This window comes from Polyangium sorediatum (assembly GCF_029946465.1).
In the GTDB taxonomy this organism is placed as follows: Bacteria; Myxococcota_A; Polyangia; order Polyangiales; family Polyangiaceae; genus Polyangium; species Polyangium fumosum.
On record NZ_JARZHI010000007.1, the window covers coordinates 1 to 57671 of the forward strand.

The window sequence follows — 57671 nt, forward strand, 5'->3', positions numbered from 1 at the left end:
AGGAACCCTGAACAGCCAGAGCGTCGCTTCGCTCCGATCACGATGGCGCGAAACGGGTGGTCACGATGGCGCGAAACAGGTGGTCACGATGGCGCGTAACGAGCGGTCACGATGGGCGGGATGCGCACTTCGGCACGCGGCGCAGCTCTCGGGGCGCTCGGCGTGGCGCGTGCTCGACGGCGCAGCCCCCGGGCAGCCCTCGCGACAGTTCGTGTCATGGCACGAAATCGAACCTGGCACGAACTCCCGCCGCTCGGCGTTCGGCGCAGTCCTCGCGCCGCTCGGCGCGCGCTCGGCGTGGCGCGTGCTCGACGGCGCAGCCCTCGCGGCGCTCTCGACGCTCGGCGCAGCCCTCGGGGCGCTCGGCGCGGTCGTGCTCGACGGCGCAGTCCTCGCGGCGTACTCAGCGCTCGGCGTGGTCGCTCGACGGCGACAGACCCGCGGATCGCACGGTGCAAAGGTTCGTCCGATCTTACCGCACCCCTTCCCGGCGTTCGTCCGATCCTGTAGGATGCTCCCTCGTGTCTCGCCCCTTCGCCCTGGCCGTTCTCCTCCTACTTTCGCTTTCGGCGCCCATTAAGGCGGCTGAACCGGAGAAGCCCGCGCAGTCGAAACCCGACGAACCTAAACCCACGCGCGCCAGCCGGTATCGTAAGTTAAGCCCCGAGGACGAGGAACGGTTCAAGGCGCGCGTTGCGGCGGGAGATCGGGCCCTCGAAGCGCGGCGGTTAAATGAGGCTGCCGACAGATATACGGAAGCCCTAACGATTAAGCACGATCCTCGCCTATCCGGACGCCTTGGGCTCGTGCTTTCAATGTTTCTGCCAGACCCGCAAACCGATCTCACAATGGCATTTGCCTTGCAAGTTGCGGTATCCGAGGCAGCCGGAATATCGTCGGCGGAGCGTAGGCAATTCTTTGAGGCTTACGAGCGCGTGCGCAAGCGTGTCTGTCGGATCGATGTCATGGTCAACGATGTTGACGCCATGGTATCGATCGGAGTCGACAGGCGCGTCCGAAGCGAAGGCGCGTTTTGGACGTTCATATCGCCTGGAAAGACAGACATCTCCGCGACATTGACGGGTCGTAAAGACCTCAAACAGACCGCCGAGTGTGTCGACGGAAAGTCGATTTTACTGCAATTCGAGTTTCCCGAGCCTGACGCGAGTCAGCCTCAAATCATAACCATCGAGAAGGAACCGACGGAACGACGTGTAATTGTGCGCGAAGTTGTCCGGGCGCCGAATGCCGCGCGAGAGCCCTTGCCCCTGGAGGCAGAGGCGCCGCCTCGCTTCAATGTTGGCATCGGCCCTGTAATGGTGTTCGGCGCGGCCCCCTCTGCGTCCCTTGGCTTCTCCCTTGTGGGCCAGTATCGGCGCCAGAGCTTTTCAGTCATGGCCGTTGCAAAAGGCGCATGGTCGCTTGGTGATGTTGTCAACCGGCCGATCGACATATTCTCGGCTTCTGCCGTTGCTGGACCGTGCGCGCACTGGCAATGGTTCCAGGGGTGCGCCCTTGCAGGGGCAACACTCTTCGATCATCGGCTCGGGCCAACCTCTGTATATGGATTGTATACAGACACCCATGTTGTTCCGACGTTGGGACTTGGTGTCGGCGCGACGTACGGCATTACAAGCACCGTGTCCGCGCGCATCTTCGCGGATGCCGCCGCGCTGACCCGAGACGTGGTGGTTGATATCGCTGCTCCGGGTGGCACAACTCCAATTTGGCAAACCAATCGTTTTCTGTTTTCCGTGTCGGCATCGTTAATGTTCGGTCGGTAGGAAGGACGCTCGTCATGTTCGCGGTTCAACTCAGGACAAAGCTCTTCGTTTCAATCGCGCTCGGCGCATCCGGCCTCGGCTCGGCGCTTGTCGTGAATGGCTGCACGGCAGAGCCTTTACATTCGACGCTTTATTGCCTCCCGGACGCGAGTCCGGATGCGGACATCCACGGGGATTGCTTCCCCGATGGCGGCGGTTCGATCGAGCCTCTATCCTGCAAAGCAGCCGGGGGCGAATGTGTCCCCATGGGGACATCCGACTTTCGCGAAAAGGCGGTCCTGGTATGGATGGGGGCCGAGGAGGAGGCGCCCGATTGCCCGGAGCGAGCCGAAGGCGATTTCTACACCGGCTATGCCGATCTGTCGGTACACGTTCAATGCTCGCCTTGCGCGTGCGGGCCTGCAACATGCAGCCTGCCGAATGCCATTACCGTGGATTCCGCTAGCTTCTGCCAGGGCGGCAACGTGACGAGCTACCAGGCTCCCATGCCGTGGGATGGAAGTTGCGTTTCCCCCGCTGTAATTCCTTCTGGCACCTTCGCGTCCATTATGCTCGCAGCGCCTACCGTCTCGCCGTGCGAGCCCATTGGCGACCCGATCCCGGAGTCTCCTTCCTTCGCGCCGCAGCCTGTCTCGTTTGCAAACGGAATCCACTGGGGTACGTTCGCGAAAGCGTGTCAAGGGACGGTCGATGGTAAATGCGAGAATTCCAACGACACTTGCTTGCCGAGCGCCGAGCCCCCGCCCCCGGGGTTTCGTCAGTGCGTGCAATATACGTTGCCTGTCGATGAGGAGCACTTGCCGAAGTGCCCCGAAGTATTCCCGCATCAATTCGTGTTCTATGGCGGAACCGAAGGGAAAGTGGAATGCTCGGCTTGCGAGTGCGGCGAACCGATTGGCGGACAATGCGCGGCGGCAGTTTCGGCTTACCAGAATCCGGTATGCGGCAGCCTTCCGAACCCGCTTTTCAAAGACGTGCCAGCGGCCCAGGGGCTCTGCATCGACTTCGCGGGCATGCCGCTCGCGCTTGGTGGGATGGAGGCGAAATGGATCAACAATGAGCCTGGGACATGCGAGCCAAGCGGCGGGCAGCCTGTCGGCGAAGTGAGGGGCGCAGACCCGCGCGTCTTTTGCTGTCAGGCACCATCCCCGCCAATGGACCAATGAGAGCGCGTGACGGACGACTAGGAAGGACGAGTGCAATGGTGTTTGCAGTTCATGTTCCGCGGTTTCTCGTGAATGTGTTCAGCGGAGCGGTGCTAGCCGTTTTAGCCGCGGCCTGTGGTCCCTCTCCACCAACCATTGACGACGACGCCTGTCATATGCGGATGGTGGCCTGTCAAAATCGGTGCGCGAAATCCGGCTTTAGCATAGCGTGCGATCTCTGTTGCCGCAACCAGGCGCGCAAATGCGATTCGGACGGCGGCGACTATAGCTTCTCAAGCTGCGAGGAGTAGTCAGGACTCGTGGAGCACGCGCCAGTCGAGTAATCCAATGGGCCAAGCGAGCCAAGGGTGACGAGGAAGGAAAATCGATGAAACGACACCTTTTGCTTGCAGTTGGTGCAATCGCGCTTTTCGGACTCCTGGTTCTTGCTGCGGCTACAATGCAGCCTATAGGTCATCGATCGCGACAACGGACCGACGCCGCAGAGCCGACATGTGCAGACTATCAGGAGATTTGTTACAGTGGCTGCAATACGCGTGGGTTGGGCGCGGATTGCAGCGCATGCTGCGACAGGGTAAAAGCCGAATGTGACGCAGGAGGTGACTATATGAAGCAGGCCAAGAAATGCGGTGTCGCCTCGCCATCAGCGACCAAGCAATAGCGCGCCCCGAGGGCTGCGCCGTGCGCCTCGCAATCGCCCCGACCGTCGAGAGCGCCCCGAGGGCTGCGCCCGTCGAGCACGACCGCGCCGAGCGCCCCGAGGGCTGCGCCGCGCCGAGCACGACCGTGCCGAGCGTCGAGAGCGCCCCGAGGGCTGCGCCGTGCGCCTCGCAATCGCCCCGAGCATCGAGAGCGCCCCGAGGGCTGCGCCGTCGAGCACGACCACGCCGAGCGCCCCGAGGGCTGCGCCGCGCCGAGCACGACCGCGCCAAGCGTCGAGAGCGCCCCGAGGGCTGCGCCCGTCGAGCACGACCGCGCCGAGCGCGCGCCGAGCGTCGAGAGCCCCGAGGGCTGCGCGCCTCGCAATCGCCCCGAGCATCGAGAGCGCCCCGAGGGCTGCGCCCGTCGAGCACGACCGCGCCAAGCGTCGAGAGCGCCCCGAGGGTTGCGCCCGTCGAGCACGACCGCTCCGAGAGCGCGCCGAGCGTCGAGAGCCCCGAGGGCTGCGCCGTGCGCCTCGCAATCGCCCCGAGCGTCGAGAGCGCCCCGAGGGCTGCGCCGTGCGCCCCGCAAGGCTTCCGCCCGTGTTCGGAGGAACCATGCAAATCCTGTTGAAGATCGCGCCGTTACTCCTCGCCCTAGCCTCAGAAACGGTACACAAACAGATTTCGCTTGCCGCCTCCGCCTCCGCCCCCGCTTCCGCCAGCACCTCCGCTTCCGCCTCCGCCTCCGCCTCCGCCCCCGCCCCCGCTTCCGGTCGCGCTGCATTGGCAAGGTTCGTATCCACTGCCCTCCCCGTTGCACACCTGGACGCCTTGCGCGCCTGCGGGGCATGCGCAGGCGACCTGACTGCCGGGAATGCAAAGCACGTTGCCGCCCGTGGAGCTCGTTGAACCATTTCCGCCGGAGCCCGTGGAGCCACCGCCCGGCGTGCACCCCACGAGGAGCGCGAGCGCGAGGAGGGAAACCCCGAGATCAGCGCGTGGGCGGCGGAATGGGCTCGACGGATTCGAATGACGGGGTCGCGGCATGGTGCTCTTCATGGTGGGGGCTCGGCTCGTAGGAGGACCATCGTCGCCAGCCCATGTGCAGATTGCAAGTGCCAACGACGATCCGCACGGCCCCGCCTCCCTGGCACACCCGCTGCCCCTTCCCCCCTCACCATGCCCGCGTCCCCCTCCCCTGCGAAGCCCCTGCTCACGTTGGCAGCGTGTTTTGCCCTCGCCGCCTGCGAGCCCCCTTCCCCGCAATCCGAGCTTTTCACCCCGGATCCCGACGCGCCAACCTCGACGACCGAATTCCAGACCACCTACACCATCGACGCGGCCACGCCGCTCCTCCTCGATCTACGCGGCAGCACGACCGGCGATCCCTACGCATTGACGTGCGCGCAAAACGAGCTCGTCGTCGGCCTGCGGGGACGGAGCGATACGACCGTCGGCGCGCTGGGGCTGATCTGTGCGCGAATGCTGGAGAATGGCACGTTCACGAATCACGACGAAAGGCCGATGATCGGGGGCACGACGGGGGAAGCGTTTTCCTCGGAGTGCCCGCAAAGCGAGGCTGTCATCGCCGTGCGTGGTCGCGCCGCGTCCACGCTCGATCGCATCGGCGTGCGCTGCGCGCGCGTGCGGCCGTGGGTGCAAATGGGGGCGCCCGGGAGCATCGAGCCCTCGTTCGGCGGCACCGGCGGCGTGCCGTTCACGGAGACCTGTCCGCCCGGGTATTTCCTGCAAGGGCTGCTCGGCTACGCCGCCGGAGCGGTCCACAGCACGCAGAGCTTGTGCGTGCCGATCGTCACCTGAGTCATTTGTAAAACGTGACGGTGTACGCGCGCGGCAATTCGGGGCCCTCGTCGGGGTCGAACGGGTGGCTCCGGTCGATGCTGCCCACGTTGACGCCGACGACCATGAGCCCGGCGAGGCCTCGCACGTCGCGAATCGTTCGATCGGCGTGGGTCGCGCCGTTGATCCCGGCGATCGTCGCGCGGCCGACCTCGGCGCCCGCGTGGTCGATCTTCACGAGCGTCCAGTGGAAAAAGACGCCGAGCTCCCAGTCCGCGGCGAACGTGATTTCGGCGTCCTCGGGCGCGCCTTGCAAATCGAGCCAGAGGTACGTCGCGCCGGTCGCCTCGATCGGCCGGAGCGGCGCGAGCCGTCGCGGCAAGGTGTCGTAGGCGACGGCCCATTCGAAGCGGACGCGGCCGAAATCGCCGAACCGCTCGACGTCCACGAGGTGCCCGCCGTCGCTCCGCGAGCCCACGAACGCGCGGTCGACCGCGAAATCGAGGAGCAGGTCCTCGAAAGGTTTTTCGTGCGCGCGGGCATTGCTGCGCAAGGCGTCGAAGAGGTCGGGCTCGTTGGCGAAATGAAGCGCGGAGGCCTCGGTACGCTGGCCGGCGACGGCGAGCAGGCCCCAAAGGACGCCGGTGGGTACACCCCTGCCGTAGTGTTCGTCGAGGAAACGCGCGAAAAGGAAGGCGCCCGTGGGTTCGTCGGGGCTCGCGAGCGCGGTGAGCGAACGCTCCGGCGCGCGCTGAAAATCGTCGACGGCGGCGGCGTCGACGAGGCCACAATCGACGATTGTGGCGGCGAGCTCGGTGCCAACCATTCCCATCGCGGAGGGTTCGGCGCCCGCGTCGAGGCGGAGCACGGAGGCATGGGCGAGGGCACGGGTGACGGCGGCGTCGAATTCACAGCCGGCCGCGGGATCGGGCGGCGGGAGGACGGTGAACGCAGCGGCGCGGTCCCAAGCGCCGCCCGTGGCAATGCCGTCGGGGACAGTGAAGGGCGGAAGGGCGCCTTCGACGAGGTAGAGGTCGTACCGCGCGTCGCCGCCGCGATCGTCGTCGGGCAACGGGAGCGGCAAGCCGAGCGCGGTCATGGCACGGAGCGAACGTTCGGCAGAGGCGAGCGCGCGGAGGATCGAGCCCTCGGCCACGGAGGCGCCCGCGTGGACGCAGACGGGCGCGAGGAACGAACAGGCGGCCCTGGGGACGGAGCCAGCAAGCGGGCGTTCGCGGGCCGGGAGAACGGAGGGCCCGGCGCGGCGAGCGGGTGCGGCCACGGGAGCGGGAGCGGAGGCGGACGCGGGCGCGGAAGCGGGAGCGGAAGCGGAAGCGGGCGCGGCAGCGGCAGCGATCAGGATTCCTGCCCACCCGAGGGCCCAACGACTGCGCGACGAGCGCGACGCCGCCATTTGACACCCCTCGGCGCGACGCCCTACAACCATGAGGTCCGAGATCGTCGGGCTCCGAAGGCCGCTCGACACGGGTAGGGTATGTACACGAACGCGGGGACTTTGTCGTTCGACCTCGCCGAAGGGCTCGTGCGGCTCGGCGGAGAAGCGCGCGTCGTCGTGCCCGCCTCGGCGCTCATGGCGCTCTGGGGCGGCGCGAGCCCAGCCGCGCGCCGCGTCTTCGGTCGAGCTCTCGGCGAGTCGATCGGACGCGCCGCCGCCAAACGTCTCGCCGCCGATGGCGCAGACCCGACACACGCGATGCTCGACGCGAGCCCCGAAGCCGCGCTCTCCGAGCTCGCCGCCGCGTGGGCGCTCGCCGGCCTCGGCGCGCTCGATCTCGAACGGTGGGGACGCGCGCTCGTGTTCGTCGTGGCGGGATCACCGCTCGGCGCGGACGGCGACGAGCTCTGCGAGATCACGCTCGAAGGCGCGCTGTCCGTGGCGAGCGGCAAGAGCGCGCGGGTCGTGCGGATCGAGCGCATCGAGGCGCACGCGCGGTTCTTCGTGAGCAACGCAGGCGCGACGGCGAGGATGCGCGCGGAGCTCGCGCGAGGCACGGTATGGGCCGAGGTGCTCGCCGAGCTCGACGGGCCCGCCTCCCGAGGTGACGCTTGAGCGACGACGACGACCAGGACTGGCCCGGCTCGCCAGAGACGAAGGTTTCGAAATCCACGCCGGACCTCGTGCCGCCCGCATCGTCGCGACAACCACGCTCGCTCAAAGACGAGCTGCCGCTCGACGACGCCTTGCCCGGCATCCTCGATCCCGACGCCGAGCCGCTGCCCGAATCCGAGGAGCGACCTCCCGCCTCGCGCAAGGTCGCGAGCGTGCGCGTCCCGGACGCGCGCGGCGACGAGCGCGTCGACGACTATTCGACCTGGGAGATCGACGGCCTCACGGCGGAGCCTCCGCCCACGCGCAAGGCCGGCTGGCTCGGCGTGGAACGCAAGGCGCCGGGCGAGGACGCGCGCGTGCGCATCGAGCCCAACGCCGCCCAGGGGCCCACGCTCGTGCGGCGCGTGCTGCCGGAGGACGAGCTCGTCGCGCTCGGCTCTCCTGCACGCGCCCACCGCCCTGCCACGTTCGGCGAGCTGCTCGACGCTTCGCTTGTGCTGGGTGAAGAGGGGGAGTGAGTCTCTCCTCCCCCGATCAAGGACGCCTCAGGCGCCCTTCTTCGGAGGCTGCTGGGGCGACATCGTCCGCGCCATGAACGAGTAGACGTCCATCTTGTCGCGCGGCGGCTGCCCCATCGACGTGAGCTTCTGCGCGATGTCGTCGACGAGCGCGCGCATGCGCTCGTACGTGGCTGCGCTCGGCGCGCGCTCGTACTTGAGCGGGAAGCTCATCATCGCCGCCTGCTTCTCGTAGAACGACGGCTTCACGAAGACGTGCTCCTCCGGCGTCATGAGCGCCGAGAGCACCGTCGCGAGCGGCCACGTCGCGAGCTTCGCCTTCCCGAGGACCGCGACGAGACGATCAAAGCGCGCGTCGTACGCATCGGAACCATGGAGCAAATCGCGCACCGCCTCGGCGACGGCGCGGTCGTGCTCGGCCGCCATCTTGGTGAACGGGATGATGTCGCCGAGCGGGTGCAAGAGGCCCGTCGCCGCCTTGTGGATCGTGCGCACGTTCGCCACGATCTCCGCAAACGCGCCCGCCTGGATCTGCTTGTCGAGCACGTCGCGCGCGAGGAGATCCCGCGCCGTGGCCATCGCGATCGCGCGCGTCGCCTTGGCCTTCTTGGCCGTCGGGTTCGGATCCTCGACCCCACGCTCCTCCTTGGCGAACCGCGCGCTCGTGAAGCCGCCCGGGAAGATCTCCAGGAACAACGCGAACTGCGCCTCGAAGTTCGGCAGGACGGGCGCCACCGCCTTCTGCTTGGGCTTGCCCGACGGCGACCTCTGATCCTTGAGCCCGCGGACCTTCTTCTCGAGGGCCCGCGCCTCCGCAGCGCCGAGCGTGACCGGCTCGAGCTTCGACCAGAAGGCCTTGGCGATCGAGTGGCTCATGCCATCCTCGAAGTCGTAAAAGCGCTTGTCGTCGCGTTCTTCGGAGAGATAGCCGAGGCCCCACTCGGGACAGCCCGGGTGCTTGACGATCATCGGCGCGACGGCGGAGGCAGGGGGGACGTTCACGGTCATGGGCGGCCAGAGTAGCCCATGAGGAGCGCGGCGCACGCTCTGTCCTCGCTCAATTCAGGTCGCGACCGCCCGGCATGAGCGTGTGCCTCTGCATCGCGAGGACCTCAGCGACGCGGCGAACACGCGCGCGCGGCGAGAGCGTCTCGAGGATCGCTTGACGTTCGCGTGCGTCGAGCACGAGGTGGTGGGCGCAGAGGTCGGCGAGCAAAGCCGGCTTCGCGTCGCGCGGCAAGCGAAACTCGAAGCCGCGATCCCGCTCCCGAACGAACTGCGCGAACGCCGTCGCGGTCGATACCAGCGCCGACAACTCGCTCTGCGTGATTTCCTCGTCCGGAGGAACGAGCACCTCCGCGGACGCGCGCCGGTACGGCGGTTCGAACGAGAGCTCCGACAAACGAACCCGCACGCGGCCGCGCAGGAGGATGTTGAACCGACCGCCCGGCAGCTCCGTGTGGTCGACGATCGTGCCGAGCCCGGCGACCTGCGCGATCTCCGGATGCCCGTGCGCGTCCATCGGGCGCTCGTTCGTGATCATCACGATCGCCATCGAGCGGTGCGTCTTCAGCACGTCGGTCACCATCGCGCGGTACCGCGGCTCGAAGACGTGCAGGGGCAAGAGCGCGCCTGGAAAGAGCACCGTGTTCGGCAGCGGGAAGAGGGGCAACGCAGGGAGCGCCTCCAGCAGATCCGAAAGGGTGTTCATCGAACGAACGTAGCACGCACCACAGGCAGGGCGTACGCCGAGGGCCTTGAACGGACGCGCCTCAGCGGCCGAGCGCGGCGAGCGCGAGCGCGCGTCCCTCGCTCGTGGCGAACGATCCGCCGAACGCGAGGGTCTCCACGAGCGCGCCGGTTTTCCGCTCGCCCCGCGAGACGAGGCAGGTGTGCGTGAGCGTGAGCTTGCAGAGCGCGCCCTTCGCTTCGAGCTCGCGGCCGATGAGGTCGACCACGGTCGCGCCGATCTGCTCCTGCAACGTCAACCTGCGCGCCACGACGTCGACGACACGGGCGAGCGTGCCGATGCCCGCGACACGCGCGCCCGGCTGGTACGCGACGATCGCCGAGCCGAACGCAGGCAAGAGGTGATGCGGGCAGATGGTCGTCACCGCGAGGTCACGCACGACGACGATGCCCGTGCCCGTGTCGGTCACGCCGAGCGAGCCTTCGCGCAGCACGGCGGAAGCGTCGATCGACTCGCCTTCGAGCAGGTCGTCGGCCCACGCGTCGGCCACGCGCTCGCCCGTGCCCTCGAGCTCGCCCACGGGCTCGTGCCCGAGGGCGCGCAGAAAGTCCTCCACGGCCCGCGCGGCTGCTCTGCGATCGATCATGATGGTCAGTTATACAGCGGCTTCGAGGGGATCCCGATGGGCTTGCGCCCGGAAAAACCCTGATCGAGCTCGTGCCAGTGCTCGACCGCCCGCTCGCCGTACCGCCAGCAGAGCCAGACGTCGCGGCCCTCGATCCGCCCGAGGAAATCACAGAGGCCGATGCGCGGATCCTTCACGGCCACGCCGAGCTCCTCGATGGAGCGCCAGCCCTCTTCGTAGACCAGGAGCTCGGCCCGGAGCGCGCGCTCGTCGGGGTCGAGCACCTCTTCACCTTCGATCATCACGAGCAGCCGCTCGCCCTGGCCACGCGCCCGCATCGCACGCAGGCGCTGGTCGATGTCGAACGCGCGGCGCATCTGCGCGCCTACGAGGAGCGAGAGGCGCGGCACGAGCGCGTTCGCCTCCGCGAGCGTCCAGATGCGCCGAACGCTCAAGAGGACTCTTTCTCGCCCTCGGCCCCACCCGGCGGCGCCGCGAGCTTGCGCGCCGGATCGTGGTTGCACGGGTTGATGGACCAGAGCACGCGCACGCTCCGCGGCAGGACCGGATGCGCCGTCATCACGGTGCAGGTCTCGCAGGCCGTCGGGAACCCCCGATCGTCCTCGCAGCGCATGCAGGGCTCGACGATCTTCGTGGTCTCTTCGAGGTCGTCGCGCAGGCGGTTCAGGACCGCGAGCTTCTCCTTCAGCTCGTCGATCCGCGCGGCGAGGACCTTCGTGGCCTGCTGCGCGGCCGCGGACCCCGACGTCGCCGTCTTCTTCACGTCGAGGATGGCCTTGATGTCGTCGAGCGACAGGCCCGCCATGCGCATGTCGGTCACGAGCATCAGCCGGTCGAGCTCGGAGCGTTCGAACAGCCGATGCCCGCCGTCGGTGCGCCGGGCGGGCCGCAAGATGCCCTCTTCCTCGTAAAAACGCACGGTGCGGAGCGTGCTGTTCGACAGCCGCGCCATTTCACCGGTGGTCAAGAGCGGCGTTTCGCGCGGGCGGTCCGCCTCCGCAGGCGCACCCGCCTCGGCGGGCGAGTCAGGGCACGGGGCAGGTGCATGAGGATCCACGGGTTTCGAGGGTACATGAGGTTACGTAACCGGCAAGAGGGCATCCCGTCCGCGCTCGCCTGTTTACGTCCCCACATGCTTATTTTTCATATCCCTCCCAGGTTTGCGCGCCCGCTATGAACGACGGTTCTCACCGCGCGAGGCGGAGCACGAAACTCCGCTTCGCCGGTTGAATTCGATGGAGGCACGTCGCTTGCTGATGGGCTCGGCATGCACTTGCGCTTGCTCCCTCTCACGGGCCTCGCCGCGATCACGACCCTCGCCATGACCCAGCACGCCGACGCGGCCGGCGCCTGGCTCCCAAGCGCGGAGACCACGCCGTTCGAGCAGCGCGTGGCCGTCGCCGTCGGCCCCACGCGCTCCACGTTGTGGACCAGCCTTCGCGCGTCGGCCGACGTCGGCCCGTTCGGGATCATCGTCCCCGTCGCCCCGGGCGCCGCGCTCGATCACAGCTCCGACGCTTGGCTCGAAGCCCTCAACACAGCGACGGCGCCGCGCATCTTCCCGCCGACCGGCGTGACCCCGACGTGCCCCGGCGAAGAGGTCCCCGACGGCTCGGATCCGTTCCACGTGACCGACGAGCTCGGCTCGATCGAGAGCCTCGCGCCGATCGAATCCAAGCTCTTGCCGGACATGGCCGCGGTCTCCGCGTGGGCGAACCAGCACGGCTTCGAGATCGCGCCCGATGTCTACGCCGCGCTCGACAAGATGGTCGGCAAGCGCTTCTTCGCCGAGCGCTTCAACGCGCCGAACGCGCCGTTCATCACCTCCACCTTGCGTGTCGTGTCCCCGACGCAGGACCCCGTGCTTCCGCTCGCCGTGACGCGCGCCGGCGCCACGGATCTGCGCGTCACGGCGTGGCTGCTCGGCAAGGGCAGGGCCGCGCTCGCGGGCAGCAAGCCGATCACGCTCCCGACGAACGATCTGCACTGGAGCGCAGGCGACGGCGATTCGAACTACGTCACGCTGCGCGCGGACAGGCTCCTCGCCGGCGGGCCGAGCGCGGTGCTGATCGAGGCGGCGAGCCACGAGGCGCTCGTGAGCAACGTGCCGATCGCGAACGGGACGAGCTCGGTCACGGGTGTGGTGACGAGCTTCTTCCAGCGCGCTGCGATCTACGGCGACGGGAACCCGAGCGCCTCGTCCTGCATCACGGTGGCCGCGGTCGCGCTCGACGAGCCGTACGCGGTGGCCGAGAGCTGTCCACGCGCCGGGCTCGGCATCGTGGGCGGCGGGCCCGCGTGCGTGGAGTCGCCCGCAGGCGCGGAGCTCGATCCGGCGAAGCTACGTTGCGGCGGCATCACGGACGACCTCGCCGTCGCGCTCTCGGGCATGGTGCCAGAGGACGCCGTGCTCACGCGCGCGACGTTGTTCATCGCGAAAAACGCGGCCGGCAGCGCGTGGCCCGTGACGTTCGAGCCCGCGGCGTCGGACGTCGCGCCCTTGCTCACGGCGACGAGCCTCGATCTCGGCACCTGCAGCGGGAACAGCAGCACGACGGGGAGCGGCAGCAGCTCGAGCTCGGGCGGCAGTTCGAGCTCGGGCGGGCAAGGCGGATCGAACGGCGTGGGCGTGGGCGTCGGCGTCGGCGGATCGGCCGGTTCGTACTACGACGACGACTACGACAACGACGTCAACTGCGCCTGCGTGGGCACCGCGGATCCGGTGATCACCGACGACACGGGCAGCGGAGGCGACGACTATTATTACGACGACTCGTCCAGCGAGGACTGCAGCGGCGACACCTCCGACACGGGCGATGACGGCTCCTACGACGACTCGTCCAGCGAGGACTGTAGCGGCGACACCTCCGACGACGACTATTACGACGACTCGTCCAGCGAGGACTGTGGCGGCGACACCTCCGACGACGACTACTACGACTACGACGACTCGTCCGACGACTCGTCCGACGACTCATCCAGCGAGGACTGCGGCGGCGACACGGACGACAGCAGCGAGAGCAGCGACTCGGATTGCAGCGGCGACACGGACGACGGCAGCGACGACTGGGGCGACTGGGAAGAGGCGCGCAAGTCGAGCAGCGCAGGTCGGCGCGTCGCGACGATCGACGTGTCTCACCACGACGCGTCGTCGGCTGCGCACCACGCTCCGGCGAAAAAAATGCGCAAGCGCGGGCCCAAGGCGTCCGTGATCACGCTGGGGTTGCTCGCGATCCTCGCGCCGCTGCGTCGCCTCGCGCGGCCCAACCGTTCGCAGCGCGGCGCCAAGGACAAACCCCGGCGCGAGCGCGCTTCTTCGTGAGGGCCCCGCGTGCCCGCTTCCGGGGCTGTCCCGGGCGAGCGGGCACGCGGCCCGAGCCCTTGGACGCGGCAGGAAAACGTCGGGGGCTTCCCGCGGGTCGTGTTGCCGTCCGGGCCGGCGTGATAGGATACTCGAATCATGAATCGCGCCGGGCGCCAGACTCGCGAGGGGGTACAGCGTCGTCACGGCATGGGCAGCGATCGCCCAAGCGCCACACGAGCACCGAGATCCGTTATGATCTGCGTGCTCGGGATGCATGAACTCGCTCAACGAAGGATGGCGCGCGCGTGGACTCCCTGTTCGATCAAGTAGTCCAGCGTAGCGGCCTTTCGCCGGTGTTCGCGAAGGGCACGATCCAGCGGGCCTTCGCGCGGATCGGCGTCGATGCGGCGAAGATGAAGCGCGACGATCTCGAGCGCGCGCTCCCCACGCTCCAGGCCGCGCTGGGCGTGTTCCTGCCGCCGCAGGAGCTCAAGGAACGAATCACGGACATCGGCAGGCTCTGCCGCTGATCGCGGAGCAGGGGGCGCACGTGGGCGTGCGAGACGTGCGCATGCGGGGCTTCCGGAATCGCGCGAGCGTCGATGAGGCGCTGGCCACGCTCGTGTCGCGCACGGTCGAGCTCGAAGCCGAGCGCGTGCCCGTCACGCAGGCGAGCGGGCGTGTGCTCGCCGAAGACGTGGCCGCCGCCGCGAGCGTTCCGCACTTCCGACGCGCCGCGATGGATGGATGGGCCGTCGTCGGAGAGTCGACGTTCGGGGCGAGCACGCACGCGCCTGTCGCGCTCGTGCTGATCGGCGAGGCGAGGCCGGGCAGGCCGTTCGCGGGCGTGCTGCGGCGCGGCGAGGCCGTGCGCATCACGACGGGCGCGCCGGTGCCCGAGGGCGCGGACGCGGTGCTCATGGCCGAGCGCGCCGAGGAGATCACGCGCGGCGATCAAACGATCGTCTCCGTCGCGGAGCCGGTCTCGCCGGGGAAACATGTCAGCGCGATCGGCGAGGACGTGCCCGCCGGGACGCTCGTGGCGAGGCGAGGCCGCAAGCTCCGACCGCAGGACGTGGGGCTCTTGGCGAGCGTCGGCGCGGGCCTCGTGTCCGTCGTGCGCAGGCCCCGCGTGCGGGTCGTGATCACGGGGGACGAGCTGCTCGCGCCGGGCAGCATGCCCGAAGGCTCGTGCATCGTGGACTCGAACAGCGTGGTGCTCGCGGCGCTCGTCGCGCGGGACGGCGGCGCGCTCTCGCCCACCGTGCGCGCGGCCGATCGGTACGAGCTCGTGCGCGAGGCGATCGGCGGCGGCGACGAGGACGTCGTGCTCGTCTCGGGCGGCTCGTCCGTGGGCCCCGAGGATCACGCGCCGCTCGCGCTCGCGGAGATCGGCGAGGTCACGGTGCACGGCGTGGCGATGCGCCCGTCGAGCCCGGCCGGCTTCGGCTTCGTCCCCGGAGACGGCCGCCCGCGCCCCGTCTTCCTCCTGCCGGGCAACCCGGTCTCTTGCTTGTGCGCGTACGAGTTTTTTGCAGGTCCAACGATCCGCGCGCTCGGCGGCCTCCCGCGCGCGTGGCCCCATCCGCGCGGAAAGGGCCGGCTCGACGCGAAGATCGTCTCCGAGCTCGGCCGCGTGGACTACGTCCGCGTGAAGTACGACGGCGCGCGGGTCACGCCGATCATGACGAGCGGCGCGTCGATCCTCTCCTCCACGACCCGCGCGGACGGCGTCGTGCTCGTCCCCGCCGGCAGCGAGGGCCATGGAGAGGGCGAGGAGGTCGAGGTTCTCCTCTATGATTGATCTCGGGGAAGCGTCGTGAAGCAAGCGCAGCTCCTCAACGTCGTGGACCGGGACCTCGTCCCCGGCCTCGGCGCCGTCGTCCTCGCGGGCGGCCGCAGCAGCCGCATGGGCCGCCCCAAGGCCTGGCTCCCCTTCGGCGACGAGGTCCTCCTCCAGCGCGTCGTGCGTCGCCTCGCCACGGTCGCCGCGCCCCTCGTCGTCGTCCGCGCCCCCGGGCAAGTGCTCCCGCCTCTGCCGGCCGACGTCACCATCGCCGACGACCCCGTCGAAGGCCGCGGGCCTCTCCAGGGCATCGCGGTGGGCCTCGCGGCGCTCGCCGGCAAGGCCGAAGCTGCGTTCGTCTCCGCCACCGACGCGCCTTTCGTGGATCCTGCGCTCGTGCGTTTTCTCTCGGATCTCCGCGGCTCCACGCGCGACGTCGTCGTCCCCCGCGCCGGCGGGCATGACCACCCGCTCGCGGCGGTGTACAGCGTCTCGGTCGTGTCCGAGATCGACGCCCTCCTCGCCGAGGACCGCCTCCGCCCGTTTTTCCTGTTCGAGCGCGTCCGCACCCTCGTCGTCCCTGAAGATCAGCTCCGCGAGGCGCCTTTCGTTTCCCTGTCCGGCGACGAGATCCTCGCCTTGCGAAACCTCAACACGCCCGAGGACTTTCGCGCGGCGCTCGACGTCGCGGGCCTGCCGATGCCGCGCGATCCGGCTTGAGCGAAGGCCGCCCACCGGCCACGCTAGGCCCGATGGAAAGGGACCAAGCCGAGACGACCGACGATTCCCCCGCGGCCGACGTGCAGGCCGCCGAGGCGCCTCTGCCCGATCCCCATGCCGACGCCGCCGCGCCCGCCGCGGGCCCGCTCCGGTGGCAGAAAAACCTGCTCCTCCTCGTCCTCACCATCGCCTCGACGCTCGTCACCTTTGCCCTCTCGAACGGCCTCGTCCCCGAAGGCGCGCCGTTCGCCGAGCAGCTCCGCGGCGTTCTCCGCGCGTGGACATATACCGTTCCGCTCATGGCCATCTTGCTGACGCACGAGCTCGGCCATTACTTCGCGGCGCGCCTCCACAAGGTCCCGGCCTCGCTCCCTTTTTTCATTCCCCTGCCCCTCCTGAGCCCGTTCGGCACCATGGGCGCGGTCATCGGCATGAGCGGCCGCATCAAGAGCCGCAATGCCTTGCTCGACATCGGCGCGGCCGGCCCGCTCGCCGGCCTCCTCGTCGCCATTCCGGTGATCCTCTACGGCCTGCGCACCTCGCCCGTCCTGCCCATCCCCGAGGAGGGCATCCAGGAAGGGCAATGCCTGCTCTATTTCGCCCTGAAGCGCCTCGCCATCGGCACGATCCCCGCGGGGCACGACGTCTTCCTCAATGGCCCCGCGTTCGCGGGCTGGGTCGGGCTCTTCGTCACGATGCTGAACCTCGTCCCCGTCGGCCAGCTCGACGGCGGGCACATCGCGTATGCCCTCTTCGGCGAGAAGCAGAATCGATATGCCCGGATCGTCCACGTGACGATGCTCGGCATGTTCCTCTTGAACCTCGCCCGCTTCCTGCCCCCGGCGCTCCGGGCCGGCGAGGGCGTCGGCGACGCCGTCGGCAATTCGATCTCGTGGCTCGTGTGGTTCGTCCTGGTCCACCTGCTCGGCCGCCTCGGCGGCAAGGATCATCCGCCGACCGAGCCGGGCGAACTCTCGCCCGTGCGCCGCGGCATCGCGGTCCTCTCGCTCGTCGTCTTCGTCCTGCTCTTCATGCCGACGCCCTGGTCGAAGTATTGAGCGAGCGCTCGCTACACGAGCGTCTCGAACAACGTATCGAGGAGCCGATCCGTGGCCCGGGCGCTGCCCTCGGGCCCTCGGCTCATGGGCGCGAAGCGCCACGAATCGCGACGGGAGCACCGGTGGAGATCGAGGATCTCGTGATCGAGGTCGAGGCCGCCGGGGCCCGTTTCACGCGCCCCGAGCGGCTCTCTCTCGTTCTCCATGGAATCGTCATCCCGCGGCGCGCCGCCGAAGCCCGGCGCGCGGCCGCCCGATTCGCCGCGCCCGGGCCACACGCGCCCCCATCGCGCCCACGCCCGCGGCGGAATCAGCGCCGCGGCGCTCTTCCTCGTCCTCGAACTCGGCCAGGACGAATTCGACGAGGGTCACGCTCTCCATGTATTCGTTCGTCGTGAAAGACCAGGGATCGACGGGAATGGGCCTCCGATCGTGACGCGCAATGGACGGACGGCGGCGAATGCGAGGCGAAAGAAAGCGCATGTTGTTTCTCTCGAAGGTAAGACGTCAGCTCTAAGTACGTATCAAGAGATGCTGCTCGCGCCCTTTTCGCTCGCGGCCGCGTCACAAAAAGGGCGCGCGAAATTCAAGGCTTCGCTTTGACGGCCGCCGCCATGGCCTCCACGAGCGACATCGTCGGCGGGGGCACCGAAGGTGTCGGCTCCGGCTCCTCTTCGGCCTCCACCGGCTCCGCCGTGGGCGCAGGCGCGGGCGCCTTCGCGACGGGCACCGCATTCCGGTTCGCCCTTGGCACGTGGCTTTGCCAGCTCGGCGCGGGCATCGCCGCAAGGGCAGGCTTTGCCTCGGGGAGCGCCTTCACCGGCTCCTCGACGCGCGGCGGCGCCGTCTCCAGCCGGAAGCTCGTGGCGATGCGGTGGGCCCGCTCCGTCGCGCCCGGCATGACCCTGCCCGCGAGCTCCGGCGCCGCCAGCGACGAACGTCCGGCCCGCGCCGCCCGCTCCGAGCCGACCTTGTAGCCCATCACCAGCGATCCTCCGACGGCCACGGCCAAGAGCACGCGGTCGAACGTAATCGGCCGCGGCCGCGACGAGGTCGGCTCACGCTCGCGCGTGGCGTCGCTCGCGGCGTGCGCCAGCGTCGCCGCCGCTGCGGACGCCGGGAAGAGGTCGACGCCGCGGATCGCCGCGCGGACGCTCATCGACACCTCCCCGAGGCCCATGCCGGACGGAGGCGGCAGCATCGACGCACGCGAACGATCCGCGAGCTCGTGCAGCTCCTCCAGCCGATCCTCCTTGCTACGCGGCCCCTCGCGCCCGCTCCCGGGCGCCCATCGGCACGTCGGATCTTCGTCCGCGAGGTTCGATTGTCCCCGGAAACGTGAAGCAAAGACCTCCGATACGCACCGAGGACAGATCGTCGCCTCCGTCCCCGGGCGTTCGCGCACTCGGGTCCCTCCACAGACGCCGCAAATCGAGCTCATTGGATCCCCCCGAATCCAAGCAGTATGCTCAGCTAGTGCCTCATACTACCAAGTCAAAGCGAGCGTGCATGTCCATTCGACGCGGCTCGGGGGGCGCGGGTTGCGTCGAAAAGCGGCTCGCTCGGGGCGGACGTGGCGCTTCGAGCGGGGGCGTGAAACTCGCGCGTGGCGCGGCTCGTGTGCTAGGAAGGCCGCGCTTGGAGGAAAAAGAATGGGACTTTCCGATGCGCTCGCGGACAAGGACAAGAAGGGCCGGATCATCTCCGACTGCGCCACGTTGATCGACGAAGAGGTCGCGTCGAAGGGGCTCGCCGCGCTGCCGCTCAAGGCGGGTTACAAGGCGATCAAGGGCATCAAGCCCGGCTTCATTCCGCACGTCCTCGAGTCGCTCCTGCCCGAGATGGCCACGAAGGTGGACCCGCTCTGGGCCGAGGGCGTCTCCGCCGGCAATCCCGTCAAATTCTTCCAGGACAACCGCGGGCGTGTCGCGGACGCCCTGCTCTCCGTGACCGACGCGAAATCGAAAAACGCGAAAAACGCGCTCGTCCGTTCGACCTACGAATCGCTGCGCGGCACGGCCAAGAAGCACGTCGAGGAGGCCATCCCGCGCCTCTCGAAGGTCATCGAAAAGTACGCCTGATTCGAAGCGCCGCTCAGGCGACCTGGGCGGTGCGCGGGATGTCCGGCTCGACGAAGCACCAGCGCACGTCGGACCTCCGGTGGCGCAACGACGCCTCGAACTCATTGATCGCCGTGCAGACCTCGTTCGTGGTCACGCCCTCGTAAAAGCTCACCTTCACGGCCACGAGCACCTCGCCCGGGCCTTGCTGCATCGTGATCACGTGCAGCACCCGATCGATCTTCGGGTGCGCCGCGACCGCCTGGCGCACGGCCACCTCGACCTCCGGATCGGCCGACTCGCCGATCAGGAGCGACATGATCTCCACCGCGAGGAAGACCGCCACGGCCACGAGCACGACCCCGATCGCGACGCTGCCGATCGCGTCCCACTTCGGATCCCCGGTCACGTACGCCGCCGCGAGCGCCATCGACGCGAGGACGAGGCCGAGCGAGGCCGCCGCGTTCTCGCCGAAGACGACGACGAGGTCCGAGTCCTTCGTGTCCTTGAGGTACTGGAAGAACGGCTTCTGCCCGCGGCGCTTGTTCATCTCGCGGATGTTCGAGATCGTCGCGTTGCCCTCGAGCAGCAGGGAAAACCCGAGGATCCCGAGGCCGAGGTGCACCTTCTCCACGGGCTCGGGGTGGCCGAGCTTGTGGATCCCCTCGTAGATCGAGAAGACGCCGCCACCCGAGAAGAGCAGCAGCGCGACCAGGAACGACCAGAAGTAGAGCGAGCGCCCGTAGCCGAGCGGGTGCGACGCGTCCGGCTTCTTCCGCGCCCGGTTCACGCCGAGCAGGAGCAGGAGCTGGTTGCCGCAATCCGCCGCCGAGTGCAGCGTCTCGGCGAGCAGCGCGCCCGAGCCCGTCAGGAACGCGACCACCCCCTTGCCCGCCGCGATGGCGAGGTTGGTGAGCAGCGACTGGACGATATGGGAGGTCGAATGGTCTTCCGACGACGACACGGCAGCCCTTGTATCACGAGCGGGCCCCGAAAAAGAAAACCCCCAGCAGGCCGAAGCATGCTGGGGGTTCGCTTACGGAGAGCCTTCGCTCAGGAAGGATCGCCGAACGACCGCTGGAAGAGCTCCTCGATCGCCTGCTTTCCGTCCTCGGTCAGGTTCTGCGTGCCGATGCCGGCGAAGGCCTCGCTCTTGATCATCGGCAGGGTCGCCATCTCCCACGCCGTCCCGCTCCAGCGGAACCAGGTCCGCTTCTGCTGGTCGAAGACGTAGAGCGGCTTCTTCCAGAGCCGCGCGAGCTCCGCGCCCCAGCCCGTGCCGCCGCGGACCGTGCCGTCGTCCTGGATCTGGCCGACGACGAAGACCTCGCGCGCCGCGTTGATCTGGTACCAGATCGTCTGCAGCACGTTGCGCACCAGCGGGATCTCGCTGAGCACGCGGCCGAGGCGCTTCGACACGTAGACCAGGCTGAAGTCGCCGCGGCGCAGGTCCGCCTCGCTCAGCACCTGCACGCCGCGCGTACGCTCGCGCAGCGTGTGGCCCTCGAAGCTGAAGTTCGTCTCCGTGAGGCCCCAGCGCTCCGCACACGCGCCGAACGCCGCCTCCGCGCCCTTCGCGCCGCCCGAGTACAGGCGGTAGCGCTTGGCGTCGCGCGGGCGCTCGGAGGCCGGCGGGATGTCCGCGTCGATGATCCGCATCGTGTGCGGCTCGAGGCGGAGCGAGAGATCAGCGATCTCCTTGCTGTCGTGATCCTTGAGCAGGCGCAGGCGCACGACGTCCTTCTCGGGGTCGAGGAAGACCACGACGCCGAACTTGTCGAAGAACTTATCGACCGGCGCGGGCGCCGAGCCCGGCTTCGCCTCGCCGGCCTTCGTCGTCGTCGAGAGCCAGAGCTCGGCCGAGTGATCCCGCGCGAGCGTGAGCAGCGTGTCGATCATGGCCTCGGTCGCGTGCGCGCAGTCGAAGCCGTCGATGATGATCACGTCCGGTGAGAAGTGCGCGATCTCGCGGGCAAACGTCACGGTCTCGACGAGCTTCTTCATCGACGACGACGCGCCCTCGGTCGTGTTCCCGTGACCGAGGAGCGAGAAGATCAGCCGGTGACGCTCCAGGTCGAGGCGCACGGACTCGGGCTCGGCGAGCTTCGTGTACGTCGCGATGTCGTGGAAGAGCTCGTCGTAGTAAGCGCGCACGTGATCGACGGCGTGCTCCGTCGAGATGTGCAGCACGCGCCGATCACGCAGCAGATCGTCCAGCGCGATCTGCACGAGGAGCGCCGTCTTGCCGACGCCCGCGCGCGACAGCACGACGCCCACGTTGCCGCGGCCCAGGCCGCCGCGCATCGACTTCTCGAAGACCCGCATGGGGCTCCGCTCGTTGACCTCTTTGCGGTACATCGGTGCCCTCACTTCCCCTTCTTCGCCAGCTCTTCTTTGTGCTTCTTGATGAGCTCCTCGGAGATCGCTCCGGGGACCGGGGCGTACCGGGAGAACTCCATGGTAAACTCAGCTTTGCCCTGCGTCGCGGAGCGAAGAACGGTCGAGAACCCGAACATCTCGGCGAGGGGGACCTCTGCCTCGACGCGGCAGAACCCTTCGGACTCCGTCGTGCCGATGATGATGCCGCGGCGCTGCATCAGGATGCCGACCACGCCGCCCTGGAACTCCGCCGGGCTCTCGGCCGCGACCTTCATGAGCGGCTCGAGGATCTGCGGACCCGCCTTGGGATAAGCCTCACGCCATGCGCCACGCGAGGCCTCCTGGAACGCGATGTCCGATGAGTCGACTGCGTGCGCGGCGCCGTCGTTGATCGTGACACGGACGCCCGTGACGGGAGCGTGGATGACGAGGCCCTTCGCGAGCATCGAGCGGAAGCCCTTGTCGCACGAAGAGATGAACTCCTTCGGGATGGAGCCGCCCGTGATGTCGTCGACGAACTCGAACCCTTCCTCGAAGGGCTCCATGAAGCCCGCGACCTTGCCGTACTGGCCCGAGCCGCCGGTCTGCTTCTTGTGCGTGTAGTTGAACTCCACGCGGCGCGTGATCGTCTCGCGGTACGCGACGCGCGGCGGGCTCGTCACGACCTCGGCCCCGTACTCGCGCTTCATGCGCTCGATGTACACGTCGAGGTGAAGCTCGCCCATGCCCTGGACGATCGTCTCGTTCGTCTCGGGATCGCTGCCCACGCGGAAGGTCGGGTCCTCCTTCGTGAAGCGCTTCAGCGCCTTCGACATGTTGACCTGCGCCTTGTTGTCCTTCGGCGTCACGGTCAATGAGATGACCGGCTCGGGCACGTGCATGCTCGTCATGGCCACGCTGAGCGTGCCATCGGTGAACGTGTCACCCGAGTTGCAGTCGACGCCGAACATCGCGACGATGTCGCCGGCGCCCGCGCTGTCGATGTCCTCCATCTCGTCGGAGTGCATGCGAACGAGGCGGCCAACCTTGTGGCGCTTGCCCGTGCGGGTGTTCGTGATCTCCTTGCCCTTCGAGATCGTGCCCTGGTAGACGCGCAGGTACGAGAGCTGGCCGAAGCGGCCGTCCTCGAGCTTGAACGCGAGCATGACGAGCGGTTTGTCCGAATCGCTCTCGAGCGCGATCTTCGCCTCGTCCTTCTCCAGGTCGACGGCGTGGTTCGTCACGTCCGTCGGGCAGGGCAGGAACGTCGTCACGGCGTTGAGCAGGAGCTGCACGGCCTTGTTCTTGTAGGCCGAGCCCATCATCACGGGCACGATCTGGAGGTTGATCGTGGCCGAGCGGATCGCCTTGTTGATGAGGTCCTCGGTGACCTTCTCCTCGAGCATCGCCTCGGTGAGCTCGTCCGAGAACATGCTCAGCGCGTCGAGCATCTCCTCGCGGCACTTCTGCGCCTCGGCCTTCATCTCGGCCGGCACCTCGGCCTCGAGGATCTTCTCGCCGTTCGCGCCCTCGAACCGGAACGCCTTCATCTTGATCAGGTCGACGACGCCCTCGAATTTATCCTCGAGGCCGAGCGGGAGCTGCAAGAGCACCGGGTTCAGGTTGAGCTTCTCGCGGAGCTGGTCGCGCGCGCGGAGCGGGTTCGCGCCGGCGCGGTCACACTTGTTGACGAACGCGATGCGCGGAACGCCGTAGCGGCGCATCTGGCGATCGACCGTGAGCGACTGCGACTGCACGCCCGCGACCGAGCAGAGCACGAGGATCGCGCCGTCGAGCACGCGCAAGCTGCGCTCGACCTCGATCGTGAAGTCGACGTGGCCGGGCGTGTCGATGATGTTGATCTGGGTGTTGCCCCAGGTGCAGAACGTCGCTGCAGACTGGATGGTGATCCCGCGCTCGCGCTCGAGATCCATCGAGTCCATCTTCGCGCCGACGCCGTCCTTGCCCTTCACGTCGTGAATGGCGTGGATCCTCTTCGTGTAGAAGAGGATGCGCTCGGTCAGCGTGGTCTTCCCCGAATCGATGTGGGCGCTGATTCCTATGTTCCTGAGCCTGGACAGATCGCTGATCACGAAGAGGACTCCTGCTGCCCCCTGGGGGAGGGCGGCTCTCGGCAAAAAACGCGGCGCGCTATAATCGTTAGCCGGCGGTCACGCCAGGGGAAAGTGGACTGGCGTGCCGGCTGACACCGTCTCGTCACGCCGGTGAAGGACGCGATTCCCTTCTTTTCTGGCTCGCCCACCGCATCGCAGGGCGCTCGACGAGCACCCAGGAGACGTAGCCCACGACGAGCGAGGCGACCAGCGCGAACGACGCGGTCCGCGTGAGGTTCTTCCAGGTTGGCGGGGACGCGGGTTCGAGGTCCGCGAGCCCGAGCGCGAGCTGGTGATAGAGAAACACGCCGTAACTCACGATTCCGACGAAGGCGAGCGGGCGCGGCGCCACGATCCCGAGCGCGCGGCCGCGACAGAGGACGGCCGAGAGGACAAGCGCCGCCGTGACCAGCGAGAGCAGCGCATACGGCGCGCCGCCGCCGGGCTCGAGGTAATGCAGCCCCTCCAGCCGAAACGCGATCACGAGCGCAGGCACGCACGCCGCGAGCGCGTAGGGCGCGATTGCGGCCGCGCGCTCGCTTCGTGCGTGCGCGACATACGCCCGCGCCGCGAGCGCGCCGAGCACGAACTGATCGAGCCGGCTCGGGATCCACCGCCGCTGCGTCGCTTCGAGCAGGCCCGTGTGGATCCCCGGTTCGAGCACGATCGCGTGAAGCAACATGCGCACGAGCCAGCTCCCGATCACGAGCCCTGCGCCGATCCAGATCGCCCGCCGGCCCTCCTTGCAGACGAGGGGCGCGAGCCACGGAAAGACCAGGTAGAAGCAGGCCTCCGTGGTGAGCGACCACGTCGCCCCGATGATCACGATCCCGCCCGGCGAGACGTATCCTTGGAGCACCAACAGATGCGCAGCGAGCGACGCGGCGAACGAGGGCGCGTCGAGGACGCCGCGGTGAAAGGCGATCGTCACGACGAGCGCGACCCAGTAGGCGGGCAGGATGCGCGCGGCGCGCCGGAGCAAGAAGTCGCGCGGGGTTTGTCCGCCCGAACGGATCCACGAGAGCCCGAGCGAGAAGCCCGAGAGCACGAAGAAGAGATCGACGCCCCACCACGCGTGATGGAGCACCGTCAGGATCCACGGCACGAGCGGCGCCGGCGCGCGCGCCTCGACCGACGCGCGCACGAGCGGGAGGAATCGATCGCCGAGGTGCTGGACGAAGACCGCGAGGATCGCCACGCCGCGCAGGGCATCGAGCTGCGGCAAGGACGGCCCCGCGCTCGGCGCCGGCCTTTCGAGGGCGAGGGGCATACGGACCGACGCGCGCGTCAGCGCGGCTGGATGCGGGCGAGGCCCACGGTGTCGTCCCACTCGTCGCCGTATCCCTCGAAGTGGATGCGGTACCGCTCCTGCCCCACGATGCCCACGATCACAGCGGGGTACATGGTGCTGTGCCACTCGACGCGCACCCGATCGCCGATCTTGTAGATGTTCGTCTGCGCGGCCGCGAGCGCCTTCGCGCGCACCTTCTGCGGCGGCTCGGGGTGAACGACCGTCCCCTCGATGAAACCCTTCACGCGGTCGCGCGGCACGACCTCGTCCCAGATCGGATCGTAGCCCTGGTAGTGGACCTTGAACTTCGTCGGCCCCTGGGTCTCGAGGATGACCGCCGGGTAGACGTTCTTCTCCCACTCGACGAGGACGTTGTCCCCCACGTCGAAGCGCTTCTTGCAGCCCGACGAGAGGGCGGCGAGGAGCGAAAGGGAGAGGACCGAGGACCGAACGAAGGCCATGACGCGGAGTTCGAGCGTCGGAGAGACGTCTCCGGCGGAGGGAGATACCGCCGAGGGCCAGGGCTTGCAAGCGTGTGGAGCGGCACGTCTGCCGCGGCGCCCTGGCGTATACCAACCCCTCGATTGCGACAACTCGGTCCTCCGAGGGGGGCGCATCACAGGCAGGAGGTCGCCGATGGCACGCTTGAATCTTCTCGATCCGCTCGTCCGCAAGAACCCCTACCCGTACTACGCCGAGCTGCGTCGCGCGGCCCCGGTCTCGGTCGTCGATCCGGGCGGCATGTGAGTCGTGACCCGCTACGACGACGTCGTGTCTGTCCTGAAGAACCTTGCCGTCTTCTCGTCGCAGGGCTCCCGCGCGGCGACCGCGCAGCCCTGGATCGGGCACAACCCGCTCAGCGACTCGCTGGTCATGCTCGACCCGCCGCAGCACACGGCCATCCGCTCGGTCGTCAGCCACGCGTTCTCCGCGCGTGTCCTTCCTCGTGTCGAGCCCCTCGCCCGCGCAGCCGCCGCCGCGTTCGCCGAGCGCGCTGCAAACGGTCTCGAGGTCGACATCTGCGACGAGCTCGCCACGACCCTGCCCGCGAAGGTCATCGCCAACCTGCTCGGCATGGACGACACGCTCGTCGACGAGTTCCGCACCTGGTCCGAGGACATCGTGGCCGTCAACCCCATGACCCCCGAGGCGGCGCGCCCGCGCATCATCGCGTCCATCGCGGACCTCACGCGCTACGTCGAGGGGGTCTTCGAGGATCGCAAGCACGCGCGACGCGACGACCTCGCGAGTGATCTGCTCGACGCCCAGGTGGACGGGCGCCGCCTCGACGACGCGGAGCTCGTGAGCTTCATGTTTCTCCTGCTCGTCGCCGGCTTCGAGACGACGACGCACCTGCTCACGAATTCGCTGCGGCTCCTCGCCGCGCACCCCGATCTGCTCGCCCGCCTGCGCCGCGACCCCACGGCGATCGTCCCCTTCGTGGAGGAGACGCTCCGCTTGGAGCCGTCCGTGCACGCGGCGCTACGCCTGGCGATGGAAGACACCGAGGTCGGGGGCGTGCGATTGCCCGCGGGTGCTGTGGTATGCGCCCTGGTCGACTCGGCGAACCGTGACGAGACCCGATTCGAGGATGCCGAACGATTCGACATCGACCGGGAGCGGCGGCCGAACGTGGCGTTCGGGCACGGCATCCATTTCTGCCTCGGCGCCGCCCTCGCGCGCGCCGAAGCACGGATCGCGCTCGAGGAGATCGTGCCTCGCGTGGGGGCGATCCACGTGACCCAGGAGCCGACGTGGAATACCTCGCTCACGATCCGGGGCGCGATGAGCTGCCGCATCCGGTTCGAGCCGCTCTGAGCGCGACGCGCGCTGCGACAAGGTCGGGTGGGATCGGGCTTCGTTCTGCGCTACCCTCGGCCGCGTCGTGAGGTCCGGCGGACGTTTTTTCGAAGCAGCGAGGGCGTGGGGCGTGGGGACGCTCGGGGCCGGCCTTTGCGCCCTTGCCATGGCGTGTGCGCCGAACCTCACCACGACCGGAGGCGCGGGCGGCGAGGGGGGCGACGGGAGCGGGGGTGCGGGCGCGAGCGGGAGTGGGAGCGCGGGTGGGGGCGGCGGCGCGGGCGGCGAGATCGTGTGCCCCGAGGTGCCGAACACGCCGACGATGGTGCCCGTGGCGTCCGCGTCGGGGAAGTATTGCATCGACAGCACCGAGGTCACGAACAGCCAATATGCGGCCTGGATGCCTTCGGCCGCCGGGATGGACACGGACCAAGGCCCCGAATGCGCCTTCAACATGAGCTTCGTGCCTGCCATCACACCGCCCAACGACGATCACCCCGTCGCGCACGTCGACTGGTGTGACGCCGCCGCCTTCTGCAAATGGCACGGAAAGCGTCTTTGCGGGAAGATCGGCGGCGGGCCGGTCCCGTATGCCGACATCAACAATGCCGCGACGAGCCAGTGGCACAACGCTTGTAGCGGCGCCGGCACGCTCGTCTACCCGTACGGCGGCGCGTATGACGCGGTCGCGTGCAATGGCCAGGACAAGATGAACGGCGCTTCGGTGAAGGTCGCCAGCCTGGCCGGCTGCGTGGGCGGTTTGCCGGGCCTCTTCGACATGAGCGGCAACCTCTCGGAGTGGGAGGACGCGTGCGACGGGACGGCGGGGGAAAACGACACGTGTCGCCGGCGCGGCGGCGGATACGCCAGCATCGCGACGGATCTCGATTGCCCGACGACCGGGGGCGGGGCGCGCGGCACAGCAAACGCGACCACGGGATTCCGCTGCTGTGTGGATGTGCCATGAAGGAAGAAATGGGGCGGACGATGAAGTCACGGAGCGCGTGGACACTGCCCGCGGGAATGCTGATCCTCCTCGTGGCGTGCGCGCCGGAGCTGCAGACGACGGGTGGTGCAGGCAGCGGCGGTAGCGGCGGCGCGGGTGGAATCGGGGGCGGCGGCGGAATCGGGGGCGACGGCGCAGGTGGTAGCGGCGGCAGCGGTGGGACAGGCGGCAGCGGCGGCTCGGGCGGGGGTCCGCTGGCGTGCCCCGACATCCCCAACACGCCGACCATGGCGATGGTGCAGGCTCCGAACGGGGGACCATTTTATTGTATCGACAGCACCGAGGTCACGAATGCGCAATACCTCGCGTGGACGAAGTCGATGCCGATGATGGCACAGCCCTCGCAGTGCGACTGGAATACGACGTTCCTCCCAACGAACATGACGCCGGAAAACAGCGTGCCCGTCGCGAACGTGGACTGGTGCGATGCGTTCGCGTTCTGTGCTGCGCACGGCAAGCGTCTTTGCGGCCAGATCGCCGGGGGGGCCCTGCCGCTCACCGAATCCGCCGGCAATCCTGCGAAGAGCCAATGGCACAACGCCTGTGCGGGCGGGGGCGCGAAGGCCCACCCCTACGGTGACGCGTACAATCCGACGGCCTGCAATGGCCAAAGTTCCGAGCATAACGACGTCGTCCCGGTCAAGAACCTGCCGACGTGCGAGGGCGGGTTCCCGGGGATCTTTGATATGAGCGGGAACGTGTGGGAGTGGGAGGATTCCTGCGACGAGACGCCCGGCGACATGCCCGCGGACAACTCCTGCCGGCGCCGCGGAGGCGGTTATACGACCTTGGACCACGACATGGATTGCTCCTCGGCAAGCACGACGCTCGCACGCGGAAGTTCCAACCCGAACACCGGCTTCCGTTGTTGCGCGGATCTCCCATGAAAGAACTCGCTCCCGGCTCGATCGTCGACAGAAAGTACGCCCTCGAAAAACCCCTCGGGGAAGGCGGCATGGGCGTCGTCTGGCTCGCGCGCGACGTGCACACCGACGTGCCCGTCGTCGTGAAGGCCATCCGCGCCGAATACGCGCATCGCAAGGATTTCCGCGACCGCATCCTCGCCGAGGGCCGCGCGCTCGCCCGGATCGACCACCCGAACGTCGTCCGCCTCAATGCCGTCGTCTCCGACGAGGACGGGCTCTGCCTCGTCATGCAGTTCATCGAGGGCGGGACGCTCGAAGATCGCATCGCGCGCCACGCGAAATCCGGCACGCCGCTCTCCGTCGCCGAAGCGCTCGCGCTCTTCCGCCCCATCGTGCAAGGCGTCGCCGCGGCGCACGCCGAGGGCATCATCCACCGTGATTTGAAGCCCGCGAACGTGCTCATCCGCGCAAAGGACGGCATCGTCAAGGTCACGGATTTCGGCATCGCCAAAGAAGAGAGCGACGCACAAAAGGGCAAGGGGAACACCGAGGGCGTCATCGGCTCGGTGCTCTACATGTCGCCCGAGCAATGCACCGGCAAGAAGGACCTCGACAAACGGGTCGATGTCTACGCCCTCGGCATCGTGCTCTACGAGCTGCTCGTCGGGCAGGTGCCGTTCGACGGCGACAGCCATTACATGATCATGACGTCGCACGTGAAGGAGCCGCTGCCGAAGATCCGCGCGCGCAGGCCCGACGTACCCGCGTGGCTCGAAGCCGTCGCCGAACGCTGCGCCCAGAAGCGCCGCGAGGATCGGTTCAGCTCGTGCGAGGAGATCCTCGCTGCGCTCGACGCGCAGGGCCAGGGGTTGTACGGCTCTACTGCGCCCGCCGCCCCGCTCCACCTGACGGCGCCGGCGGCGCCGCTGCACGCGAACGTCATGGCGCCGCCGGGCATCCCGCAGACGGCGCAGGCCGCGGTGATCACGGCGCCCGGAAACGAGCCTTCGCCCAAGCGCGGCATGGCCGTGGCGTTCACCGTGGGCGTCGCGGCCCTCGCCGGGCTCGGCATCTCGTATTCGCTCGGCTTGTTCGGCGCGCCCAAGGACGAAAGGCGCACGGAGGCCAAGAACCCGCCTCCGGTGGAGCATGCAGCGAGCGCCCCCGCGCCCGCGAGCGCGGCGCCGAGCGTGGACACGAAACACCCTCTCGCCGCCCTCGCCGGGCGCTGGCGGAGCGACAGCGGCCGCGAATACGATGCGGTCCTCGTCGGCGACCGGCTCGAAATGCGGATCCACGACGCCAAACCCTTTGCGCTCCAAGGATACGAGGAGGGCGAGGCCCGCTTCGTGCTCCGCGCCTTGCCCGGAAAAACCGACGTCTTCGGCGTCGAGGATCGCCTGCGGCCGAACCCGCCCGCGGGGCATGACTACGACGTCGCGCTCGCCCGCTCGACCTGCATCGTCCCGTACACCGAGATGGCGGGCAAACCACTCGAAGCGCGGCTCGACGGCGGGAAGCTGCGCGTCTCCATGGTGCAAACGCAGCCGCCGCCGACGAGCTACACGCTCGCCGGCAAACGCGTCACCGGCTGCAAGAACCTCGCGGCCGCGCCGCTCACGCCAATCGAAAGCGTGCTCGGCCGGCCCTGATCCGAAGGCTCGAACCGTGCCCCTCGCGCTCTCGCTCCACGCGCATACGCCGTATGCGCTCCAGCCCTCCTCGATCCAATTCCGATTGCGGATCGAGAACCACGGCCCCGCGCCGGTCCGGGGCGAGAAACCGGACGGGATGAGCCTGCTCACGACGGACGAACGAGGGCAGTGGCTCCCTTTCCTCCCCCGTGCGCCCTGGCCCTTCCCCCCGGAAGAAATCGAGATTCCCTCCGGCGGCGTCCACGAAATGAGCATTTCCTCCTCCGTGAGCGGGAGCATGCGCGACGTCGGCGTGTACCGCGCGTCATGCCGCTGGGGCGGCGCGGAGAGCAACGTCGTCGAATACCGCGTCCTCGGCGACCGGCAATCCTACGTGGCGACGTTGCGGGCCGTCTCCGGAACGACGGTCGAGCTCACGCTCGACAACCGAGGGCCCGCGCCCATTGAATGGGGCGAGCCCTGCGACCCCGAGCAGGACCTGAGCTTCTGGATCCACGGACAGACGCGCCTGAAGACCGTGCTGACCACCGGCGCGGACCTCGTGCGGGTCGTGCCGGGCACGCCGGCCGTCCTTCAAATCGAGCTGCCGGAAGACGAAAGCGGCCGGACTCTCTCCGGCCGCTTTCAGCGCGAGCCTTTCGCCGGCGGCGAAACCAAGCTCGTCTTCTGAAGGGTCATTTCCCCTTCCCCGCCTCGATCCGCTGAATGATCGAGATCTCGTTCGCAAACATCACCGCGCGTTGCCCCATCTCGAAGACGGGCGCAGGTCCCGATGGCCCCGGACGACCGGTATCGCCGCTCGGGCCCCTTCGCCCGAGCTGCCCATTCTTGCCGTCCTTCGGATTGCAGGAGGCCTCTCCCGCCTTGAGCATGCCGCGTTGGCCGCCCTTGCCGCCAAAACCACCCTTGCCGCCCGGCCCCCGATCGCCGCTCGGCCCGCCGACGCTCTGGAGCAAGAGCCGCCCCTTGAGTTTGTCCGGGTTCGCGTCGTCGAGGATGACCTTGATCAAACCACCGGCACCGCCGTCGCCGCCTCGACCGCCGGGCCCGCCGTCCGTGCCATTCGTGCCGTCCGTGCCGTCGAGGCAGTCCTCCTTCGCGTCCTTGCCGTCCTTGCCCGGAATGCCGGGCGCGCCCTCCCGGCCCTGGCCGCCTTCCCCGCCAATGCTCGTGATCCGCACGGGTTTGTCCGCCGAGGGGCTGATCAGGTAGGCGCGGCTGCCCGGCCAATCGAGCCGAATGAGCGCCGCGTCGGGATAAAAGGGCGTCGAGAGCGTGGTGATCGAGACCGTGATCTCCGGCCCCGGCGCGCCCGGCTCGCCCTCGCGCCCCTTCCCGCCGCGGATCTTTTGCTCCCCCTGGCAATCGTAGACCGGCTTGAGCTGGGCCTCGCCCTCCATCGATTTGCCGCTCGTCGCCGACTCCAGCCAGCCGCGCAGGCCCATGCCCGTGTCGGCCGTCTTGAGGACGTCCTTCTCCGGCACCCAGATGAAATTCCCGCCGCCGATGGAGCCCGAGCTGCCCTGGATGCGCACCATCTCCGACGAGATGACCGTATCCTTTTCATTCATGCACCCCTTGTTCGCGTCGACGTTGCTGCAGGACGTGCCGTCCTTCAGCTTCGCGACGACCTCGACCTGGAAGGGGTCCCCCGGGCAAAACAGCAATTGCCCCGACGCCGGCCGAACCGTGACATTCACCACGTTCTTCGGTTCGATCTGCGCTTGGTTGGGGCCACAGCCGACGAGCAGCGGCAGGGCGGCGACGAATGGAAGGGAGGCGAAACGACGCAGGAAAGACATGACGAAGCTCCTCGATGGACCAGGAAAATGATGCTCGTTCACGCGCCGCCGGCGGGCGGGACGTAAGGCGTCTGCGGCGAAGAAGGCTGGCTCGACGGGGGTTGCCACACGCCGGGCTTGCGCTTCGTGGGATCGATCCCGGCCGCCTTCGCGCGCCAGCAGCCGCGGGGTACGTCTTGCCAAACGCCGTTCACCTGCACGGCTTTGAGGAGCACACGCCGGTTGACGGGGTCGTCGACCTCGTCGCCGCGATCGACGGCCGGGCAATACTCGCCATACCCGACCGGGACGAGCCGGCTCTTCTCGACGCCGCCGGCCACGAGGGCATTCGCGATGGCCTGGGCGCGGCGCTCGGTGAGGTTCAGGTTGTAAAATTTATCGCCCTTGCTCGACGCGTGCCCCTCGATCTCCATGCGCTGGATCTGCGGCACTTGCTTCAGCACCTTGGCGATCTCGGCGACGGTCGCCTTCGCGGCCGGGGTGAGCTCGGCCGAATCGAGCTCGAAATCGACCTTTTTCGTCTCGGGGATGACGATCTCGTGCGAAGCCTCGTCGTACGCGACCTCGCCCGCGGCCTGATCGGGGCAACCGTCGTCGTCGCGGTAGCCATTGATCGTCTCGGGCTGGTTCGGGCATTTGTCGTTGACGTCGGCGACCCCGTCCTGATCGTGGTCGGGCGAGGGGCAGCCGTCGCCCACGTTCGGCGGCAGGTTGTCCTCGGGCTGGACCGGGCACTTGTCCTTCGCATTGGCGACGCCGTCCTGGTCCTCGTCGTCGGAGGGGCAGCCGTCGTCGGCCTTCGGCGGCAGGCCGTCCTCCTTCGCGTAGGGGCATTTGTCGTCGGCGAGCAGGACGCCGTCGTTGTCGGGATCGGTCGCGGGACAGCCGTCGTTCGCCTTCGGCGGCAGGCCATCCTCGGCGTCCGCGGGGCAAGCGTCGTCGATGTCGGCGGCGCCGTCTTGATCGGTGTCGGCGCCTCGATCGGCCTGCCCGTACATCGGGCGCGGCGCATAACCGCCCCCGCACGCGGCGGGCAGGAGCGAGAGGACGAGGGCGAGGAGGGGGCTACGAGCGAAGGTCTTTCGGGAAAGCATGACGCGACGGCCGCGGAGCCTAGCCGTCCTGGGCGCCGTTGGGAAGAGAAGAGCCGGGCCGTGCCGGTGCAGCATGAGGGGAGCGCAACCGGCGCTTGCCATCGGGACCGAAAGTGGGGAGGCTTCGAGCGTGATGGGACCCGACGATCGCGACGTCGCTACCGAGCCTTCCGAGAGCGCGCCCCTCCTGCCAGCCGAGGCGTTGCTCGCGCCGCCGCGCGCAAAGGTGCGGGCCTCGGTGGCGCGCCTTCACGGCCACTGGTTCGTCGTGGCGGCGTCGAACGAGCTCGGGGATCGGCCGATCGCGCGGACCTTGCTCGGCGTGCCGCTCGTGCTCTTCCGCGACGGCGAGGGCAAGCCGGGCGCGCTGCTCGACCGCTGCCCGCACCGGAACGTGCCGCTCTCGATCGGCGAGGTGGTCGAGGGGCAACTCCAGTGCTCGTACCACGGCTGGCGCTTCGACCGCGGGGGCACGTGCAAGTTCGTCCCGTCGCTCGTCGGCGACGCCGGGGCGAAGGCGCGCAACGCGCCGAGCTACGCGGCGCGCGAGCAGGACGGGTTCGTGTGGGTCTACTCCACGCCAAACGAGGCGCCGAAGACCGAGCCGTATCGTTTCCCCGCGCTCGGCGCGGGTTACACGACGGTGCGACGGCGGGTCGAGTCCGAGAGCACCATGCACGCGGCGCTGGAGAACGCGCTCGACGTGCCGCACACGCAGTACCTGCACAGTGGCCTGTTTCGATCGAAGCCGCGGGGCATCGAGATCGAGGCGCGTGTGACGCGCACGCACGACCGCGTGGTGGCCGAGTACGTGGGCGAGCCGCGCCCGACGGGCCTCGTGGCGCGGATCCTCTCGCCGTCGGGCGGGGAGGTGACGCATTTCGATCGGTTCATCCTGCCCTCGATCGCGGAGGTCGAGTACAAGATTGGCACGGAAAACCATTTTCTGGTGTCGGCCGCGATGACGCCGGTGACGGACTTCCTGACGCACATCTACGCGGTGGTGAGCTTCAGGGTGCGGCTCTTCCCGGGCTGGCTGCTCAAGCCGTTCTTGCTGCCGCTCGGCCTCAAGGTGTTCGCGCAGGACGCGGCGCTGTTGAAGTTGCAGACGGAGAACATCCAGCGTTTCGGGGGCGAGCAATACGCGTCGACGGAGATCGACGTGCTCGGGCGGCACATCTGGCGGCTCATGCGGAAGGCCGAGCGGGGGGATGTGTCGACGGGCGAAAATGTTCATGAAGAAACGGTGAAACTTCTGGTGTAGCGGGGTGAAACCGGGTTCCAGAAGGTAAAACCAAATCTTTCCCCGTCGGAAGGAGCGTGGTAGGGCGATGAGCAAGGAGGCACCGCACATGGGAGAGGCCTCTCGCAAGCTTGTCACGTTCGCCGAATACATCGCGTTCGAGGAGAAGGCGGAGACGAAACACGAGTACCGGAACGGTGAGATCGTCGCGATGGCGGGGGGAAAGCCGGAGCACGGTCGTCTCACGATGAGCGTGGGTCTCACGCTCGGTAAGCAGCTCGAGGGACGCCCCTGCGCAACGTTCAGCCCGGACACCCGCGTCCGGGTGCTCGCGACGGGCCTCGCGACCTACCCGGACGTCAGCGTCGTCTGCGGCAAGCTCGAGTACGATCCAGAAGACAAGTACAGCATCACGAATCCGATCGTGCTGGTGGAAGTCCTCTCCCCAAGCACCGAAGCGTACGACCGCGGAGATAAATTCTACGACTACAAACAGATCCCCTCGCTGAAGGAGTACGTCCTCGTGTCGTCCGAGCGTCGACGCATCGAGGTATTTCGCCGACAGACGGATGGCTCGTGGAGCCATCACGACACAGCAGAAAAAGGGGCTGCGGAGCTCACCTCGATCGGCTGCAAGCTCGATCTCGACGAGGTCTACCGCAATCCCCTGGAAGAAAGCGCGTAAGGCTCACTCCGCCGGAGCGGGCTCCGCATCCTCCGCGCCGAGGTGCATGCGGCGCTCGACCTCGGCATATTTCGCCTCGGCCTCGGGCTCCGGGAAGAGCAGGCTCACCACGATTCCCACGACGAACGAGAGCGGCACCGTGATGATGCCCGGGTTTTTCAGGGACAGCATCGCCGTGGGGTTCTTGAGCAGGTCCACCTGAATCGTCGGCGACATCCAGATGAGCACGAGCGCGCTCACGACGCCCGCCACGATCGCGCTCACGGCCCCCCGCGTCGTGAACTTCCTCCACGTGATCGACAGGAGCAAGACCGGGAAGTTCGAGCTCGCCGCGACGGCAAACGCGAGGCCGACCATGAATGCGACGTTCTGACCTTTGAAGAGCAGGCCGAGGCCCATCGCCACCAGCGCGAGCACGATCGTCGCGACACGCGCCACCTTGAGCTGCTCCTTTTCGTCCGCCTGCCCGTGCCGGATCACGCCGACCCAGAGGTCGTGCGCCAGCGCCGCCGCGCCCGAGAGCGTCAAGCCAGCGACGACCGCGAGAATGGTCGCGAATGCCACGGCCGAGATGAACCCGAGGAACGGACGGCCGCCCACGGCCTCGGCGAGCAGGAGCGCGGCCATGTTGCCGCCCTTGTCGACCGAGGTAATCGCAGCACGACCGACGTGCACGCTCGCGCCGAAGCCGAGGATGAACGTGACCAGGTAAAAAAAGCCGATGAAGCCCGTCGCATAAAACACGGACGAGCGCGCGGCCTTCGCGTCGGGCACCGTGTAAAAGCGCATCAGGATGTGCGGCAGGCCGGCCGTGCCAAACATGAGCGCGAGGCCAAGCGAGACGGCTTCGAGCGGGCTCGACACGAGCTTGCCCGGCGCGAGGACCTCCGGGCCATAGGTCTCGGCCGCCTTCGCGAAGAGCGCGAGCGGGTTCATCCCGAAAGGAACGAGCGAGAGGAGCGCGAGGAGCGTCGCACCGCCGAGCAGGAGCACCGCCTTGACGATCTGCACCCACGTCGTCGCGATCATGCCGCCGAAGAGCACGTAAAGCAGCATGACCGTGCCCACGATGAGCAGCGCGGTCTCGTATTGCAGGCCGAACATCATCTTGATGAGGTTGCCCGCGCCGACCATCTGCGCGATGAGGTAAAAGCAGATCACCGTCAGCCCGCCGATCGCAGCGGCGATGCGGACGGGCTTTTTCTTGAGGCGATAGGCCACGACGTCGGCGAACGTGTACTTGCCGAGGTTGCGCAGCGGCTCGGCGATGAGGAACGTCACCACGGGCCAGCCGACGAGCCAGCCGACCGAATAGATGAGGCCGTCGAAGCCGCTCGTCGCCACGAGGCCCGCGATGCCGAGGAAGCTCGCCGCGCTCATGTAATCGCCGGCGAGCGCGAATCCATTCTGCAAGCCGCTCACGTTGCCGCCGGCCGCGAAGAACTCGCTCGTCGTCTTCGTCTTGCGCGCGGCCCAGCCCGTGATGGCGAGCGTCGCCGAGATGAAGACCAGGAAAAACGCAATCGCCGTGCCGCTCGTCGCGCCGAGCGAGGTCTGTACGCCGTTCATGTGCCACCCCCGCGTTTCGACTTGCCGGCGAGGCGCTCGACATGGACGTCGTAATGCCGGTTCGCCCAGGAGACGTAGATGCCCGTGAACACCCAGGACAGGACGATCACGAGGGAGCCGAGCAACATGCCGAGGCTCAAGCCGCTCGTGAGGAGATGGCCGAGCAGGGGTTTGCCCCAGGCCACGAGCAGGATGAAGCCGAAATAGGCGAACATCGTGGCCGCGGTCAGGACGCGCGCAATGCGGTCGCGCGCCGCGGCGACCCGGCGGAGATCCTTCTCGTTCATGCCCTCACCTCGGCGCCCAGCGTACGCGATTTCGCCGCGCCCTCGGCGGGTTTTTCGAGCAGCTCGTCCATGAGGGTCGGATCGGCGAGCGTGGTCGTGTCCCCGAGGTTCTCGGTCTCGCCGCAGGCGATCTTGCGCAAGATACGACGCATGATCTTGCCCGAGCGTGTCTTCGGCAAGGCCGAGACGATACGGAATCCGTCCGGCGTGGCAATCGGGCCGATCGCGTGGCGGACCTGCTCTTTCAACGCGCCCTGGAGCTCGATCTCGCTGCGGTACGATACGCCGGGCCGCAGGACGACATACGCGAAGATGCCCGTGCCCTTGATGGCGTGCGGAATGCCCACGACGGCCGCCTCGGCGATGGCGTCGTGCTCGGACAGCGCGCTCTCGACCTCGGCGGTGCCGAGCCGATGCCCGGAGACATTGAGCACGTCGTCGACGCGCCCCGTGACCCAGATGTCGCCGTCCTCGTCGCGCAGACACCCGTCGCCCGTGAAATACAGGCCCGGGAAACGCGCATAATAGGTCTCGCGGAAGCGGCGGTGGTCGCCGTAGAGCGTGCGGGCCTGGCCGGGCCAGGAGCGCTTGACGCAGAGGTTGCCGCTGACGCCATTTTGATCGAGGATGTGGCCCTGATCGTCGAGGATGGCGAGCTCCACGCCGAAGAAGGGTTTCGTGGCGGACCCCGGCTTCGCGGGCGTCACGAAGGGCAGCGGCGTGACGAGGACGCCGCCCGTCTCGGTTTGCCAGAACGTATCGACGACGGCGGCGCGGCCCTTGCCGACCTGATCGTGATACCAGCGCCAGGCCTCCGGGTTGATGGGCTCACCGGCCGAGGCGAGGACACGCAGCGTGTCGCGGCTCGACGTCTCGAGATACGCATCCCCCGCGGCCATGAGCGAGCGCAGCGCGGTCGGCGCCGTGTAGAGTTGCGTGGCCTTCACATCGTCGACGACCTCCCAGATGCGGCTCGCGTCGGGGTAATTGGGCAGCGTCTCCAGGAGCACCGTCGTCGTGCCATTCACGAGCGGTCCGTACACCACGTAACTATGGCCCGTGATCCAGCCGAGGTCGGCCGTGCAGAAATGAACGTCGTCCGGCCGCAGGTCGAAGACGACGGCGTGCGTCAGGGCCGCATAGACGAGGTAGCCTCCGGTCGTGTGCAGCACGCCCTTGGGTTTGCCGGTGGAGCCTGACGTGTAAAGGATGAAGAGCGGATCCTCGGCGGCCATCCATTCGACGGGGCACGTCGAGCGGTGCTTGTCCATGACCTCGTCGAGGAAATGGTCGCGGCCCGCGTGCATGGGCACCTGCACGTCCGTGCGGCGCGCGACGAGGACCGTATGGACGAGCGAGAGCCCCTCGACCGCGTCGTCGACGATGTGCTTCAGCGGAATGCGCTTCGCGCCGCGGAGCGCCTCGTTCGCCGTGAGGACGACCTCGCAGCCGGCGTCGAGGATCCGCTCGCGCAGGCTCTCCGCCGAGAAGCCGGCGAAGACGACGGAATGCACGGCGCCGATCCGCGCGCAGGCGAGCATCGCGTAGACGAGCTCGGGGATCATCGGCATGTAGAGACACACGCGGTCGCCCTTGCGCACGCCGAACGATTTGAGGACGTTCGCGAGGCGGCAGACCTCGTGCTTGAGCTTGCGGAAGGAGATCCGCTCGTACGCGCCGGGCTCGTTTTTCGCCCACACGAGCGCGATCTTGTTCGGCCGGTGGGCCGCGTGCCGGTCGACGGCGTTGAAGCAGGCGTTGAGGCGCCCGCCCGAATACCAGGCGACGTCCGCGCTCTCGGGGTCGACGTCCATGGTGCTGTGGGGCGGGTAGAACCAGGAGAGGGCGCGGGCGCGCTCCGACCAGAAGACCTCGGGTTCTTCGAGGCTCTGCCGATAGAGGGTCTCGTAGTCCTCCATCGAGCGGACCTTCGGATGGTAGGCGAGCGGTTCGTCAGCGAATTTCATGTTCTTCCTCCCATGGCTCCGGCAGCGGCGCGCGCCTTCGTCAAAAGAACACCTGCGCCTGCATCGTGACTTCGTTCTTGCGATCCGTTTCGATCGGTTTGCCCTCGGGCCGCGCCGAGAACACCGGGCGACTGCGGTAATTCAGCGTGAGCTTGCCGTGGTGCCCCACGATGAACCAGTTGAGCCCGACGTCGGGCACGAGCACGGCGTCGTCGAGGCCCTCGAATTGCCCGCGGCGCACCGCGACATAAGGCTGGAGTTGCCCCGCGCGGCCCATGTCGGGGAACAAGAACCCCGCGTGCCCGTAGATCTGCATGCCCGTGCCGACGGTGGGCACCGCGTTGCCCGGGCCATTGAACGATCCGGGCGCGCCTTCGGCGAGGGCCGTCGAGGGGGTCAAGATGCCGATGTTCCGCACATAGTTCGGCCCGAAATCGGAGAGGACGAGGCCCGCGTACGCCGTGACGGCCGTGCCCTTCCAGCCCGTGGGCAGGTCGAGGAACGTGTCCACGCCGAACATCCGCGTGTCGGCCTTCCGCTTGTCGCCGCCGTCGAGGTACGCCATCGAATCAGGGTGCCAGTAAAACCCCGCGCCGAGGTTCAGGACCTTCTTCTTGCCGAGGTACGTGCCGACGTAATAGGGCAGCGAATTCGATTCGGGTTCGAGGAAGTCGTACTTGAAATACCCCTGCACGGCCGGCATGTTCGAGTTCGGGTCGTAGTCGGCCGTCCCCTCCTTGGGCTCCCCCGCGACGGCGAAGGGGTGGTTCACGGCGGCCCGGTATTCGAGGCGATTCCAGAGGATGCCCTTCACGTATACGCCGAGTTGACGCGCGAACTGGTCGGACTTGTCGATCGTCGGCCAGTTGTGGATCGGCGCATCGATCGTCATCGAGTTGATCGTGCTCGCGCTCGCGAGGCGGGAGACGCCGTTCCAGTAATGAAGGCCGACGCCGAGCGCGAGCGCGTCCCCGGCGATCCGGTACTCGCCCCATAGGTCGTGCAAAAAGAGCTGCGGCTTCTTCGGCGTGTCGCCCGCGCCGAACCCGCCGCCGACGGTGCTCTGGTTGTTGATGCCGAAATGCGCGAGGATCGTCAGGTCCTTGGAGAGCTGGCCGTGCAGGAGCAGGCGCGACCGGCGAATGCCGATGTCGACACTCGCGTCCTGGGGCGCGCCGCGGACGAGCGAGCCGGGGTTGTGCTCGTTGTAGCGCATCCAGATCTGGTGCCACGTGAGGATGCGGAAGTACTGCTTTCCGTCCTTCGAGAGCTCGATCTTCACGCCCTTGTCGATCGACGGATCGTATTCGGCCCGCGCCACGCTCGCCGTCGTCGCGAGCGCGACCATCACCACCGTCGCCGTGAGACACCTCTTCATGGACGACCCCCAAAGCCACGCCGGCCCTCCAGCGCGCGGGAAAAAATGGGGAACGGGGGGACCGAGTACGCCGCGTCGGGCACGTCCCCGTTCGCCGGGAAAACCGGTTTGCAATGCGCGTACCAGGCGCGAATCGCGGGCGCGCGCCTCGGCAAAACCGCATCGCGTGGTGTTTCGTAACGAAGCGGCGTTTCCTTTCGTAACGAACGCAGTGCGTCAGCACACTCCACGCGCGCCAAGGGCCCCGGGGATCTGGTAACGTCGCGGCGTGGGCATCCCTCCGCGCGCCTCCGCCGCCGAGATCTCCCTCGTCCTGCTCGGATGTGGGGCCTTCGTCGCCCTGTCCCCGCTGCGCCTCGCGTGGGCGCACCCGGGGCGCACGTGGCTCGCGCCCTTCCTCGTGTGGGCCCTGCTCATCGCGCTCGCGGCGCTCGCGGCGCGGGGCGAGCGCGGCGGACGCGGCTCCTGACCATGACGATCGCGGCCTCCACCCTCTCGCTCGTCGCGCTCGGGTACCTCGCGCTTTTGTTTTTGCTCGCGCACCTCGCCGAGCGGGGGACCATTCCGCGACGCTTCACGGGCAGCCCGCTCGTGTATTCGCTCTCGCTCGGCGTATATGCCACGTCGTGGACCTATTTCGGCGGCGTGGGGTTCGCGGGGAGCCATGGCCTCACGTTCCTCGCGGTGTGCCTCGGGCCGACGCTCGCCTGCATCGCCGCGCCGCTCGTCTGGCAGCCCATCCTGCGCCTCTCGCGCGATCAGCAGCTCACCTCGCTCGCGGACCTCTTCGCGTTCCGGTATCGCGGGCGCCGCGTGGGCGTGTTCGTCACGCTGCTCGCGCTCGTCGCCAGCGTCCCGTACATCGCGCAGCAGATTCACGCCGTCGTCGACAGCGCGCGCGCCCTCGCCCCCACCGCCTCGCCCGTGGCGCTCGGGCTCGGGTTTTCCGCGCTGCTCACCACGTTCACCGTGCTCTTCGGCGCGCGGCACCTCACGGCGCGCGAGCGGCACGGAGGGCTCGCGCTCGCCGTCGCATTCGAATCCGTCGTGAAGCTCGTCGCGCTCCTCGCGGTCGGCGCCGCGGCGCTCTTCGGCGTGCACGGCGGGTTCGGGGGGCTCGAAGCGTATCTCGCAGCCCACCCCGAGGTCACCGAGCGGCTCGCGGCGCCCGTGCGCGAGGGAACGGGTTATTCGTCCCTGATCCTCCTCTCCTTCGGCGCGGCGTTCCTCTTGCCGCGGCAATACCACGTCGCCTTCGCCGAGGGCGCGGAGGAGCGCTCGCTCCGGTTCGCGGCCGTCGCGTTCCCCGTCTTCCTCTTGCTCCTCAACCTGCCCGTCTTGCCGATTCTGTGGGCGGGCCAGCGCCTCGGGCTCGACGCCTCGCCGGACGTGTACGTGCTCGCCGTGCCCGCGGCGCTCGGGTCGACGAAGCTCCCCTTGCTCGCGTTCCTCGGCGGCGTCTCCGCGGCGAGCGCGATGGTGATCGTCACGACGATCGCCGTCGCCGGCATGTGCGTCAATTATTTCGTCTTGCCGGTTCGCCTCGACAAGCTCGGCGAAGACCCGTACCGGCGTCTGCTCTGGCTGCGCCGCGCGCTGGTCGCGGCCCTCATCTTCGCAGGGTATGGGTTTTACCGGGTCCAGGAGCGCGGCGGGCTGCTCGTCGAGACGGGCCTCGTGTCGTTCGTCGCGTTCGCGCAGTTCCTCCCGGGCCTGCTCGGCGTTCTTTTCTGGAAACGCGCCACGCGGGCCGGACTTCTTAGCGGTCTCGGCGCCGGGTCGCTCGTGTGGGTGGCGGCGGCGCTCTTGCCCTTGCTCTCGCGCACCGGGGTTTTGCCGGGTGATCTCGGCGCGCGGGCGCTCTTCGGCGCGGACCTCGGGGAGAGCTGGACCTTGCCCACGGTGCTCTCGTTATCGGTGAACGTGGCGCTCTTCGGTGGCGTATCGCTGCGCGGCAGGCAATCTCCCGAGGAAGCCGAAGCGGCGCGTATCTGCGCGCGGGAGGCGATCGTCGTCGGGCCCCCCGCGACGCCGTGGGGCTCGGCGTCCGAGCTCGAACAGGCCCTCGCGCGCAAGCTGGACGCCGCCGTCGCCGAGGCCGAGATCACGCGGGCCCTCGGCGAACTTGGTCTTTCACGGGAAGGGCTCGGCCGCGCGGATCTGCGCCGCCTCGGGGATCAGGTCGAGCGAAACCTCTCGGGCCTCTTCGGGCCGATCCTCGCGCGGCTGCTCGTGCATCCGGCCGATCGCAGCGAGGGCGACGACGCCGCGATCGCCGATCAGCTCCGCTTCCTCGACGAACGCCTCAATCGGCCCGCCCTCGGCCTCACCGGAATCGCGGCCGAGCTCGACCTTTTGCGGCGGTATTTGCGCACGGTCCTCGAAGAGCTGCCCATCGGCGTCTGCGCGCTCGGCCCACGCCGTGACGTCATTCTGTGGAACCGCGCGCTCGCCCGCACGACCGGCCTCGCGCCGGAGGCCGCCTCGGGCTTGCCCCTCGAACGGCTCCCCGCTCCCTTCGGGCCCATCCTCTCCTCGTTCGCTGACGACGCGGCGCGCGCGGAGGCCGACGTGGCCCTCGACGACGGCCGGCGCCGCCTCGCCGTGCGGCTGCACAAGGCCTCCCTCGATGCCGAAGGCGCTGGAGAGACGGGCGCGCCGTTTGGCCTCGTGCTCCTCCTCGAAGATCGCACGGAGCGCGCGGCGCTCGAAGCGCAGCTCGTGCATCGGGATCGCCTCGCCTCGGTCGGTCGGCTCGCGGCCGGCGTCGCGCACGAAATCGGCAATCCCCTGACCGGCATCACCTGCCTCGCGCAGAACCTCGCGGAAGAGCCGGACGCGGCCGAGGCGCGGGCGCGGGCGCGGCTCATCCTGGAGCAAGCGGGGCGCATCGACGCGATCGTTCGATCGCTCCTCGGCTACAGCCATGCAGGCACGAGCGCCGTGGAGCCGGGGCCGGAGGGCGCATTCGCCCGTGTCCCGCTCGCGCCGGTCGTCGATCAGGCCATCGCGCTCGTGCGGCTCGACCGGACGGGCAAGCGGATCCAGATGGAAAACGTCTGTCCGGACGACCTCGCCGTCCACGCCGACCGGCAACGCCTGACGCAGATCCTCATCAATCTGCTGACGAATGCTTGTGACGCGTCGCAGGAGGGAGGCAGCGTGTTCATCGACGCGGAGCGGCAGGACGCGTCGGTGGTGCTGCGCGTCATCGACGCGGGGACGGGCATTCCGGAGGAGGTGAAAGCGCGGATGTTCGACCCCTTTTTCACGACGAAGCCACGCGGCGAGGGCACGGGGCTCGGGCTCGCCGTGGTGGAGAGCATCGCGCGGGAGCACGGCGGCGTGGTGTGGGTCGAGAGCGAACCGGGCGTGGGGACGACGGTGCACGTGCGGCTTCCGCTCGCGCTCGCGCCCCGTCTGGGCGAGGATGCGCTCTCCGCGTTTGGCGGGACGACCTGATGCCGCGGCTCCTCCTCGTCGAAGACGAATCCATCATCCGGAGCGAGCTCCGCCGCCTGCTCGCGCGCGCCGGCCACGACGTCGCCGAGGCGCAGAGCGTACGCGAGGCCGAAGAAGAGCACGATCTCGGCTCGTTTGATCTCGTGATCACCGACGTGCGGCTGCCCGGCGCGCCCGGCACGGACCTCATCGATCCGTGTCGCACACGGGGGGTGCCCGTCCTCGTGATGACGAGTTACGCGACCGTGCGATCCGCGGTCGACGCGATGAAGCAGGGCGCGGTCGATTACCTGTCGAAGCCGTTCGAACACGACGAGCTGCTCGCGCTCGTCGAGCGTATCCTGTCGCGCCCGAGGCCCGCCGCGGACGTGCCCCCCGCGCCTGCCGCCCGCGCGGACGAGGGGGTGTTCGAGGGCTTGATCGGCCGGTCGCAAGCGATGCGCGAGGTCGAGGCGCGCCTGCGCAAGGTCGCGCCCACGGACGCGACGGTGCTCGTGCTCGGCGAGAGCGGGACGGGCAAGGAGCTCGTCGCGGCCGCGATTCATCGCACGAGCCGGCGCGGCGGGCGCGCGTTCATACCCGTCAACTGCGCGGCCATCCCCGAGGGGCTCATCGAGAGCGAGCTCTTCGGCCACGAGCGCGGCGCGTTCACGGGCGCGACGAGCGCGCACGCGGGCCTCGTGGAGGCGGCCGACGGCGGCACGTTGTTCCTCGACGAGATCGGCGAGCTACCGCTTCAGGCGCAGGCGCGGCTCCTCCGGTTTTTGCAGACGGGCGAGGTGCGGCACGTGGGCTCGACGCGGGCGCGCAAGGTGTCGGTGCGGCTCGTCGCGGCGACGCACCGGGACCTCGCGGCGATGGTGCAGGCGGGCACGTTCCGGAGCGATCTCTATTTTCGGCTGCGCGTGATCGAGGTGCGGCTGCCGCCTCTGCGCGAGCGGGGCGAGGACGCGCTCGCGCTCGCGAGCCATTTCATCACCGAGGGGTCTCGAAAAGCGGGGCGGCCGGTGCCCGCGCTCTCGCCGGACGCGGAGAAGGCCATCACGACCCATTCCTGGCCCGGCAACGTGCGCGAGCTCGAGAATGCGATCGAGCGCGCGCTGATCCTCTCGGAGGGCGGGACGATCACCGCGGATTTGCTCGGCCTGGAGGCCGAGGACGAGAGCCGCGGCGCGGCGCCGACCTCGTTGCCCTCGGACGTATCGCTGGAAGAGTATTTCCGTCGGTTCGTCGTGGAAAACCAGGACACCATGACGGAGACCGAATTGGCGAAGCGGCTCGGGATCAGCCGAAAGACGTTGTGGGAGCGCCGGCAGAGGATGGGGCTTTCGCGCTCGAAGTGAGGGCGGCATTGACAATCGAGCCGCCGTACGCGAGCATAGCGCGGTAGGCTTTGGTTTCCTTCGAGGTTTCATCATGCGAAATGCATTCTCCGTAAGCGCCCTCGTCGTCGGCCTCGTCGTCCTGGCCGCGTGCACGCCGGAGCCACGCGATTATGGTACGGGCGGCGGCGGCACCGGCGGCACCGGGGGCGCGGGCGGCGCTCCCTCGTGTGACCCTGGGACGGCCGATTGCGATGACGCGCCGGGCTGCGAGACGGTCGTCGAGAACGACCCGGCGAACTGCGGCGGTTGCGGCGTCCGGTGCGGGCTCCAGTGCGCCGGGACGACGTGCGACGATCCGGTGCAGATCGTGGCCGGCTACCGGCACTCGTGCACGCGGACGGCGCTCGGAGACGTGTATTGCTGGGGGAGCAACACGTCGTACGAACTCGGGATCGGGGACATGCTCGACCAGTACCTGCCGCAGAAGGTCGCCGTCGGGGGAAAGGCGGTCCACATCGACGCGGGCGGCGGCGTCTTCAAGAATGCGGCTGGCGCGGACCAGATCATCGCGCACACGTGCGCGGTCCTCGAGGACACGACGGTGCGGTGCTGGGGCTGGAACACGAGCGGACAGCTCGGGACGGCGAGCGGGAACTGGCAGGACAAACCCACCACGGTGGTCAGCCTCGTCGGCGCGAAGGAGGTGAGCGTGGGCGGGCGGCACACGTGCGCGGTGACGAGCCAGGGCGAGCTGTATTGCTGGGGCGCGAACGATATGGGGCAATGCGGGCTGGGGACGCCGAGCGAGAAGGTCGACATGCCGTCGCTCGTGGCGCTCGCGGACGTCGTCCACGTGTCCGCGGGATTCGAGCACACGTGCGCGGTGACGAAGGCCGGGACCCTGCATTGCTGGGGCGTGAACGGCCTTTATGGTCGGCTCGGGATCGGCGACGGGCCGGATCAGGCCGCGCCGAAGGTCGTGAGCTTGACCTCCGTGGAGCAGATCTCGGCCGGCTACGAGCACACCTGCGCCTTGAAGGGCGGACAGCAATATTGCTGGGGGAACGGTTATCAGGGCCAGCTCGGGATCGACGGGGAGTTCACGTGGCGCACGTCGCCCACGGACGCCTCCGCGGTGCCCTCGCCGATCTTCGTCTCCGCGGGTTTCCAGCACACGGCGAGCGTCTCGGGCGCGGAGGGCAAGCCCTACGTGTCGAGCACGGTCGTGCGAATTGGCGATGGAACGACCAATACCACGTACGTGCCCCTGCCCGTGGAGCTGCCGGACGTGGTCGAGATCGCGGCCGGATGGCGCCACACGTGCGCGCGCACGAGCAAGGGCCAGCTCCACTGCTGGGGCGACAACAAGGAGGCGAAGTTCACGGCTCCGGACTTCGGCGACGAGATCCTTTCCCCTCGGCTCATCCTCTTCGCTCCCTGAGATCCTGATTTTCCGCCCTGGTCGCCTTGTGATAGGTCTCTAGGCCGCGCGGGCGGCCACTTCGGGCGTCCAGAGGGGAAACTCCGTGAAAGCGACTTACGCATTGAGCAAGCCGACGATCGTCGTCGGTGAGTCCACCAAGGTATCGCTCGTCGTCCGCTTCGGGGCAGAGGGGAAGAAGGAAGACGCGCCGAGGAGGAAGCTGAACCTGAGCCTCGTCCTCGATCGCTCCGGCTCGATGGGCGGTACGCCGCTGCGCCAGGCCATCAAGGCGGCGCAGGCGCTCGTCGGCGAGATGAAGGAGGACGATCGGGTGAGCGTCGTCATCTTCGACGACAGCCCCGACACGATCGTCGATCCGGTGCTCGCCAAGGACAAGAAGGGCATCCAGGACAAGATCGGCAAGGCGCGCGCCGGCGGCTGCACGAACCTCTCGGGCGGCTGGCTCGAAGGCGTCAAGCACGTGAAGAAGCACGCGAAAAAGGACGAGGTGAACCGCGTCCTGCTCCTCACGGACGGCCAGGCGAACATGGGGATCACCGACCCCGACGTGCTGAAGAAGACGTCCGGCGAGAAGGCCGGCGAGGGCGTCGTGACGACGACGCTCGGCTTCGGCTCGGGCTTCAACGAGGACCTGCTCATCGGCATGGCCCGCGAGGCCGAGGGCAACTTCTATTTCATCGAGTCGCCCGAGGACGTCGAGCAGGTCTTCAAGATCGAGCTCGAAGGTTTGTCCTCCGTGATCGGGCAGAACCTCGTGGTGAGCGTGCGGCCCGACGAGGTCGTGGAGCACGGCTGGGTGCTGAACAAGTACCGCATCCAGGAGAAGGGCAACGAGCTCGAGGTGACGCTCGGCGACGTGTACGCCGTGGAGGACAAGGTCCTCGCGCTCGAGCTCGAGGTGAAGCCGACGAAGGCCGGGCCGGTCAAGGTCGCGTCGGTCCAGTTCCAGTACCAGACGGTGGTGGACGGCTCGATCAAGGACGGCTCGGGCGAGTTCGTGGTGACGGTGAACGCGGGCACGGCCGAGGAAGCGGCCGCGGCGGCGCAGGACATCAACGTCATCGGCGAGGCGCGGCGCCTGGAGACGGCGAAGCTCAAGGACGAGGCGGTCGACCTCGCGGACAAGGGCGACCTCAAGAACGCGGCGCAGAAGCTGCGGAAGATGGCCGAGGATCTGCGGAACAGCCCGCTCGCGAACCAGTTCGCGTTCGCCGAGGAGATCGAGCAGCTCGAGCACTTCGCCGACCGGCTGGAGAAGCGGTCGTACGACGGCGTGCTCCGCAAGGAGCTGCGCGATCAGTCGTACCAGGCCGGGGCGCGGAGCCGCGGCGACCTCGCGCAGCGCGGCACGGCCGGCGGCAGCGCGGCGGGGTTGCCGACGGTCACGAGCGCGGACGGCGGCGTGGTCGTGCGCTGCGAGAAGGAGGGCGGCAAGCTCCGGATCAAGGTGATCTCGGACGGCTTCGATGCGTCGAAGAACGTGCAGTTCCCGCGCGCGATCCGGCAAGAGGGCGTGACGTACCTCGTCGAGAACGTGGTGGGGAGCAACGACGGGAGCTTCTACCGCGCGGCTGGCTGGATCAAGCGGCTGCTCCGGCCGGGCGAGACGGTGAGCGCGAGCTCTGGCGGGTCCGCCCGGCGCTCGTCGGGGTCGTCCTCGAAGGCGGCGAAGACGCCGGCGACGGCGGCGGATCTGCCGACGTGCACGGAGATCGGCGACGGCGTGCTCGTGCAATGCGTGCCCGAGGGCAAGAAGCTCCGCGCGCGCGTGGTGTCGGACGGGTTCAACCCGAACTACAACATCCGCTTCCCGCGCAGCATCCGCGAGCTCGGCGTGCTCTACGTCTGCGACGAGGTCGTCGAGGCCTCGGGCGGCGGCTCGTACGTCGCGGGCGGCGAGATCAAGCGGCTGATTCAGTAGAACCACGCCAGGCGCGGCGCTCGCTCGGGCGCCGCGCCCCTGCCCCGTGGACCGGAGGCCTCGCCACGCGGCGACCCCCTCGCGTCACGTTCACGCGTCCCCCTCGCCACGCGGCGACCCCCTCGCGTCACGCTCACGCGTCCCCCTCGCCACGCGCCTACCCCCTCGCGTCACGCTCGCGCGTCCCCCTCGCCACGCGCCGACCCCCTCGCGTCACGTTCACGCGTCCCCCTCGCCACGCGCCTACCCCCTCGGTCACGCTCGCGCGTCCCCCTCGCCACGCGCCTACCCCCTCGCGCCACGCTCGCGCGTCCCCCTCGCCACGCGCCTACCCCCTCGGTCACGAAAAACGGTCCAGAGCGCTCGCGGGCCGGTCGGGAGGTGAGAAGCAGCGCGCCCCCGTGCTATAGGCTGCGCCGAACGCATGCCGCGCACGACCAAACCTACGCCCGCCAAGAAAACCCCTGCCAGGAAAGCCACCAAGAGGGCCCCTACGAAGCACGCGCCTCCGAGGCCCATCCTCACGACGGAGGCGCCCGAGGGAGGGATGCCCGCGTGGGCCGAGATCAACAATCGTGGCAATCGCAAGCAGGAGGAGGGCGACCTCGACGGCGCCATCGCCGATTTCACGAAGGCCATCAAGCTCGCGCCCGGGGAGCACGCGCCGAGGTACAACCGCGGCAATGCCCGGTCGCTCGCTGAGGACGTGGACGGCGCCATCGCCGATTACACGGACGCGATCAAGATCGCCCCGGACTTCGCGCCCGCCTGGCAGCGGCGCGGCCTGTCGAAGCAGCGGCACGGGGATCTCGAAGGCGCCATCGCCGATCTCGAGGAGGCGATCCACCTCGCGCCGGCCGAGCCGAGCGCGTACGGCGAGCGGGCCGCGCTCCGGGCCCTGCGCGCCGATTTCACGGGCGCCGTGGAGGACTGCGTGCGGGCCCTCGCGCTCGCCCCGCTCGACTGGCATCACCGACCGAACACCCAGAACCTGCTCGACATGATTCGCAAGGCCGAGGAAAAGCAGAGGACCGAGACCATGGCAGCAAAAAAGGCCGGAACGAAGACGCGCAAGGCCGCGAAGGTCGAGGAAGCGCCCCGGACGGCGCGTTTGGTGGTCGAGGAGGTGCTCGGGGCCTCGGGCTTTACGTTCGCCCTGGCCGAGGACGAGGCGGGCTACATCGACTACCTGGCCGCGGTGAATCAGGGGATCGTGGAGGCGTTCGCGGTCCGTCTGTCCGAGGAGCTCGAGCGGGTCGTCGTGTACGTGATCTTCGAGCCGAAGGCGAAGAAGGAGCTGCGCACGGAGCTCGCCGAGTTCGTCACGCGCGCGAATTTCGGGATGGGCGATGGCAATTTCGAGATGGACTTCGACGACGGCTCCGTCCGGTTCAAGATCGCCCTCGATTACACCGAGGAGCCGCTCTCGCCGCTGCTCCTGCGAAACATGATCTTCGACGCGATGGATACGACCGAGGTCTACGCGGACGCACTCGCGCGCGTGATCGCCGGCAAGGCGAAAGCAAAGACCGCCGTCCGCGCGGCCGAGAAGGCGGCGATGGAGTCGGGATCGCTTTGATCAGACCTCACCCCCGGCCCCTCTCTCGCGCGGAAGAGGGGTGACGGACACCTCTTCGCCCCTCGCCCGCGAGGGGATGGGGGGGAGGGAATCGATCCTCTTGTACCGCGCCCGCAACATGCGAAAGTAGGCCGCTGGAGGGTTTTCGTTTGCCTACCGTTCGGGATGGCTACCTCGCGGTGTTCGCGTCCGCGCGCAGCGACGCGGGGCGCGCGATGGCCCTGGCCAACCTCGCGGCCCTGCTCGCCCACCGCGGCGACAAGGTCCTCGTCATCGACCTCGCCGTCGACTCGCCCACGCTCACACGCTACTTCCCGGACGACACGAAGCGCCGCGCCGCCACGTCGAACGCCCCGAGGCCGCGGCCCGCGCCCGGCATGGTCGATCTGCTCGCCTCGGTGCGCGAAGAAGCCCGGCGCTTCCCCGCGACGCGCGGGCCCGCCGGCAGCGGCGCGGCGCGCGAGCTCGTCGAGCGGATCATCGAGGCGAACGACGCCGCGATCCGGCGCGTGCCCCTGCGCTACCCAGGCCTGCCCGAGGACCGGACGGTGGAGCTGCACTTCTTGCCCGTCGGCGGCGAGGACACGCCACGCGAGCGGAACCGGCCGCTCGACGGGCTGGAAGCGTTCCCGGGCGTGCTCGAAGAGATCGCCGCGGCGCTGCGCGGGCGTTACGACGCGGTGCTCCTCGACGCGCCGACGGGCGAGACGGAGACGACGGCCCTCCTGGCCTCGCACCTCGCGGACAAGCTCGTGGTGGTGCTCGATGACGCGTCGCTCGAAGAGGCCATCGAGCTCGGCGCCTGGGCGCACGGGCGGCGCGCGATCGCCTCGACAGATCGGCCGCTCCACCTGTTCCCGCTGCTCGTGCACGTGGCCGACGGCCCCGCGGGCCGCGCGTTCGTGGAGGAGGCGCGCCCGCGGCTCGAAGCGCTGCTGCGGTCGACGCTCGCGCTGCCCGCGTGTGACCTGTCGCTGTACGTGGAGCTCGCGCAGATCCCGCAGCGCAGCACCACGAAGCCCGCCCCGCGCCTCGCCGCGGAGGTCGAGCCGACGTCGGATCCGCAGGGGCTCTCGCACGCTTATTTCCGCTTCGTACAGTGCCTCTCGAAGTCGAGCCCGATCAAGGTGGGCGCGCGCGCGCGGCCCATGTCGGCGGAGCTGCTCTCGGCGATCGAGGCGCGGCGCGCGGCCCCCCAGGCGACGCCCGCGGAGGGCCTCCGCGTCGTGCCCGCGGAGCGGCCGAGCTCGCCGGGGCTCTCGGCCCCGCCCACGACCCTGCCCTCCGCCGGGGCCGCAGGCCGACCCACGGAGCGGCCGGGGCGCCCCGATCCGCTCTCGACGCGCAAGCTCTCGGCCCAGCACGCCGAGCGCCTGGCCGAGGCGATGGCGCTCCGGGCGCAAGGCCGGAACGCCGAGGCCGCGAAGATCTGCGCGGCGATCGTGCGGGAGGCGGTGCGCGACGAGCGCGGGAGCAAGGAGACGGCGAAGGCGTTCCTCGCGCTCGGGGATCTCTCGGCGCAGACGGAGACGGGCGAGTACGACGAGGTCGTCCGGAGGTTCCACGAGCGCAGGCACGAGGATCCGGAGCTCTTCGAGGCCGTGCTGCTCGCGCTCTACCGCCGGGGCAAGCGCCACGCGGCGCGCGAGCGCTTCGCCCTCGCGACCGACAGCCTCTCGGCCGCGCTGGAGCTCGCCGGGGAGTGGAAGTTCCCGGGACAAACGTCCTCGGTGGATCTGCGCGCGCTCGCGGCGGACGCGGCGCTCGTGCTGGGCGTGATCTCGATCGAGCGAGGCGACGACGCGCGCGCCCTCGCGGCCCTCGGGCATGCGGCGCTGTCGACGCCGGGCGGGAGCAGCGCGGCGCAGCGGGAGACGGAGGCGGCGGCCGCGTGCCTCGCCGCGTTCGTGCTCGCGCGCTCGGGCAGGCCCGACGACGCGGCCGACCGGGCGAGCGCCCTGCGCGAGCGGCTCGGCCCCTCGCCGTCCCCGGTCGAAGGCGCGATCGCGGCGATCGCGGCGTGCAACGAGGGCGCCGCGCTCGGGCTCGCGGGGCATTACGACGACGCGCTCGCCGTGCTCGGCGCGCTCTCCGAGCGGCTCGCGGGCACGTGGCAGAGCCCGTTTCACGAGGTCGCGGCCGCGGCCGCCTACAACGAGGCGGCGGTGCTCGCGCGGGCAGGCCAGGTCGAGACGGCGCTCGAACGGCTCGGGCAGCTACGCGCCTCCTTCGGCGGGCTCGGCGCGGTCGTGCACCGGGTGCGCTTCTCGACCGTGCTGCTGGAAGGGCACCTGCTCTCCACGCTCGGCCGGAAGGACGCGGCGATCGAGCGGCTCGAAGCGCTGCAGGACGGGCTGCGCTGGATGGACGTTTGTTTGGACCACCCGGGCGAGGTGTACATGCGTGAGCGCCGCGCCGACATGGCCTGGTACCTCACGCGGATGCGCGAGCACGCCCGCGGCGTGGACGAGCTGCCCGGGCTCCTCCAGGCGAGCGAGGAGGAGGGCGACGCGCGGCACGGGCGTGTGCACCTGCGCGCGGCCTTCGAGCTCGTGCGGCACGGTCGCCGGCTCGACGATCTCGGCGCGCACCGCGCGGCCGGCGCCTGCTACGAGGAGGCGATGTCGCGGCTCGAGCGCGCCGGTTCGCGGCCGCCGGGCGACGCGTCGATGCTCGCGTGCGCGGGCCTCGTGGCCCTGTCCCGAGGCGCGGCGCAGCGCGGCATCCCGCTCCTGCGCAAGGCCGCCGAGCAAGGCGGGACGGCCGCGCTGCAAGGGTCGCTCGAACGCATGCGGGGCGAGGGGCTCGACGTGGAGGCGCTGGTGGCGGCCGTGCGGGAAGCCTTCGACTGGGTCCCGCGCGACCGGACGGACGCGCTGCGCGCCGCCGATCCGCTCGGCGCGACGTTGATCCGCGCGCTCGTCTACCCGGGCCGCCCGCCCGAGCCGCTCCTGCCTCCCCTGCCCTTTCCGCCCGTGGGCGCGCGTTTCGCGGCCGCGGCGACGCCCGCGCTCGCGCAGGGCGCGCCGGGCCTGCCGCAAACGGCGGCGCTCACGCACGTGGGGCGGCTTCTCCTGCTCGATCCGCCCGACGGCACGGAGAACGACCTCGCCACGTTCGGCCCGCACGCGACCGAGCCGGTGACGTCGACGCGGATCTCGCCGGTCTCGCTCGCGTCCCCGCTCACCTGGCCCGAGCGGCTCGGCGCGCCTACGGGCTCGGCCGAGGAGGTGGCGAACGCGCTCGACGCGCTTTACCCGCGCTCTTCGCCCGCGTCGGCGCTCGTCCACTGGTGGGCGACGGGGCCGGACGGCGGGGTCGTCCCGGCGGCGCCCGTCGCGGTCGAGGTGGAGGCGCGGGACGGCGCGACGTTCCGCCTCGCGGTGCTGAGCGACGTGCACGGGCACGATCGGATCGTCTACGACGGGGTCACCTCGATCCAGGTCCGCGACGGCCAGGGCCCCTCGGCGCCGCGCCGCGTCCCCACGCCGCTGCTCGCGCTCTGGCGCGCGCTCGCGATGGGCCTGCCGGGGACGTTTTCGCTCTCGATCGGGCAGGGTTCGTCGTCGCCCACGACGATCGTGCTCACGGGCGCGCCGCGCGAACCCGGCACGGGGATCCTGCACGTCGAGCTGCACGTCGACCGGGTGCTCGTGGCCCGCGGGGATCCTGCGGCGCTGCGGCGTGTCGTCGCGGAGGACGTCGACGGCGTGGTGTATCGGTTCGAGGTGGAAGCGACGGTCGGCAAGATCGAGCCTTCGCTCTTCGGGAGCATCCCGGGGCTTTGATTGTGCAACCGGACGACTTTTATTGAAGACCCAATTGGGTTTTCAATGAAAGGACGGCCGCATTTCTAGCCTTCGCGATGGAGGGGTACGACAGAAGATCGACCCCGAGGCTGTCATCCACGACCCAACAACGGTAGTCAGCACCGTCCCATTTCCTGCCGCGACCACCGCTTTTGCTGCCGAGAACTCGGAATCTGAAGCTTTCAAGCCGGTACAGACGGCAGCGGTAGCGACGAGCGTTCCCGGCCCCGTGCGCCAACACCTCCAGCCTGAACAGCAACTCTTCCCCGTCGGCAGCAGGCACCGCCAGTTCAAGAGCTTCGACGACCTTGGAGGACTGCATCACTTGCTCCGTCATCTTTTGGAACAACGGCACTGACAGTGCCGCGGGTAACAGCCAGCTGGGGTCGACTGCGTAGCACTGCGCTTCGCTTCCACACACGCGGCAGGCTCGTTAGGTCCGCCTGCGGTTCCTATCGCTCGGTCAGGACAAGAGACACTCGGGTTGATCTGCTGCACGTTGCAAGATGCGGTGCATGACCACTTCCCCTTGACTGTCTCCGCAATATCCTTGCTGAGCTCCAGAGAAACGGCAATCACGATCGTGATCCCTCCCGCTTCGATGATGAGATCGGCGAGGGCGACCATCACGCCCACAATCAAGAGGTTCCCGACCAGCGCTCGCCCCGGCATCGTCTGCACGTTCGCCTGGGCAAGCGGCTCGGCCAGCCGCAGCTTCAGGAGCTCCTTCGGCACCGTCATGGCGCGCAGCGCGATCCGCGTGCACGCCGCGAGATCCGCATGGGGCACACCCTTCGATTTCACATCGACGATGTGGCCCTCTTGGTCGGCGTTCACCGTGTAGTCGAACGTGTAGTACCCCGCGCGAAGCTCGCCGCCGAACGCATCCACGCACTCCCGCAGACGCTCCGCGGTGGCGTCCGGCACGCGCGGACCCTCGCTCATCGCCGGGGTTACGATTCTGCTCCCGCAGCCGAGCGGCATGAGCACCGTCGTCGCGCACCCGAGGAGCCCGAAGGAGAGGAGGGCTCGCGTACGCGGAAAATACATTCCAGGAATGCGACCAGAAGACTCCGGATCGGTCAACGCAACGTGTACCCGCCCCCACGATGCGTCCACCCGGAGGGACAGCCCGCGAGCCGGCCGCGGCAACGCTCGATCCCTGCGAGGATCGCCCCCTCGTCCCTGGGTCTCCGTCCCGAGCGCCTCGACCGTGACAGCGCAGGAACACACGCCGCGCAGGTCGCGCCGTTCCTGCTCAACATGCGCAGCCCCAGCGGAACGCGCGCCGGAAAACCTCGCGCCAGAACCATGGCACGTGGGGTGCAAGGGATTCGTACGTTCACGGAACGATTTCCCGCTCTGGCTGCGCCATGAACCAACTCGCCCTGCAAACGCTCCACGTCTCCGAGGGGCCCCGATGGGAGCTCGAAGCGTTTCATCGATCGCCGAGCTACCGGATGGATCTCGTCGCGCTGTTTACGATGCTCGACGAGCTGCCGTTCCGCTCGATGCTCGATATCGGGAGCGGGGCGGGGCTCGTGGTGCGTGAGGCGCGGGGGCGCCACCCGGGGCGGCGCATCGACGGGGTCGAGCGATCCGATTTCGGCGCAGGCGCGGCCGCGCGGCGCTTGCGCCGGCGCTACGACGTGATGACGGCGGTCCACGCGCTGAACCATGTGCCGCACCTGGATCGGGCCGCGGCGAAGATGGCCGAGCGCCTGACGGCGGGCGGGCATGTGGTGATCGTGAATCCGAACCCGGCGTTCACGTGGATCGGCGTCGAATACCTCGACCCCCGGACCCTCGATTCCGTGATGGAGCCGCACGGGCTCCGGCGCCTGCGGCGGCTCGAATATGGCAACGAGCTGCTCGTGTACCGCAAGAACTGAGCGCCACGCCTCGGACGCGGCGGTGACCTCGAAGAGCTGGTGTTCGCCGGTCTTTCCTTCGACGGAGACACACCCGCGGGGCACCCGTCACGCCGACGTCGAGGCAGACCCCAAAAACGGCGTTGTTCCGCCCAGAAAATCCTGCTGGACCACGTCCACGTCCACAGGGATGCTCGCGATCGTGAGTCCCGCCGGATAGAGCTGATACATCTGGTAGCCACGCGCCGGCATCGAATACGGCAGGAATTGCGCGGCCTGCCAGTAGGCGCAGTCGTTCGGGAGATTCGAGATGGCCGTTCCCGAGAGCACGCTCTGTTTTCCGGTATAGATCCCGGCGGCGAACCCTCCGGCGGTGACAGCGGCTGCCCACGCGTTCACGTAGTCGAGCAGCGGGCCGGCCGACGCCCCGGCCATGCTCCCCTCGAGGTCGAACCAGAGGGTGAAGCCTGTGTTCTGCGGGAAGCCGAACGCCTGCGCCTGTTCCACGAGGTAATTCGCGTCGGCCGTCCCCTGCGCCGCGTCGATCGTCCTCTGGAGGAAGTTGAGCTGGAAGAGGCTCACGGCGAGCCCCGCGCCGAACAAGCCCGCGAGCTCGCTCGCCGTGAGCTGACCTGCCTGCGACGACGCGACATTGGGCACCCCGATGCCACGCAACGCGAAGCGATAACCAAGCCCGTAGAGCTGCTTCGCGGAGCCGCTCGGGATCGGCGCGCCGGTCTTGTCGACGCCGACCGTGCCTGGTGAAAAATGGATGATTCGTCCTGAGCCCATGAGAATCTCCTGAAAAGGGCAGGCTTTTCGATCACAATTTCATGCCGATCTTTCTCCAACCCTTCGTCTTGTATCCTTCCGCCGCTTTCTCGGTCATGTCTGCTATGTTCAGCAGGTAGCCCCCCACCTGCGTCGTATCCTTTCCTGTCTTGTGCTTGAGCTCCAGGAATTTCAGCGCCCCGCACCCCAGCTTCTTCATCAAATGCATTCCCCCTCCGGCGATGCTCCCCGAGCTTACGAACAAGTATTCGTACCCCCAGTTGGCCGCAGCCTGGCCGGCGGCATAACACAGCATGTACCCCAATCCTTGGCCCGTCGGTTCTGTCCTCATGTAGCCGACTTGCGCTATGTAGCCGCTTGGTAGGAACAGAACCTCGTCGACGTCGAGCGTCGTTGCCATCTCGAGCGTCGATTTTAGGTTTCCAGGCATGTACCTACCAACGACTTCTCCGTCGTGGTTTCCGACGTCTCCTTCTATAGAGAAGCCTCTATCGTCGTTTTTGAACTCCCATTTCATGATACGGCTCCCTCGTGTTCTGTGTGGGTCGGGTTGGGCGACTGCGCATGATCAGCCCTGCCAGAACGTGGGCCAGCCGCCTCCGAAATCCTGCTGGACGACGTCCACGTCCACGTTGATGCCCGCCACCATCGTATTGGCGGGGTTGAGCTGGTACATCTGGTACCCATCGGGGACGGCGGGGACCAGCGACGCCGCCTGCCAGAAAGCCTTGAACGGCAGAGCGCCGACCTGCGACGCCGACAGGAGCGATTGCGGACCATTGTAGAGCCCGGGGACGTATCCCAGGTTCGTCACGGCCACCGTCCAGTTCGTCAGGTACTGGATCAGCGTCTCCGCGGGCACGTCGAAGGTCCCTTCGAGATCACACCAGAGCGCCATGCCCTGGCCGATGGGAAAGCCGAAGGACTGCGCCTGCTCCGCGATGAACTCGCCGTCGGTGAGCCCCTGAGCGGCCGTGACGCCGGTGTTCCGGTACGTCTGATAAAGCCCGAGCGCGAGCCCCGCGCCGAGGATCGTCTGGGCCTCGCTCGCCGTGAGGACTCCATTGGTGGAGCCGCCGGGGAGGCCGACGTTACGGATGGCGAAG

The 57671-nt window shown here is 68.6% G+C and carries 51 protein-coding genes (1 of these 51 running past the window's edge); 26 read left to right on the forward strand and 25 right to left on the reverse strand.

What is annotated here, in order from left to right; all coding sequences use genetic code 11:
* Positions 1–521: 521 nt before the first annotated feature.
* From QHF89_RS10755 to QHF89_RS10765, 3 genes are all read left to right on the forward strand, one after another.
* Positions 522–1784, forward strand: coding sequence for a hypothetical protein (locus tag QHF89_RS10755; protein WP_136967036.1), 1263 nt, complete (start codon positions 522–524; stop codon positions 1782–1784).
* A gap of 14 nt (positions 1785–1798) precedes the next feature.
* A complete protein-coding gene (locus tag QHF89_RS10760) occupies positions 1799–2950 on the forward strand; it encodes a hypothetical protein (protein WP_136967035.1) in 1152 nt (383 codons plus the stop codon).
* Between the two features lie 1823 nt (positions 2951–4773).
* Positions 4774–5415 carry a hypothetical protein gene (locus QHF89_RS10765; protein ID WP_136967034.1) on the forward strand — a complete coding sequence of 214 codons (642 nt, stop codon included), beginning with the start codon at positions 4774–4776 and terminating at the stop codon, positions 5413–5415.
* A gap of 1 nt (position 5416) precedes the next feature.
* On the opposite strand, the gene QHF89_RS10770 is transcribed toward QHF89_RS10765, so the two are convergent.
* The gene (locus QHF89_RS10770) at positions 5417–6676 is read right to left on the reverse strand and encodes a hypothetical protein (RefSeq protein ID WP_136967033.1); all 1260 of its coding nucleotides are present in this window, start codon (positions 6674–6676) and stop codon (positions 5417–5419) included.
* A gap of 213 nt (positions 6677–6889) precedes the next feature.
* Between QHF89_RS10770 and QHF89_RS10775 the strand changes: the two genes are divergently transcribed.
* Positions 6890–7465: a hypothetical protein gene (locus QHF89_RS10775; RefSeq protein WP_136967032.1), complete on the forward strand. Its 576-nt coding sequence runs from the start codon at positions 6890–6892 to the stop codon at positions 7463–7465.
* Positions 7462–7983 (forward strand): hypothetical protein, encoded by a 522-nt coding sequence (locus QHF89_RS10780; RefSeq protein WP_136967031.1) that lies wholly within the window; start codon positions 7462–7464, stop codon positions 7981–7983. The genes QHF89_RS10775 and QHF89_RS10780 overlap by 4 nt, the downstream gene beginning before the upstream one ends.
* A gap of 27 nt (positions 7984–8010) precedes the next feature.
* Here QHF89_RS10780 and QHF89_RS10785 read toward each other — a convergent pair whose 3' ends face one another.
* From QHF89_RS10785 to QHF89_RS10805, 5 genes are all read right to left on the reverse strand, one after another.
* The gene (locus tag QHF89_RS10785; RefSeq protein ID WP_136967030.1) at positions 8011–8991 is read right to left on the reverse strand and encodes a hypothetical protein; all 981 of its coding nucleotides are present in this window, start codon (positions 8989–8991) and stop codon (positions 8011–8013) included.
* A gap of 49 nt (positions 8992–9040) precedes the next feature.
* Positions 9041–9694, reverse strand: coding sequence for an LON peptidase substrate-binding domain-containing protein (locus QHF89_RS10790; protein ID WP_136967029.1), 654 nt, complete (start codon positions 9692–9694; stop codon positions 9041–9043).
* A gap of 61 nt (positions 9695–9755) precedes the next feature.
* Entirely contained in the window at positions 9756–10319 is a 564-nt protein-coding gene (folE, locus tag QHF89_RS10795) for a GTP cyclohydrolase I (protein ID WP_136967028.1), read from the reverse strand.
* Positions 10320–10324: 5 nt separating this feature from the next.
* Positions 10325–10753 carry a DUF2203 domain-containing protein gene (locus tag QHF89_RS10800; protein ID WP_136967027.1) on the reverse strand — a complete coding sequence of 143 codons (429 nt, stop codon included), beginning with the start codon at positions 10751–10753 and terminating at the stop codon, positions 10325–10327.
* A complete protein-coding gene (locus QHF89_RS10805; RefSeq protein ID WP_284720349.1) occupies positions 10750–11376 on the reverse strand; it encodes a helix-turn-helix domain-containing protein in 627 nt (208 codons plus the stop codon). Before QHF89_RS10805 ends, QHF89_RS10800 begins: the two co-directional genes overlap by 4 nt.
* A gap of 210 nt (positions 11377–11586) precedes the next feature.
* Here QHF89_RS10805 and QHF89_RS10810 point away from each other — a divergent pair, with 210 nt between their 5' ends.
* From QHF89_RS10810 to QHF89_RS10830, 5 genes are all read left to right on the forward strand, one after another.
* A complete protein-coding gene (locus QHF89_RS10810; protein ID WP_136967025.1) occupies positions 11587–13641 on the forward strand; it encodes a DUF2330 domain-containing protein in 2055 nt (684 codons plus the stop codon).
* Positions 13642–13928: 287 nt separating this feature from the next.
* Positions 13929–14153, forward strand: a complete 225-nt coding sequence (locus tag QHF89_RS10815; RefSeq protein ID WP_136928993.1) for a hypothetical protein — start codon at positions 13929–13931, stop codon at positions 14151–14153.
* A gap of 20 nt (positions 14154–14173) precedes the next feature.
* Complete coding sequence (locus tag QHF89_RS10820) at positions 14174–15427, forward strand: molybdopterin molybdotransferase MoeA (RefSeq protein ID WP_284720350.1); 1254 nt, start codon at positions 14174–14176, stop codon at positions 15425–15427.
* A 15-nt stretch (positions 15428–15442) separates the two neighbouring features.
* Positions 15443–16129, forward strand: a complete 687-nt coding sequence (mobA, locus tag QHF89_RS10825; RefSeq protein ID WP_284720351.1) for a molybdenum cofactor guanylyltransferase — start codon at positions 15443–15445, stop codon at positions 16127–16129.
* Between the two features lie 32 nt (positions 16130–16161).
* Positions 16162–17187 (forward strand): site-2 protease family protein, encoded by a 1026-nt coding sequence (locus tag QHF89_RS10830; protein WP_136967024.1) that lies wholly within the window; start codon positions 16162–16164, stop codon positions 17185–17187.
* Positions 17188–17198: 11 nt separating this feature from the next.
* Here QHF89_RS10830 and QHF89_RS10835 read toward each other — a convergent pair whose 3' ends face one another.
* The 3 genes from QHF89_RS10835 to QHF89_RS10845 form a co-directional block, all read right to left on the reverse strand.
* A complete protein-coding gene (locus QHF89_RS10835) occupies positions 17199–17393 on the reverse strand; it encodes a hypothetical protein (protein ID WP_136967023.1) in 195 nt (64 codons plus the stop codon).
* A 7-nt stretch (positions 17394–17400) separates the two neighbouring features.
* On the reverse strand, positions 17401–17670 hold the full coding sequence (locus QHF89_RS10840) for a hypothetical protein (RefSeq protein WP_136967022.1): 270 nt from the start codon (positions 17668–17670) through the stop codon (positions 17401–17403).
* Positions 17671–17773: 103 nt separating this feature from the next.
* Positions 17774–18592, reverse strand: a complete 819-nt coding sequence (locus tag QHF89_RS10845; protein ID WP_136967021.1) for a hypothetical protein — start codon at positions 18590–18592, stop codon at positions 17774–17776.
* 247 nt (positions 18593–18839) lie between these two features.
* Between QHF89_RS10845 and QHF89_RS10850 the strand changes: the two genes are divergently transcribed.
* Positions 18840–19268: a DUF6918 family protein gene (locus QHF89_RS10850; protein WP_136928997.1), complete on the forward strand. Its 429-nt coding sequence runs from the start codon at positions 18840–18842 to the stop codon at positions 19266–19268.
* 13 nt (positions 19269–19281) lie between these two features.
* On the opposite strand, the gene QHF89_RS10855 is transcribed toward QHF89_RS10850, so the two are convergent.
* The 5 genes from QHF89_RS10855 to QHF89_RS10875 all read right to left on the reverse strand — a co-directional run bounded on the left by QHF89_RS10855 (position 19282) and on the right by QHF89_RS10875 (position 25471).
* Positions 19282–20211, reverse strand: coding sequence for a cation diffusion facilitator family transporter (locus QHF89_RS10855; protein WP_136967020.1), 930 nt, complete (start codon positions 20209–20211; stop codon positions 19282–19284).
* A gap of 89 nt (positions 20212–20300) precedes the next feature.
* Complete coding sequence (locus QHF89_RS10860; protein ID WP_136967019.1) at positions 20301–21605, reverse strand: hypothetical protein; 1305 nt, start codon at positions 21603–21605, stop codon at positions 20301–20303.
* Between the two features lie 8 nt (positions 21606–21613).
* Complete coding sequence (gene fusA / locus QHF89_RS10865; protein ID WP_136967018.1) at positions 21614–23698, reverse strand: elongation factor G; 2085 nt, start codon at positions 23696–23698, stop codon at positions 21614–21616.
* A gap of 124 nt (positions 23699–23822) precedes the next feature.
* Positions 23823–24989 (reverse strand): acyltransferase family protein, encoded by a 1167-nt coding sequence (locus tag QHF89_RS10870; protein WP_136967017.1) that lies wholly within the window; start codon positions 24987–24989, stop codon positions 23823–23825.
* A 17-nt stretch (positions 24990–25006) separates the two neighbouring features.
* Positions 25007–25471: a Tudor-knot domain-containing protein gene (locus QHF89_RS10875; protein WP_136967016.1), complete on the reverse strand. Its 465-nt coding sequence runs from the start codon at positions 25469–25471 to the stop codon at positions 25007–25009.
* A gap of 289 nt (positions 25472–25760) precedes the next feature.
* Between QHF89_RS10875 and QHF89_RS10880 the strand changes: the two genes are divergently transcribed.
* From QHF89_RS10880 to QHF89_RS10900, 5 genes are all read left to right on the forward strand, one after another.
* On the forward strand, positions 25761–26828 hold the full coding sequence (locus QHF89_RS10880; RefSeq protein WP_136967015.1) for a cytochrome P450: 1068 nt from the start codon (positions 25761–25763) through the stop codon (positions 26826–26828).
* Between the two features lie 112 nt (positions 26829–26940).
* Complete coding sequence (locus QHF89_RS10885; RefSeq protein ID WP_136967014.1) at positions 26941–27777, forward strand: formylglycine-generating enzyme family protein; 837 nt, start codon at positions 26941–26943, stop codon at positions 27775–27777.
* 20 nt (positions 27778–27797) lie between these two features.
* Positions 27798–28703, forward strand: a complete 906-nt coding sequence (locus QHF89_RS10890; protein ID WP_284720352.1) for a formylglycine-generating enzyme family protein — start codon at positions 27798–27800, stop codon at positions 28701–28703.
* Positions 28700–30334, forward strand: coding sequence for a serine/threonine-protein kinase (locus QHF89_RS10895; protein ID WP_136967012.1), 1635 nt, complete (start codon positions 28700–28702; stop codon positions 30332–30334). Before QHF89_RS10890 ends, QHF89_RS10895 begins: the two co-directional genes overlap by 4 nt.
* A gap of 16 nt (positions 30335–30350) precedes the next feature.
* On the forward strand, positions 30351–31007 hold the full coding sequence (locus QHF89_RS10900; protein ID WP_136967011.1) for a hypothetical protein: 657 nt from the start codon (positions 30351–30353) through the stop codon (positions 31005–31007).
* Between the two features lie 4 nt (positions 31008–31011).
* On the opposite strand, the gene QHF89_RS10905 is transcribed toward QHF89_RS10900, so the two are convergent.
* Both QHF89_RS10905 and QHF89_RS10910 read right to left on the reverse strand, forming a co-directional pair.
* A complete protein-coding gene (locus QHF89_RS10905) occupies positions 31012–32139 on the reverse strand; it encodes a hypothetical protein (RefSeq protein WP_136967010.1) in 1128 nt (375 codons plus the stop codon).
* 38 nt (positions 32140–32177) lie between these two features.
* Positions 32178–33233 (reverse strand): OmpA family protein, encoded by a 1056-nt coding sequence (locus QHF89_RS10910; RefSeq protein WP_136929009.1) that lies wholly within the window; start codon positions 33231–33233, stop codon positions 32178–32180.
* A 133-nt stretch (positions 33234–33366) separates the two neighbouring features.
* On the opposite strand from QHF89_RS10910, the gene QHF89_RS10915 reads away from it, so the two are divergent.
* Both QHF89_RS10915 and QHF89_RS10920 read left to right on the forward strand, forming a co-directional pair.
* Complete coding sequence (locus QHF89_RS10915; protein WP_136967055.1) at positions 33367–34497, forward strand: Rieske 2Fe-2S domain-containing protein; 1131 nt, start codon at positions 33367–33369, stop codon at positions 34495–34497.
* Between the two features lie 88 nt (positions 34498–34585).
* Positions 34586–35161, forward strand: a complete 576-nt coding sequence (locus QHF89_RS10920; RefSeq protein ID WP_136967008.1) for a Uma2 family endonuclease — start codon at positions 34586–34588, stop codon at positions 35159–35161.
* 3 nt (positions 35162–35164) lie between these two features.
* Here the strand turns inward: QHF89_RS10920 and QHF89_RS10925 are convergent, their stop codons facing one another.
* From QHF89_RS10925 to QHF89_RS10940, 4 genes are read right to left on the reverse strand one after another with little or no spacing between them, the layout of a single operon-like run.
* Positions 35165–36730 (reverse strand): sodium:solute symporter family transporter, encoded by a 1566-nt coding sequence (locus QHF89_RS10925; RefSeq protein ID WP_136967007.1) that lies wholly within the window; start codon positions 36728–36730, stop codon positions 35165–35167.
* Complete coding sequence (locus tag QHF89_RS10930) at positions 36727–37017, reverse strand: DUF485 domain-containing protein (protein ID WP_136929011.1); 291 nt, start codon at positions 37015–37017, stop codon at positions 36727–36729. The genes QHF89_RS10925 and QHF89_RS10930 overlap by 4 nt, the downstream gene beginning before the upstream one ends.
* Complete coding sequence (acs, locus tag QHF89_RS10935; protein WP_136967006.1) at positions 37014–38984, reverse strand: acetate--CoA ligase; 1971 nt, start codon at positions 38982–38984, stop codon at positions 37014–37016. The genes QHF89_RS10930 and acs overlap by 4 nt, the downstream gene beginning before the upstream one ends.
* Positions 38985–39024: 40 nt before the next feature.
* The gene (locus tag QHF89_RS10940) at positions 39025–40362 is read right to left on the reverse strand and encodes a hypothetical protein (protein WP_136967005.1); all 1338 of its coding nucleotides are present in this window, start codon (positions 40360–40362) and stop codon (positions 39025–39027) included.
* Positions 40363–40630: 268 nt separating this feature from the next.
* Here QHF89_RS10940 and QHF89_RS10945 point away from each other — a divergent pair, with 268 nt between their 5' ends.
* The 7 genes from QHF89_RS10945 to QHF89_RS10975 all read left to right on the forward strand — a co-directional run bounded on the left by QHF89_RS10945 (position 40631) and on the right by QHF89_RS10975 (position 53881).
* Positions 40631–40831: a hypothetical protein gene (locus QHF89_RS10945; RefSeq protein ID WP_136967004.1), complete on the forward strand. Its 201-nt coding sequence runs from the start codon at positions 40631–40633 to the stop codon at positions 40829–40831.
* Between the two features lie 2 nt (positions 40832–40833).
* A complete protein-coding gene (locus tag QHF89_RS10950) occupies positions 40834–43824 on the forward strand; it encodes an ATP-binding protein (RefSeq protein ID WP_136967003.1) in 2991 nt (996 codons plus the stop codon).
* Positions 43824–45167: a sigma-54-dependent transcriptional regulator gene (locus QHF89_RS10955; RefSeq protein ID WP_136967002.1), complete on the forward strand. Its 1344-nt coding sequence runs from the start codon at positions 43824–43826 to the stop codon at positions 45165–45167. The genes QHF89_RS10950 and QHF89_RS10955 overlap by 1 nt, the downstream gene beginning before the upstream one ends.
* A 73-nt stretch (positions 45168–45240) precedes the next feature.
* Entirely contained in the window at positions 45241–46590 is a 1350-nt protein-coding gene (locus QHF89_RS10960) for a hypothetical protein (RefSeq protein ID WP_136967001.1), read from the forward strand.
* Positions 46591–46675: 85 nt separating this feature from the next.
* On the forward strand, positions 46676–48514 hold the full coding sequence (locus tag QHF89_RS10965; protein ID WP_136967000.1) for a vWA domain-containing protein: 1839 nt from the start codon (positions 46676–46678) through the stop codon (positions 48512–48514).
* Positions 48515–49061: 547 nt separating this feature from the next.
* Positions 49062–50093, forward strand: a complete 1032-nt coding sequence (locus QHF89_RS10970) for a tetratricopeptide repeat protein (protein ID WP_284720353.1) — start codon at positions 49062–49064, stop codon at positions 50091–50093.
* Positions 50094–50242: 149 nt separating this feature from the next.
* Positions 50243–53881 (forward strand): hypothetical protein, encoded by a 3639-nt coding sequence (locus tag QHF89_RS10975; RefSeq protein ID WP_136966998.1) that lies wholly within the window; start codon positions 50243–50245, stop codon positions 53879–53881.
* A 19-nt stretch (positions 53882–53900) separates the two neighbouring features.
* Here the strand turns inward: QHF89_RS10975 and QHF89_RS10980 are convergent, their stop codons facing one another.
* Positions 53901–54224 carry a hypothetical protein gene (locus QHF89_RS10980; RefSeq protein ID WP_136966997.1) on the reverse strand — a complete coding sequence of 108 codons (324 nt, stop codon included), beginning with the start codon at positions 54222–54224 and terminating at the stop codon, positions 53901–53903.
* Between the two features lie 11 nt (positions 54225–54235).
* Entirely contained in the window at positions 54236–54829 is a 594-nt protein-coding gene (locus QHF89_RS10985) for a hypothetical protein (RefSeq protein ID WP_136966996.1), read from the reverse strand.
* Positions 54830–55275: 446 nt separating this feature from the next.
* On the opposite strand from QHF89_RS10985, the gene QHF89_RS10990 reads away from it, so the two are divergent.
* Positions 55276–55794 (forward strand): class I SAM-dependent methyltransferase, encoded by a 519-nt coding sequence (locus QHF89_RS10990; RefSeq protein WP_136966995.1) that lies wholly within the window; start codon positions 55276–55278, stop codon positions 55792–55794.
* A gap of 87 nt (positions 55795–55881) precedes the next feature.
* Here QHF89_RS10990 and QHF89_RS10995 read toward each other — a convergent pair whose 3' ends face one another.
* The 3 genes in view from QHF89_RS10995 to QHF89_RS11005 are tightly spaced (at most 51 nt apart) and all read right to left on the reverse strand, a layout consistent with a single transcriptional unit that may run on beyond the window.
* The gene (locus QHF89_RS10995; protein ID WP_136966994.1) at positions 55882–56565 is read right to left on the reverse strand and encodes a glycoside hydrolase domain-containing protein; all 684 of its coding nucleotides are present in this window, start codon (positions 56563–56565) and stop codon (positions 55882–55884) included.
* 31 nt (positions 56566–56596) lie between these two features.
* Positions 56597–57082, reverse strand: a complete 486-nt coding sequence (locus tag QHF89_RS11000) for a hypothetical protein (RefSeq protein WP_136966993.1) — start codon at positions 57080–57082, stop codon at positions 56597–56599.
* Positions 57083–57133: 51 nt separating this feature from the next.
* On the reverse strand, positions 57134–57671 hold the 3' portion of the coding sequence (locus QHF89_RS11005; RefSeq protein ID WP_136966992.1) for a glycoside hydrolase domain-containing protein. Its footprint extends 107 nt past the window's final position; only the last 538 of its 645 coding nucleotides appear in the window; its start codon lies beyond the right edge, outside the window; the stop codon is at positions 57134–57136.

Coding starts and splice junctions, on each gene's coding strand:
- QHF89_RS10970 (WP_284720353.1), top strand. CDS start 49,062: ATGCCCGCGTGGGCCGAGATCAACAATCGTGGCAATCGCAAGCAGGAG.
- QHF89_RS10960 (WP_136967001.1), top strand. CDS start 45,241: ATGCGAAATGCATTCTCCGTAAGCGCCCTCGTCGTCGGCCTCGTCGTC.
- QHF89_RS10990 (WP_136966995.1), top strand. CDS start 55,276: ATGAACCAACTCGCCCTGCAAACGCTCCACGTCTCCGAGGGGCCCCGA.
- QHF89_RS10790 (WP_136967029.1), bottom strand. CDS start 9,694: ATGAACACCCTTTCGGATCTGCTGGAGGCGCTCCCTGCGTTGCCCCTC.
- QHF89_RS10930 (WP_136929011.1), bottom strand. CDS start 37,017: ATGAACGAGAAGGATCTCCGCCGGGTCGCCGCGGCGCGCGACCGCATT.
- QHF89_RS10775 (WP_136967032.1), top strand. CDS start 6,890: ATGTACACGAACGCGGGGACTTTGTCGTTCGACCTCGCCGAAGGGCTC.
- QHF89_RS10850 (WP_136928997.1), top strand. CDS start 18,840: ATGGGACTTTCCGATGCGCTCGCGGACAAGGACAAGAAGGGCCGGATC.
- QHF89_RS10785 (WP_136967030.1), bottom strand. CDS start 8,991: ATGACCGTGAACGTCCCCCCTGCCTCCGCCGTCGCGCCGATGATCGTC.
- QHF89_RS10980 (WP_136966997.1), bottom strand. CDS start 54,224: ATGCAGTCCTCCAAGGTCGTCGAAGCTCTTGAACTGGCGGTGCCTGCT.
- QHF89_RS10895 (WP_136967012.1), top strand. CDS start 28,700: ATGAAAGAACTCGCTCCCGGCTCGATCGTCGACAGAAAGTACGCCCTC.
- QHF89_RS10925 (WP_136967007.1), bottom strand. CDS start 36,730: ATGAACGGCGTACAGACCTCGCTCGGCGCGACGAGCGGCACGGCGATT.
- QHF89_RS10955 (WP_136967002.1), top strand. CDS start 43,824: ATGCCGCGGCTCCTCCTCGTCGAAGACGAATCCATCATCCGGAGCGAG.
- QHF89_RS10810 (WP_136967025.1), top strand. CDS start 11,587: ATGCACTTGCGCTTGCTCCCTCTCACGGGCCTCGCCGCGATCACGACC.
- acs (WP_136967006.1), bottom strand. CDS start 38,984: ATGAAATTCGCTGACGAACCGCTCGCCTACCATCCGAAGGTCCGCTCG.
- QHF89_RS10860 (WP_136967019.1), bottom strand. CDS start 21,605: ATGTACCGCAAAGAGGTCAACGAGCGGAGCCCCATGCGGGTCTTCGAG.
- QHF89_RS10765 (WP_136967034.1), top strand. CDS start 4,774: ATGCCCGCGTCCCCCTCCCCTGCGAAGCCCCTGCTCACGTTGGCAGCG.
- QHF89_RS10890 (WP_284720352.1), top strand. CDS start 27,798: ATGAAGTCACGGAGCGCGTGGACACTGCCCGCGGGAATGCTGATCCTC.
- QHF89_RS10830 (WP_136967024.1), top strand. CDS start 16,162: ATGGAAAGGGACCAAGCCGAGACGACCGACGATTCCCCCGCGGCCGAC.
- QHF89_RS10875 (WP_136967016.1), bottom strand. CDS start 25,471: ATGGCCTTCGTTCGGTCCTCGGTCCTCTCCCTTTCGCTCCTCGCCGCC.
- QHF89_RS10950 (WP_136967003.1), top strand. CDS start 40,834: ATGACGATCGCGGCCTCCACCCTCTCGCTCGTCGCGCTCGGGTACCTC.
- QHF89_RS10910 (WP_136929009.1), bottom strand. CDS start 33,233: ATGCTTTCCCGAAAGACCTTCGCTCGTAGCCCCCTCCTCGCCCTCGTC.
- QHF89_RS11000 (WP_136966993.1), bottom strand. CDS start 57,082: ATGAAATGGGAGTTCAAAAACGACGATAGAGGCTTCTCTATAGAAGGA.
- QHF89_RS10995 (WP_136966994.1), bottom strand. CDS start 56,565: ATGGGCTCAGGACGAATCATCCATTTTTCACCAGGCACGGTCGGCGTC.
- QHF89_RS10905 (WP_136967010.1), bottom strand. CDS start 32,139: ATGTCTTTCCTGCGTCGTTTCGCCTCCCTTCCATTCGTCGCCGCCCTG.
- QHF89_RS10915 (WP_136967055.1), top strand. CDS start 33,367: ATGGGACCCGACGATCGCGACGTCGCTACCGAGCCTTCCGAGAGCGCG.
- QHF89_RS10835 (WP_136967023.1), bottom strand. CDS start 17,393: ATGGAGAACGAGAGAGAGCCGCTCGGGGCGCGTGAAACGGGCCCCGGC.
- folE (WP_136967028.1), bottom strand. CDS start 10,319: ATGATCGATCGCAGAGCAGCCGCGCGGGCCGTGGAGGACTTTCTGCGC.
- QHF89_RS10840 (WP_136967022.1), bottom strand. CDS start 17,670: ATGCGCTTTCTTTCGCCTCGCATTCGCCGCCGTCCGTCCATTGCGCGT.
- QHF89_RS10940 (WP_136967005.1), bottom strand. CDS start 40,362: ATGAAGAGGTGTCTCACGGCGACGGTGGTGATGGTCGCGCTCGCGACG.
- QHF89_RS10760 (WP_136967035.1), top strand. CDS start 1,799: ATGTTCGCGGTTCAACTCAGGACAAAGCTCTTCGTTTCAATCGCGCTC.
- QHF89_RS10920 (WP_136967008.1), top strand. CDS start 34,586: ATGGGAGAGGCCTCTCGCAAGCTTGTCACGTTCGCCGAATACATCGCG.
- QHF89_RS10870 (WP_136967017.1), bottom strand. CDS start 24,989: ATGCCCCTCGCCCTCGAAAGGCCGGCGCCGAGCGCGGGGCCGTCCTTG.